Below are 41401 nucleotides of genomic sequence, written 5' to 3' on the forward strand. Positions count from 1 at the left end.
TGAGTTACACCGCCCCAGCGTCGCGCCACCACAGCCACCCTGACATCGTCGACACGCCCATCTCACGCGCCACCCGAATAAGCGGCGCCCCCTGACACACACAGTCGAACAACGCCCGCCGTGTCAATCGCGGATGCAGATAACCACTCGACACGACAACCTCCACGATCAACGGACGTTGTCTTGACCGTATGAACCCACCCTCAAAATCTCGCGGTGAACTCACGTTCGGCGAACGGAAACAGCCCCCGCGAACGGGAACAGCCCGCGACCGAACTCAGCCCCGCAAACGGGATCAGCCCCGAACCGGCGCACTAGGCGTGAACACCACCGGCATCGACTCGAGGCCGCTGACGAAGTTCGCCGGCCGCAGCGGCAACGCATCTGAAGACGCCAGCCGCAAGTCGGGCAGGCGCCGCAGCACGCGCTCCGTCATCAACGACAACTCCAACCGCGCCAGCTGATTGCCCATGCAGAAATGCGTGCCAAAACCGAATGCCAAGTGGCTGTTCGGGTTTCGTTGTATATCGAATCGCTCCGGCTCGGCGAACACCGCTTCGTCGAAATTCGCCGACTCGAACAGCAGCATCATCTTCTCGCCGGCCCGCAACGTCGTACCATGAAAGTCCGTGTCAGCAGTCAACATTCGGCACATGTTCTTCACCGGCGAGGTCCAGCGCAGCATTTCTTCCACCGCCGAAGGCAGCAACGACGGGTCGGCCACTAGCAGCTCCCATTGGTCCCGATTGCCCAGCAGCTGCTCGGTTCCACCGCTCAACGTGTGCCGCGTGGTCTCGTCGCCGCCGATCAGAATCAGCAGCGTCTCCATGACGAGCTCGTCGTCGCTGAGCCGCTCCCCGTCGACTTCGGAACGCACCAGCACCCCGACCAGATCCTCCGTCGGCTCCGCACGCCGCGCTGCAATGGTCTCGCGGGTGAAATCGTTGTAGGCCGCGAAGGCATCCATGCTGACCTGGAAATCCTCTTGCGACACATGCGAACTCAGAAACGTCACCAGGTCGTCGGACCACTGCAGGAACATGTCGCGCTGCTCCGGGCGAACCCCGAGCATGTCGCCGATCACCGCCATCGGCAACGGCGCGGCAAGGTCCCGCACAAAGTCGCATTCACCGCGTTCGCACACCGCGTCGATCAGCGTGTCGCACAGCGCCGCAATCGATTCCTCGCGGTCGCGCACCCGCTTGCGGGTAAAGCCGGCGTTAACCAGCTTGCGCCGCAACAGATGTGCGGGATCGTCCATGTCGATCATCATCGGCATGGCCGGCTGGTCGGGACGGATACCGCCGGCGTTGGAGAACAGCTCGGGCTGACGTTCGGCGTCGATCACCGCCTGATACGTCGACGCCGCAGCCAGCCCGTTGCGGTCGCGAAACACCGGCTGATGCGCCCGCATCCACTGGTACGCGGCGCGTGCTTCACGGCCGGCGTAGAAGGTGCCGTCGGTCAAATCGACGTCTGGTCTCATGAAATCTCCCGAGCATCGCCGAACGACATCTTCAAGTTCACCGCCGAAGATGACAGCGTCGCTCGCTTGGGCATACCAAGCGACGCAAGCTCTTCGGCATAGGGATGATCGCCGAGCCGCAGCCACACGCCGCCCGGCCGATAGCGCGAACCCACCGTAGACATCGTGAACTCCGTCTCGAACGTATGACCGTCGCGGTGAGCATACGAGCGCAATTCCCGCTTGCGCGAAGTCAACGCCGAGGGAACCGGCAGGCCGCGGCGGAATTCTAGGTCGACCACGCGCTGACCAGCGGCGCTGACCTCGAAGCCGAAGCGGCCTCCTTCTCGAATCCGGAAGTCAGCCATGACTTTCGGAAATCCCCAAATCGTTCGTCCCGCTTCAAGAGTGAAGGCTTGATCGACCAGCATGTGATGAATGAAGCCCGACTGCAGCGCGCGGAGACCCGATACCTTTGACCCAGGCTGATTGACCACCACAGTGGTACTGAATTCGTGGTAGCTGCCGAGGTCGCCGTCGATGAAGTGGGCGAGTGTCAGGGCCACGGCGGCACGGCCAGGCAGAACGTGGGCCGCCTGGAGACCGCTGTAGCCGATCAGTCGTTGGGCGGCGTTGGCGTCGACCAAGAACATGGCCATCTGCTGGGTCGCCTTGCGGACCTGCACCGGCATCGTGAGTACCGTGCCGGCGATGGTGTGCTGGGAGGCTGCCATCCGGTCAATCTAGAACGTGTTCTAATCGCCCCGCAAGGACCGCCGTCAAACCAGCGCGGCAAGGTCACGGACCTGCTCAACACTGCGGGCGCTGACCACCATCATGGTCACCCCGGACGCCTCCCAGGCCACGATCTGCTTACGCACGTAGTCGAGGTCGCCGACGATCATCGCGTCGTCAACGAGCTCGTCGGGGATCACCGCGGCGGCCTGGTCCTTGCGCCCGGACCGGAACAGCTTGGTCACGTCGTCGACCACTTCCGCGTAACCCATCCGGCGGTAGACGTCGGCGTGGAAGTTGGTGTCCTCCGCGCCCATACCGCCCATGTACAGCGCCAGGAACGGCTTGATGCCGGTAAACGCCGCCGCCCGGTCCTCGGTGACCACTACCTGCGCCGTCGCGCAAATCTCGAAGTCCGCCCGGGAGCGACGAGCCCCCGGCCGGGCGAAACCCTCGTCGAGCCACTCGTTGTACATCGAAGCCACGCGCGGTGTGTAGAAGATCGGCAGCCAGCCGTCGCAGATCTCGGCGGCCAGCGCGACGTTCTTGGGTCCCTCGGCGCCCAGCATGATCGGCAGATCGGCGCGCAGCGGGTGGGTAATGGGCTTCAACGCCTTGCCCAGCCCGGTTGTGCCCGCGCCGGTCAGCGGCAGGGGATAGTGGGGGCCGTCGCTGGTCACCGGCTTCTCCCGAGCCCACACCTGGCGCACGATGTTGATGTATTCCCGGGTGCGCGCCAGCGGCTTGGGAAACCGCTGGCCGTACCAGCCCTCGACCACCTGCGGGCCGGACACGCCGAGCCCTAGGATGTGGCGCCCACCGGACAGATGGTCCAGCGTCAGAGCCGCCATCGCACACGCCGTCGGAGTGCGCGCGGAAAGCTGCACCACCGAGGTGCCCAGCCGCACCCGCCGCGTGGCCGAACCCCACCAGGCCAGCGGGGTGTAGGCGTCCGAGCCCCACGCCTCGGCGGTGAACACGGCGTCGAATCCGGCTTCCTCGGCGGCGGCGACGAGCTCGGCCGCGTTCTCCGGGGGCTGCGCACCCCAGTACCCCAGCTGCAAACCGAGCTTCATCACTGCCTCCTTGCTGTGTTCTTGCTCAGATTGTTAGAACCTGTTCTACTCGAAGGCGTGACAGCCAGCTCGAGCGGCCCGACCTTGATCGATCACCGTGAGCCGCCCCTTTCCGCGCCGTTGACATTGTCCTTCGACTACACCCGTTCGGTGGGTCCCACCCTCGGGAAGTTCTTCACTGCGCTGCGTGAGCGCCGCATTCTGGGCGTCCGCGGATCCGACGGCCGGGTACACGTGCCGCCCGCGGAATACGACCCGCTGACCTACGAACCGCTGACCGAGATGGTACCGGTTTCGGATGTCGGCACCGTCGCATCCTGGACCTGGCAGCCGGAGCCGTTGCAAGGCCAGCCACTGGACCGTCCGTTTGCCTGGGCGCTGATCAAACTCGACGGCGCCGACACGCTGCTGATGCACGCCGTAGATGCGGGCGAGCCGGACAAGGTCCGCACCGGCGCCCGGGTACACGTGCACTGGGCCGACGAGCCCCAGGGCGCCATTACCGATATCGCCTACTTCGCGCTGGGCGACGAACAAGAACCCGTTCCGGAAGCGACAGGCGACCAGGAGCCGGTGACCATGGTCATCACCCCGATCGAAATGACCATCCAGCACACCGCATCCCACGAGGAGAGCGCATACCTGCGGGCCATCGCGGAGGGCAAGCTCCTGGGCGCCCGCACCGGCGAAAAGGGAAAAGTCTATTTCCCGCCCCACGGGGCCGACCCGGCCACCGGCCAGCCGACCACCGAGTTCGTCGAGTTGACGGACAAGGGCACGGTGACGACGTTCGCGATCATCAACATCCCGTTCCAGGGTCAGCGCATCAAACCGCCCTACGTGGCAGCCTACGTGCTGCTCGACGGCGCCGACATCCCGTTCCTGCACTTGGTTGCCGACGTCGACGCGCACGAGGTGCGGATGGGGATGCGCGTGGAGGCGGTGTGGAAACCGCGTGAGCAGTGGGGTTTTGGCATCGACAACATCGAGTACTTTCGGCCGACGGGAGAACCCGACGCCGAGTACGACACCTACAAACACCACCTGTAAAGGGCCTAACTGCAGATGAGCGCTCGCCATGTCGCGGTGGTCGGCTTCGCCCACGCACCGCACGTCCGCCGCACCGACGGCACCACCAACGGCGTCGAGATGCTGATGCCGTGCTTCGCCCGGCTGTACGACGAACTGGGCATCACCAAGGCCGACATCGGCTTCTGGTGCTCCGGCTCGTCCGATTACCTTGCCGGACGCGCTTTTTCATTCATCTCGGCGATCGACTCGATCGGCGCCGTGCCGCCGATCAACGAATCGCACGTCGAGATGGATGCCGCGTGGGCGCTGTATGAGGCCTACATCAAAATTCTGACCGGCGAGGTGGACACCGCGCTGGTGTACGGCTTCGGCAAGTCCTCGGCCGGCACGCTGCGACGTGTGTTGTCGCGGCAGACCGACCCCTACACCGTCGCGCCGCTGTGGCCGGATTCGGTGTCGATGGCCGGATTGCAGGCCCGCCTCGGGCTGGATTCCGGCAAGTGGAGCGAATTGCAGATGGCGCGGGTGGCGTTCAACGCTTTCGCCAACGCGCGCCGGGTGGACTCCGTGGAGCCGCCGATCAGCATCGACGACTTGCTGGACCGGCCGTTTTTCGCCGACCCGCTGCGCCGCCACGACATTGCGCCGATCACCGACGGCGCCGCGGCGATCGTCCTGGCCGCCGATGACCGCGCCCGCGAGTTGCGCGAAAACCCGGCGTGGATAACAGGTATCGAACATCGCATTGAGTCGCCGTCGCTGGGTGTGCGCGACCTCACCGAATCGCCGTCGACCAGAGCCGCGGCCCGGGCGGCCACCAAGGGTCACACCCGCAATATCGACGTGGCCGAGATCTGCGCGCCGTTCACCCATCAGCAGCTGATCCTCGGCGACGCCATCAACTTGCCGGGGGCGACGAAGATCAATCCCTCCGGCGGTGCGCTGGCCGCCAACCCCATGTTCGTCGCCGGTCTGGAACGGATCGGCTTTGCCGCCCAACACATCTGGGACGGCTCGGCCCAGCGAGTGCTGGCGCATGCCACCAGTGGGCCTGCGCTGCAACAGAACCTGGTCGCCGTGATGGAAGGGAACAACTGATGGCCGGAGCAGGAGCACACCTGGCCGCGGTACTGGGCACCGGTCAGACCAAATACGTCGCCAAGCGCCACGACGTCTCGATGAACGGCATGGTTCGCGAGGCCATCGACCGAGCCCTCGAGGATTCCGGTTCCACCTTCGACGACATCGACGCCGTCGTGGTGGGCAAGGCGCCCGACTTCTTCGAAGGCGTCATGATGCCGGAACTGTTCATGGCCGACGCCATGGGCGCCACCGGCAAGCCGCTGATCCGGGTGCACACCGCGGGTTCGGTCGGTGGTTCCACGGGGGTGGTGGCGGCCAGCCTCGTGCAGTCCGGTAAGTACCGCCGGGTGCTGGCCATGGCTTGGGAAAAGCAATCGGAGTCCAATGCCATGTGGGCACTGTCGATTCCGATTCCGTTTATCAAGCCGGTGGGTGCCGGGGCGGGCGGCTACTTCGCGCCACACGTGCGGGCCTACATCCGTCGCTCCGGAGCCCCGACGCACATCGGCGCCATGGTGGCGGTCAAGGACCGGCTTAACGGCAGCCGTAATCCGTTGGCACACTTGCAGCAGCCCGATATCACGCTCGAGAAGGTGATGGAGTCACCGATGCTGTGGGACCCCATCCGCTACGACGAGACCTGCCCCTCCTCCGACGGGGCCTGCGCCGTGGTGATCGGCAACGAGGAGATCGCCGACGCAAAGGTGGCGCAGGACCAGCCGGTGGCGTGGATCCACGCCACCGCACTGCGCACCGAACCGCTGGCGTACTCCGGTCGCGACCAGGTGAGCCCGCAGGCCGGGCGGGACGCCGCCGCCGCGTTATGGAAGGCGGCGGGCATCACCAACCCGATCGACGAAATCGATGCCGCCGAAATCTATGTGCCGTTCTCCTGGTTCGAGCCGATGTGGTTGGAAAACCTGGGGTTCGTCGCCGAGGGCGAGGGCTGGAAACTCACCGAAGCCGGGGAAACCGCTATCGGCGGACGGCTGCCGGTCAACCCCTCCGGCGGTGTGCTGTGCTCGAACCCGATTGGCGCTTCCGGTCTGATCCGCTTCGCCGAGGCCGCCATCCAGGTGATGGGCAAGGGCGGCGACCACCAGGTGCCGAATGCGCGAAAGGCTTTCGGTCACGCCTACGGCGGTGGCTCGCAGTATTACTCGATGTGGGTCGTCGGTTCTGAGAAGCCGGTCACGTCATGACTCGGATGAAGTACACCTGCAGCATCGCGATGGGGCCGATCGACCAGCTGATCGGCATCGCCAAGACCGCCGAGGAAGTCGGGTTCGACTCGATCGCCCTACCGGATTCGCTTTTCCACATGGAGAAAGCGGCCGCCGATTACCCCTATACCCCGGACGGGTCGCGGATGTGGGACGAGAACACTCCGTGGGTCGACCCGTTGGTGGCTGCCGCGGCGATGGGCGCGGTCACCTCGACGCTGCGGTTCTACACCCACGTATTAAAGCTCGGCTCCCGCCAGCCGCTACTGCTGGCCCGCCAGGTGGGTTCGGTGGCCAACGTGACCAACAACCGCTTCGGTTTTGGCGTCGGAATCGGCTGGGCGCCCGAGGAATTCGAATGGTGCGGGGTGCCGTATAAGCGCCGCGGCGCGCGCGTCGACGAGATGATCGAAGTGATCAAGCTGGTGCTCGGCGGCGGCATGGTCGAATTCCACGGCGAATTCTTCGATTTCGATCGCCTGCAGATGAGCCCGACCCCCAGCCAACCGGTGCCGTTCTACGTCGGCGGGCACACCGACGTGGCACTCAAACGGGCCGCCCGCGTCGGTGACGGCTGGTCCACCGCGATGATGACCGGCGCGCAACTGGCCGAAACCATCGGCCGGCTCACAGCACTGCGCACCGAATACGGCCGGGCCGAGCAGCCGTTCGAGATTCAGGCGGTCTGTATCGACAAGTTCGGGGTCGACGGTCATCGCGAGCTTGCCGGGATGGGCGTCACCGACAATATCGTCATGCCGTGGGTTTTCGACGGCCTGGGCTTCGACGCGCCGCTCGACAAAAAGCAGGACTCGATGAAGCGCTTCGCGGACACCTATATCCACTCCGGCTGGCAGGACACATGACCCAGACGCATCCCGCGCACGAGGCCGGCCGGCGATCCCGCGAGGCGGTAATGGCCAAGGACAAGCAGGCCTGGCTGGCGGTCTTCGCCGACGACGCCGTCGTCGAAGACCCCATCGGGCCATCGGCTTTCGATCCCGAAGGCAAGGGTCACCGCGGCCGCGACGCGATATCGACGTTCTGGGACAAGGTGATCGCGCCCACCACCAGCATCGAGTTCTTCTTTCGCGACACCTTTCAGTGCGGCGACGAGGAAGCCAACGTCGGCCACATCCTGACCACCATGGGCGGCTACCAGATCACCACCGAAGGGGTGTTCACCTACAAGGCCAATGCCGCAGGCCAGCTGGTGGCCCTGCGGGCGTACTGGGAAATGGAGCGCGCCGCCGCAACGGCCAAAAAAGCCTAGGTCAAGCGCCGCCGTCACGCCTACACTCTCAGGCGTGCCTACTGAACTGCGTTACGAGCGCTGGTTTCTCCCCTTCTCGGTGCCGCTCGGCTGCGGTCCGAAGCACAGCGAGGTGCGTGTCCAAGACGGCGCCCTGCGGGTCAAATTCGGCTGGGGATTCAACGCCGAGATCCCGCTGGCGTCCATCACAGACGCCAAGCCCAACCACGACCGGGTGTACTCCTGGGGTGCGCACGGATTCCGGGGCCGCTGGCTGGTCAACGGATCTTCCCAAGGGATCGTCGAGTTGACCGTCGACCCGCCCGCGCGGGCGAAGGTCATGGGCGTACCCGTCACGCTGAAGACGTTGTATGTCAGCGTGACCGACCCCGATGCTTTGATCGCGGAAGTCACCGGCAAGTCCTGACGAAAGCCCTTGCTACGGTGAGCCGTTGGTGCCGGACGAGCCGTTGACGCCGCCGAGTCCGGCGATGCCGCCGAGGCCGCCCTGGCCACCCTTGCCGCTGACGAGCACGTCGCCGCCGTCGCCACCATCCCCGGCCCGGGAGGCCGTGGTGGCGGTGGTCGTGTAGATGTGCGAGATGCCGCCACTGCCGCCAGTACCGCCGGTACCGGTGTTGACCTGCCCGCCGGCGCCGCCAATGCTGCCCTGGGCGGTTCCGATAACGCTGCCGTCGCCGTACGCGGTAGCGCCGCTACCGCCGCGTCCGCCGATGCCGCTGGCCACCTGCCCGCCGGTGCCACCATGGCCGCCGTTGGCCGTTCCGTCGACGGGTTTCGCCGGTGCCGCCGGAGCCGCCCTGACTGCCGAAGATGCCGGCGGTTGTTTGCCCACCGGCGCCGCCGTCGCCTCCGGTGGCTGTTCCCTTCGCGGAGTACGCGTAGCCGCCACCGCCGCCCGAATTGCCGCTACCCGACGAGGAGCCACCGTCGCCACCGTCACCGCCGGTGCTCGTTGTCGATCCGGAACCGAACGCCTGCGCGTTACCGCCGGCCCCGCCCTGGCCGCCGTTGCCCATACACAAGCCGCCGGCACCGCCGGCCCCACCGGAACCACCCATACCGCCGCCGCCCCTGGCACCGACCAGCCCGGCGGCACCGCCGGCTCCGCCAGCCTGCCCGGCTGCGCCGGACCCGCCGTTGCCCCACAAGATCCCGCCCGCACCACCAGCCTGCCCGGTACCCGGCGCGCCGTCGATGCCGTTGCCGATGAGCGGACGCCCCAGCAGCAGGTTGGTGTGCGCATTGATCACACCCAAGATGTCGTCCGCGAGCTTCTGCAGTGGCGAGGCATTCGCCGCCTCGGCCAGGGCATACGCTCCCCCGCCCCCCACAACGCCTGGACAAACTCGGCATGAAAGGCGGCCGCCCGGACGCTGAGCGCCTGATAGTCCTGCGCATGAGCGGAAAACAGCGCCGCAATGGCCGCCGGAACCTCATCACCGGCGGCGGCCAGCACCCCGGTGGTCTGCGCCGCAGCTGCTAGGTTGGCGGCGGTCAGTGGGGAACCGATGCCCGCCACATCCACCGCAACCGCCGCCACGGCGCCACGGCGCCACGGCGCCACGGCGCCTGGAATCGCCACTAAATGCGACATCATTACCTCACAAGGTGTTGCCCGAAATCATCAGTAGACGCACAGTTTATGCCCGTTCGACAAGGCGATTTTGCATTTCTGCGGACTTTTATCGCGTCTTTCAGTGCCTTTTTCCATCCGAAACGACACGATTGATCCAGCCGGCCGTGCTGGTCCCGCGATTATCCGGCTGACCAGCTCGAACATCAGAAACTGTTTCTCAGTCACATGATGTAATGACATTCAGGATACGAATTCGTACAGCTCAACTGGCGAATTATCGTGTTCCACTCTTTGCGCTGCCTTCGAGCCTGTCAACAATGACAACACCCGGGCGGCACCGCCGGCGCTCACGGCGCGTTTTGCGGCCGCAACAAGATAGCGGGGCGCCAAGCCGGTACTGTCCTGGTGTCGCGATCGAAATGCTGGTGAGGGAGCTGGCTGTGGGTGCAGGCGAATTCAGGCGTAACAGGCTATTGAACCAGCGCAGCCTGGCTATCGCGGGTGTCGCCGTGGTGCTCATCGCCATCCTCGCGGCTATTGGGCACCTGGGCTTCTTCCGTACTCCGTCCAACGGCGCCGCGCCCAATCAGGTGGGCCAGTCGACCGTTGCGCCCACGCCCCAACAGATTGTGCTGCCGTTCGAGGTAGGAGATCCCGACGGGGTCGCCGTGGACGGTAAGGGCGTTGTTTACGTCGCCGACTCGAGCAACAACCGGGTGCTGACGCTGCCGGCCGGTGCCGATAAGCAATCCGAGTTGCCGTTCACCGGCCTCAACCGCCCGGCCGGTTTGGCGCTGGACCTCGCTGGCGGCCTGTACCTCGTTGACGCATACAACAACCGGGTACTCAAGCTGCCGGCGGGCTCAGCCACGCCGGCTGAGTTGCCTTTCACCGGCCTGAGCTCGCCCCATGGCGTTGCAGTGGACCGCAACGGCAACGTGTACGTCGTCGACTCCGGCAACAACCGCGTATTGGAACTGCCGGCCGGCGCGAACAATCCCATCGAGCTGCCGTTCATCGGCCTTCGTCACCCGTTGGGCACGGCAGTGGACGACGCCGGCGAAGTTTATGTCGCCGACAGCGAAAACAACCGGGTGGCAAAGCTTGCCGCTGGTGGCGCCACCCCGGTCTACCTTTCGTTCACCGAGCTGAACTTTCCTCACGGTGTGGCGGTGGACCACAACGGCGGCGTCTACGTCACCGACTTGAACAACAACCGGGTGTTGAAGCTGGCGGCCGGCTCGAACACCCCGTCGACATTGCCCTTCACCGACCTCAACTTCCCGTACGGTGTGGCCGTCGACAATGCAGGCAACGTCTATGTGACCGATTTTCACAAGCGCGTGGTGAAACTGTCGGCAACCTAACGGGATTCGCCGCGATCTGGCCCGTGAAGCCCGCCGGAGCCACGCGGCACGCCGAGTGAGGCGTCGCGGACTTCACACACTCGGCGCCCGAGCTGGCTTCCACACTCAGATCGGCTCCAGCCCGGCCAGATGCCGCTGGGCCAGGTCCCGATAAGCCTGCGGGTTGAGGGTGACCCACATCTGGGCGCCGGTTCCCTCGATCGGTCCTTTCACCTTGGCCGGGGCGCCGGTCACCAGCATGCCGGCGGGAATCTGGGTGCCCGCCACCACCAGTGAGTGCGCCGCGATCAGGCACCGCGCGCCGATCACCGCGCCATCCAGCACCGTGGCGTGATTGGCAATTAATGCCTCTTGTCCCACGTGGACACCGTGGATGACGCACAGGTGCGCAATCGTGGCGCCGGGCCCGATATCGACGGGGATACCGGGCGGCGCATGCAGCACGGAGCCGTCCTGCACATTGGCGCCTTCGCGCACTACGACCGGCGCATAATCGCCGCGCAGCACGGCGTTGAACCAAACCGACGCTCCCGCTTCGACGGTCACGTCGCCGATCAGGGTGGCGGTGGGGGCCACGAAGGCGGTGGGATCGACCCGCGGAGAGCGTCCCTCGAATGAATACAGCGGCATCGTTTACGTATACCGCACCATGCATATGCCGTGGCCAGGCGCGCCGTCGTTGCACTCACCCGGCCTAAAACTGTAACGTGTTCTAGTTAGTGGCCAGGGATGCGGAGGTGACAGGGTGAGTACCGGCACAAGCAGCGTCGGCGTCCGGGAGATCGATGCCGGAACTTTGCCGACCAGGTACGCGCGGGGCTGGCATTGCCTCGGTGTCGCCAAGGACTTCATGGACGGCAAACCGCACGGGGTGGAAGCGTTCGGCACCAAGCTGGTGGTGTTCGCCGACTCGAACGGGGAGCTGAAGATCCTCGACAGCTACTGCCGCCACATGGGTGGCGACCTGTCCGAGGGCACCATCAAGGGCGACGAGATTGCCTGCCCGTTCCACGACTGGCGCTGGGGCGGCGACGGCCGCTGCAAGCTGGTGCCCTACGCCAAGCGGACCCCCAAGACCGCTCGCACCCGGTCCTGGGCCACCGACGTGCGCGGCGGCCTGCTCTTCGTCTGGCACGACCATGAAGGCAACCCGCCGGATCCCAAAGTGCGCATTCCCGACATTCCCGAGGCCGCCAGCGACGAATGGACGGACTGGCGGTGGAACCGCATCCTCATCGAAGGGTCCAACTGCCGCGACATCATCGACAACGTCACGGATATGGCGCACTTCTTCTACATCCATTTCGGGCTGCCGACTTACTTCAAGAACGTCTTCGAGGGCCACATTGCCTCGCAGTATCTGCATAACGTGGGCCGCCCGGATGTCGAAGGGCTGGGCACCGCCTACGGCGAAGCGCACCTGGATTCCGAGGCGTCCTATTTCGGGCCGTCGTTCATGATCAACTGGCTGCACAACAGCTACAGCGGCTACAAATCCGAGTCGATCCTGATCAACTGCCACTATCCGGTGACCCAGGATTCGTTCGTGTTGCAGTGGGGCGTCATCGTCGAAAAGCCCAAGGGCATGGACGAAAAGATGACCGACAAGCTGTCGCGGGTGTTCACCGAAGGCGTCAGCATGGGCTTTCTACAGGATGTCGAGATCTGGAAGCACAAGACCAGAATCGACAACCCGCTGCTGGTCGAGGAAGACGGCGCGGTGTATCAGATGCGGCGCTGGTATGAGCAGTTTTACGTAGATGCGGCCGATGTCACCCCTGAAATGGTGGAGCGCTTCGAGCTGGAGGTGGACACCACCCGCGCCAACGAGTTCTGGAACGCTGAGGTCCAAAAGAACTTGGCGGCAAGGAAACTCGCCGACGATGTGCACGCCGAGCAGCACTGACATGACCCCGTCCGACGACCAAGCGGTGCCTGATGTCGATCGGCTGGCCCGCTCTATGCTGCTGCTCTATCGCGACCAGCATGAGCACCACGGCGCATCCCACGAGCAGGCAGGGCGCCGATCCTGGTCCAAGGCAAGGGACTTCGCCAACGACCCGCAGCGCGCCGCGATGGTGCGCGAAGCCAGCCTGGCCGATCGCGAACGCTATCTGACCGCTGGCCTGCAGCCGGTGGATTGCCGCTTCTGCCACGTCACCGTGACGGTCAAGCGGCTGGGCCCGGGACATACAGCCGTGCAGTGGAATACCGAAGCTTCGCAGCGCTGCGCGCACTTTTGCGAAGTGCGCGCGTCTGGCGGCGACACGGCGCGCACCAAGACCTGCCCGAAAATGAGCGACAGCATCGACCACGCCGTCGCTGAAGGCTATCTGACACTGGAGCAGCAGGACTGAGCACGCACCGGTAAGGTCATCCAGGAATCTCATCCACCACGGCCGGACTCGGACGTCGCTGGCTTATGCCGGGATCACCGGCACCCGCAGCCTTGCCGGCCGTTGCGGTCCCCAGTACAAGGTGCACCGTGCGGACGGGCTCGACGCGTAACGGGCGGGGAAGGCGCCGAAGAGCGGATTGCGCGGGCCCAGTTGACGACCCGCGACCAACAGACGGATGCGGTCGCCGGCATGGAAGACGGTGGCCGACGGCCCCAATGCGACCTCGACCGGAACCACCTCACCGGGCGACAGGAGCTGGTGCCGTCGAAAGGTGTGCACCGGTTCGTACGTCGTGGACCGCTCGGTGTCGATCTCACGCAACGACGCGCGCTGCCAACCCGTAGTCACCCGATCCCGGCCGAATCCATACGAGCCTTCGAACGAAACCCACTTCCTGCCAACCCATTTCTCGACACCGACGAACAGTGCGACGTCGTCGGCGCCGTCGACTGAGACCCACAGCGCCAGACTCATCGGGCCGGTGAGTTCCAGATCGCTTTGCACCGGAAAGGTGAATGCCGCGGCGCGGCGACGAGTGTGGAAGGTGACCGATCCGTCGACCTTCGGCGCCGCGGTGTCCAGATACCCGTTGCCGGCGAGGTAGAGATCACCCCATTGGGTACGTAGCAGTGGCCATTCACGTTCGGTGCGGACCTGGGTGATGACCTCGCGCTGCTCGCGCACCTCAAGGCGGACCGGCGGCGGTTTGGGCACGTCGCGTTGCTTGAGGTAGTGATCAAAAAACGCCAGCTGAGCCCGTCGGGCCTCGTCGCTGTAGAACGTCGCCCATTTGCCACCGCGATGCGTATAGACGAATTTCTCTGTGGCGCTCACCTTTTCGAATGCCCGAAAGGATCCGCGGCTGTGCAGGTTATTGTCGGAGAAGCTCGCGCAGACGAGCATTGGCACGGTGATCCTGGCGAGGTCCGGGACCAGGGATTGCCACCACTGATCTCGCAGCGGGTGTGCCCTGCGCAGCTTGCCGACGTCTTCGGAAGTACGCATGACGCGTTTGACGATGGCGACCCAGATTCGGGAAAAGCCTTTCTCGGCAATCCCTCCCGGTGTGAACAAGTCGCAGTAGGCGTCGGTGAACCCCTCCCAGGGACAGATCGCCTTGAGACTCGGCGGGTGCAGCGCGGCCGCCTTGAACTGCGACAGGGCCAGGTAAGAGACCCCCAGCATGCCGACGTTGCCGGTTGACCACGACTGGACACCCGCCCACTCGATCAGGTCATAGACGTCGCGGCCCTCCTGATCGGAAAGCAACGCACCGACCCCGTCAGAGGTACCGGCCCCCCGCAGGTCGGCGTTGACGACGGCATATCCCTGCGCTACCCACCAGGCCGGATCTGGTGCTTCCCAACTGGTTTCGCTGGAGATTTCGATGGGCGCGGTCTGGCGCAGGGCGCGAAACTGTGGGTTTATGCTCCACCGGCCCCACTTGCGCTTGGGCAGCCGGTCCTTGCCGTAGGGATGCGCCGCCAGGATCACGGGGAACGGGCCCGGGCCGTGGGGGCGATAGACGTTGGCCCGCAACACAACATCGTCGCGCATACAGATGCCGACATTGCGGTTCACCATGAGGTCCGGCGGTGCTGCCGCGACATCCACCGGTGGCCAAAGGATCCCGTGCAGCCGGGCCGCGGCATACCGGGCGGCCCCGGGTCGTTTCCAGGGACGATCGTAGCTGGGGTATTCCGCTGACACCGCCGGCATATTGGGCTCCTGGATGTGCAGTCGGATCGATTGCGGCGAGGTCTGGCCGGTCATCAGGCGATCACCCGCTCGATGGTGTCATGGAGCGCTACGGCCGATCGCGCCGGGCAGGTGCTCACGGGATCGCCCGCCGACGCGTGCCCAACATGGATGGAGTCTTGCGGGTTTCCCGACCAGGATTTGAACGCATAAGCCGCGGATCGTCCTGGTGACCGAAATGTGTTGCGGCACAGTACGCGGCGCCGTCGCCGGCCGCGGGCGGGCGATCCGCGGCGGCCTTTAAGGGCAAGCATGGCCGGTCAACGAGAACCGAGCAGGTCCCCGGCCACGCACCCAGCCTCCGGATTGCGGCGGAGCGCACCGGGGCCCAGCCTTCGCGCTTTACACCTCTGTCGCCGGTACTGGCCAATGGAGCATCCGGCTTGGCAACGTGACGATGTGATCCTCGAGGCGCAACAGCAGACCTTCCCCGATGAGTGCCTCTGCCGCCTCCTGTTGAGCGGACCGGAGTTCGCTGAAGTGTCGTGGGGACAGGCACTCGGCGAATACCTGCGTCAGGACGGGCTGATCGAGGACAAAGCTGGCGGAGGCTTTGGGGTTGCGGATGTCTTTGACGTGGATGAAGTCCGGTCCGAGCCGGTAGTAGCACAAGCCGAACCGAAATCTCGATCGCCACATGTCCACTTGCTCGTTTAGACCCGCGGGCGGATATACCGGTGGCGGCAGATGCCACAACAATGGAGTGGGCAGTGCCGAGGTGACGTCGCCATGCCAGCGGGTTGTGGTGCCGTCGGTCAAATTGTCCCGGAGCCTGGCAATGAAGTGGACCGTCTCGACGGGCCGCGCGCCAAGCCGAATCGGACTAGGGGAAACATCCACGCCGCCCGGTTGCATTAGGCGATTGCCCCGACATGGTCGGGAGCCATGGTGGTGACCCGCTGCGTGGCAATGGCTGTGGCCAGAGCGACCCAGGCAGCGTCGTCGACGAAGACCAACCCGTCGCGTTGCGCGCTGCGCAGCCATGCCTCGATGGTCGCGTGGTCAAGCTCGTACCCGCTGTCGACAAGGTAGGAGCGCAGAGCCGTACTGCTGCGGCGACGGGCAAGTGCCCGGTAAGCCACGGCATGCCACCCGGAAAGCCGGTGCTGGGTGTTCGGCCATCCGCGGCGTTGATCGTCAATGAGGATTTCGGCGCCGTTGTCGGTGGCGATGAGAAACGAATACGGATAGTCACGTTTCCAGCGGTCTATCGCCTCCTCGAGGCTGCACGCCACGTCGCCAACGATGCCCGCGGGCTCGCTGTCAAAGAAATACGCCAGGTCGGCCAGCTCGGTGTCGGCAAGACTATACACATGCCCGTAGAAAGCGGCCGGCCGGCGGTGACCGAAGCCAAGTTCGGGCTGGTTGAAGTACGGGGAAAATCTCTCCAAGACAATCCGAGTGGCGCCTCCCGGTGGTTGCAGGTGAACCAGGGCCGGCAATTGTGCGATGACGCTCCAGTAGTCCTCGTCGTGTTCGCCGGGAAAACCGTAGAGGTAGCTCCATGACGCGGTGATGTGGTTGTTTTCGCAGTCGCGTAGCAGGCCGACGTTGGTTGCACCATCCACACCCTTATCCATGAGTTTGAGCACCCGACCGCTGAGGCTTTCGATGCCGGGCTGGATCATCGCGACTTTCGCCGCGGCGAGTGCCTCGACCTGGGAGGTCCGTAGGTTGGATTTGACCTCGTAGTGGATGCGAAGATCCCAGTCGACCTCCGCGATCTTTGGCAACAAGCTGTGAAAAAAGCTCATGTCGATGATGTTGTCGACGGTGAAGACGTCGAGGATCTGGTGGCGCCGCACCAGCGTGGACAATTCGTCCCAGAAGCGATCCGCCGACTTAGCACGAAATGTCATGAGCGAACCGTTGAGACCACAGAAGGTACATTGGTGCTTCTCACCCCACCAGCAGCCTCGCGAACTTTCGATGATGAGTTGCGGTGAGACATACTCGCGGACCGGCGAACGCTCCAAAGCATCGCGCCAATCGTCGAAATTCGGGCACGGGATCATTCCGGGCGGCACCGTACGTGATGGCTGGGGGTTGGCCACCGAGCGGTCATCGTTCCACCAGCAGACCCCCGGGATCTCGTGCGGATCAGTGCCGGCGCGTATTGCTTCGATCAACGCGGGAAACACCAGCTCACCCTCGCCTCGCACGACGAAGTCGACGAAGGGATGGTTGCGGTGCAGGGCATGCCCCATAGCACCGTCGCAGTTCGCACCGCCGAAGACGATCCGCAACTCGGGCGCGAGCTGTTTGAGCCGCCGGGCCGCCGCAAGACTCGGCATATTCTGCATAAAGGTCGAAGTGAAACCGACGACGTCTGGATGGCCTGAGAGGATTTCGGTAACCGCGGCCTCGATGAAATCCGGTGCCAACTTCCGCATTCGCAAGACAACTTCGACGAGCGAGTCGTCAAGATTGTGGATTTCGGCAAACGCCCGCATTTCTGCGACGCGCCAGCCCGGATCCCCATACAGGCAACCGGCGAATACCCAATCACCCAGCCCTTGCAAAACAGAATTACCGATCTCGGTATAGCTTTGCACCGGAGTCGGTTCGCGGCTGTCGAACATGCGTTCCACCCATTGGATGGCGCCGTGGTATTCGACCACGTCGACGTCGCTGCACTCCCTGCGCACCAGGCTGTGTAGCAGGCCGACAGCAAGTGACGGGCGCTCCACCGACTGCCACGGCATCGCCGCGAGAGCAAGACGCACTCGCATCTCCTTAACGAAAGTGAGGTTGCCGCCCGGCTGGCGGCAACCTCACTTTGTCAAACCTCTGAAGCGCTTGAGAGCCGGACCTTATCGCCGGCCACCCGTTCACGTCCACCGCCGGTTGAATGCTTAAAGTAGCCCCACTTGAAACTTCCGGGTGCAGAAGCCTCGTTCTCACGAATAACGGTCTTCTTGATCATTCACGCTCTCTCAAAATCGTGGCCTTGGCGCTGTTTTATGGACACTGAGCTAACGCCTTGCCGTCGTTGGCCGGCCCCCTCGGTAGGGTGTCCACTGGTCAGGGCCAGAGTGTCCAATCTTCAGACTCAATTGAATGTGATATTCACCGTGCTGGGTTTATTGTAGCCGCCGCTCCATCGAATCGCGACAAAAAGCCTGGTCAGGCGGGTAGGTAGCCTAGCACGCGGCCATAGTGAGCACAACCTTCCGTCGAACCAGCGGTTTTGGAATCCGGGTTGCGGCTCCGTCGACGAGTACCCGCACCGCGATCTGCAGATCTGGAAACAGCCTGACGCAACAGATTGTTCCCAACCGGTGAGGCGAAAAGACGGCCCGAAGGCCGGCGCAAAGCAACCAAGCAGCGGCCAGTTGCCACCCGCCCGAATCACAGCTCCGCGAACCGCTCCTTGACCGCTTCAACCGTCAGCCCGTAGTCCGCCAGCGAGTAACTGTGCTTGGGCGCTCGCTCGCCCGTCTGGCTCTCGGCGTGGACCTTCGCCATGGCTTGCTGGGCCTCGGCGGTCAGCATCAAGCCGAAATGCTGATACACCGCCGCCACCGTGCCCAGCGGGTCGGCAATCAAATCGCGGTACTCGACGTCGTAGAACTGGGCCGGGTCATACTGCGCCCTCGCGGTGTTGAACCGCTCCAGACCGCGCGACCAGGTGTCCACCGCGTCAGCGCCGATCTGCGCGCCGACGAAAACCGTCGACCACCCCTCCGAGGTGTGCTGCGCGAGCGAGCACATTGACGCCATGATCGTCTCCACCGGGCGGTGGGTCTGGATCACCAACGCGTCGGGGTAGGTGGCCATCAATGCATCCAGCGCGAACAAATGGCTGGGATTCTTGAGCACCCAACGCTTTCCGGCGTCGTTGAGCCCGATCAACTGCAAATTCTTTCGGTGCCGCCGATAGGCCGGCGTCCAGTCCTGCTGCGATAGCCACCCCGCATAGCCGGGTAGATGCGCCAGCGTCTCGTAGGACACCGAATGCAGGGACTGCCGCAGCAACTGCCAGCATTCCTCCAGCTCGTAGGCAGCCATGAAATGCAGCCCCGTGTATCCGGGATTCTCGTCGTGGTGGCGGGTGAACTCGTCATCAAGCCTGCGATACAACGGATTTGACTCCCACGTGTCGCGGGGAGGGCGGGGCTGCGGGAACTCGGCCAGCCACATGTGCAGACCCTGGTGGGCCGGGTCGGCGCCCAGAAGCCGATGCAGTGCCGTAGTACCGGTGCGCACCAGACCGGTCACGAAGATCGGCCGCTCGATGGGGACGCCGGCATACTGCGGATACTGCTTCCACGCAGCTTCAGACAGCAGTCTGGCCACCAGCGCGCCCCGCAGGAAATGACGATTCATCTTGCTGCCCAACACCGTAAGCCCGGATTCGCGCCGGTAAGAGTCCAACAGCACGCCCAAAGCCTCGAGATAGTTGTCCTCGTCGGAACCGAAATCGTCCAGCCCGGTCAACTTGGTGGCCGACGCATGCAGTTCCGCCACGGAGCCGACATCGGTGCGATCAGCCATCAGCTGTGGTACTCCCCGCAGTTGACGTCCAAGGTCTGTCCGGTGATGCCGCTGGACAGGTCGCTGGCCAAGAACAGAATCGCCGACGCCACCTCGTCCTCGGTAGGCAGCCGCTTGAGGTCGGACTGCGCCGCGGTGGCCTGGTATATCTGGTCCACCGTGGTGCCGTACTTGCCGGCCTGATGCTCGAAATAGCCCTGCAGCGTGTCTCCCCAGATATAGCCCGGCGCAACAGAATTAACGCGAATACCGTTCGCACCGAGTTCGGTGGCCAGCGAGTGCGACATGGCCAGCAGCGCGGACTTGGCCATCTTGTAGGCGCCGTATTTGGGCTGGGAGTGGCGCAGCACCATGGAGTTGACGTTGACGATGCTGCCGTGAGTTTCGGCCAACGCCCTGGTGAAGCCCTGGATAAGCCGCAGCGCCCCGAGTGCGCTGAGCTCGATCGCTTCCCTGACGTGCTGAAACGTGGTCTCCGCCAGGGGCTTCATCGACGGCACCCGAAACGCGTTGTTCACCAGGACGTCGATCTTGCCGTACGCCTCCAATGTGGCGTCGACGAGGTTGTTGACCTGATCGTCGTCGGTGATGTCGGTGCGCACGGCGATGGCCTGGCGACCGCTGCCGATGACCTGCTTGGCGACGTCGTCGAGCCGCTCGGCACTGCGCGCCGCCAGTACCAGGTCGGCGCCCTCCCGGGCACACCGGTGCGCCAGCGTGGCCCCAAGCCCCGGCCCGACACCGCTGATGACGACGATTTTTCCGACCAGCATCCCTGTCATCGCTACCCCAGCATCCTGGCCGCAATCTGCTGCTGACGCAACGCAATTCGCGATCGCCAGTCGTCTTCGGAGATCTTGTTGCGCTCCAGATAGGGCAGCTTGGCCGGTATCGCGTCGAAGTTCACCAGTTCGAGCATCGGACCGTCGGCCTGGGTGAGCGGCCGCGACACCCGCTGCCAACGGAACTGCAGGAAGCCGCGGCGATGGCCCAGCGTCTCCACCCAGTTGGTGACACCGGGATTCTGGTCGGCGACCACGATACGGACCTTGCCGTCCGGATCCGCTTGAGCCTGAGTGTTGTTCAGCGAGGTCTGATGGTTGATGTAATCCAGTGAGATGTACCACATGCTGCCGAGCTGGAAACCCAGATACGGGGCATCGCTCACCGGCACGGTGATCACCAGAGCTTGGTCTGGCCGTAGTTCGAAGTGACCGGCCGACGAGTACTGAGTAGCCAGGCCACCCGGCGTCAGCCGAGGCGCCACCATGGTGTTGACCGGAATGTTGAGGTAAAACCATTGGGGGAACTGCAGCCAGGTCTTCACCCGGTTCACCAGCTGATTTGCCGCTGTGGCATAGCGTTTTTCGATTGCCTGGCGGCTCAGCGGCGGCGGCGCGGTGCCGGCCGTGTCCAACCGGGAGACGGCGAGCGTGCCGCGTTGCTGCGACCAGTCGCCGTACACCTCGCGGATCACCAGCTGGCCGGAAGTCGCCGGGCGCAGCTGCCACTGGAACGTGCCGTCCGGAGCGATGTCGAGTTCACGGTCGTCGAACGCGATCTGACTGGCCGGCACATTGTCGTCGGTGTACTCGCCGCCGAGCACCTGGAAGCTCAGGTCGGTGGTGGTTCCCCGCCGACCGGTGACAACGTAGTCACGGTCGGGCTGCACGCGGGTGCCGAAGTAGAGGGTGTCAGGGTTGTCCAACCCCATTTTGGTGAACGGTCCGGTGCCCGACTGCAGGAACGGATGGTCACGCTCGTAGTCGAAGGCCAGATGCAGGCACCCCGCGATGCAGCCGGCCAGGTACTGCAGCCCTTCCAGCAGGTCGGCTTCCGTCTCGATGTGCGGCGCCGCCGCCACCAGCTTCTCGGCTTCGGCGATCGCCTCGGTCAGCGGAGCGGAGAAGGGAGTTGCGGACACGACCTCGACGCTAGAACGTGTTCCTGTTTTGCGTCAATGGCGAACATTTGCGCGCGTCGAGCCTGGGCCTATAGCACGAAGCCCGCTCACGTTTACGAGGTGCACTGGTTGGCCAGCGTGATCAGCGCCTGCCGCACATCCGGGTGCCGGTTCAAGTACTCGATCAGCGAACCGTTGCCGCCTTCAGCCGCAGACTTGGCCTGAAGCTCGGCCTTCACGTCAGGATGGCGGTCCAAGTAGGACTGGACCGTCTGCGAGGCAGATTGGCCCACGGTGCCGTTGCACTGCTGGGGCGCCGCGTTGGCCGCCGGCAGCGTGATCAGCGCGGCGACTACCGCGCTGATCAGGCCACCGGCCAACAGGCCGGAGGTGCTCGACTTCACGATCATGCGACTACCCCCTACGGTGCGCTCGTCTTCTTCGAGATTACCCACGCAATCAGCCTGGTGCCCGAAGCGGCGACATTCCCTATGCACCCCTATCCACGGCGTTGCAGCCGCCCGACTCCACGCGCCCGAGTTGAGGAAACCGGTAATGAGTGGTCCCGGAATCCGAGCCCTCCCGTCGATTCCGACGTTATCGGCGATGCCGGCGGAACCCTGAGCAATCCCCGCATTGAAGAAGGCGTTGTTACGGCCCCACCACGGCCCTCCACGCCGCCGTATGCCGCCGTATGCCGCCGTATGCCGCCCTACGCCGCCCACGCCCACGTTGAACCCTGCACCCGATGCTGTGGCTGCCCGCGCGGCTTCCTTCACCCGCGCAGCTGCTGCCCGAGCGTTACCCCGAGCACCTGGGCGGTGCCGTTTCCGCGGCAAATTCGGATACCAGCCGCCGCGGATGCCGTTCTATCTGAAAATCTATCTAAAAACACTACCCATCGGAATTGTCGGAGTCGTCATCGAAAGTAGAAGAATCGTCGTAAGAAATGCTGTGATCGTCGCCGGAATCGGAGTTTTCGGTTTCGGAATTGGATGGGTCGTCATTGTAGCGGATTCCGTGGATTTCGGCATGCACGTTACCTTCGCCCGCTTGGTCCTTCACCACTTGCGCCGTCTCCCATAGCCGAATAACCGCCTGTCGGTACATGGGCGACATCTCCAAGAAGTCAGTTACGCGCGGGTAACTCGACAAAAAGCCAGGACGCAAGACATATTCGCCGTCATTCAGCACGATGTATTCGGTTAATCTTCTACCGTCTAGATCTTCCCCAGGGGACAGGTCCGAAAGAAACGGGTTGGGCAGTTCAGGATCACTGTCAGATACCCTGCCGAACGGATATCTCGGACGATTCATATCGTCGTTGAAATTGTTCGAATTGATCTCTATAATTGAGTAATTCTCAATAATGTTATCTAAATTGTCATACCTATCGATAACTGTGTTTTGATCGATACTGGTATTTGAATAATTGTCGATAGTTTGAGTAGAAGACACGTCATCGATCGCAATGTAGTCCAGGTTCGAATTCGGCTGCTCGTCAATGTTGGAAGTGACGGTCGAATTGCTGCCGGAGACAGTTGAATAATTATCGATATCCTGAACGCTGCTGTTAGCCGATGGACCGCTGTTCGAGTCGGTATTATCACTGTAATCGGAATTACCACTTGAACAGCTGTCGAGTTTGAATCCGTCATGAGCAGTCATTGCGATGGCGAGCCTGCCGACACTGACGTTGGTGGCGTTCTCCGTGGTGGCGTCGACGGCGACGGTAACACCACTTGTCAACGCCAAGGTCCCCAGCGCAACGACAGCACCACGTTTGCGGCGCCTTCCCTGGGCAACCCGCGCGATATTACCCGTGGCCACTCGGTTGTGCGGTACTCGAGGCATAACAGAACCCTTCTTTATCTCGGATACAATTCGCGCAGATATATGAACTAACTGAATGCTATGTCGTCTCAGCGGGCCCGAACCCCAATCAGAAACTCAGCGCACCCATCACTCCATAGAAATTCTCAAATGTGCCGTCGAACAGGAAGCCAACCAGTACCGTGCTGTAACTATCTACGAACTGCCGCTTCAAACTTTGCCATCTGACAATCAGAGTGACGCGCGTGGCGCGCAAAGCCAAATCGTGCAGCCAAGACATGTCCCTAACGGCTCGTTGCCAGCATAAAGCGATCCTCACGGGCTTCATACGTAACCTGGGCAACGCTAGAAAATATTTTCACCAACCGCTAATCATTACTTTTGATGGAACTATAAACATCGTTTATTAGCCGAAGTTCCGGCCACCCGATCGGGGATATGGGGCGTGCCAGGCGGCCCGGAGGAGAAAGGCGCGGGTTGGGGTAAGGACTCTGCTCTCAGACACGGACCGGAACTAGAGCCGGACAAGCAAGGTTGACTAGCCCGCTATACCGGTGCCGATGTTTGCGTAATCTCACGCTGCGGCCGCTCACCTCGCCGCTCGGTGAGTCACCGAAGGGTGTTGTGGCTGCCTGAGAACAATTCTCTTCCGCAGTAGCCGATTATTCGGATCGTGACGCCGACCAGGAAGCCGTCAATGCGAGACGACCTCGCCACTTTCCTGTTCGCGTTTGATTTCCAACGCGATGTCGATCAGCTGGTCTTCCTGGCCTCCGATCAGCTTGCGCTGACCAGCCCGGTACAGCAGCACCGACGCCGGCACGCCGTAGCGCTCCGACTGGCGAACGGCGTGCTTGAGGAAGCTGGAGTAAACCCCTGAGTACCCCATGATCAGCGCATTGCGGTCCAGCAGGCATTCGGCGGGCATGGCCGGGCGCACCACGTCCTCGGCGGCGTCGGCGATGTCGAAGAAGTCGATGCCGGTCTTGACGCCGATCTTGTCGAACACCCCGATCAACGCCTCGACCGGAGCGTTGCCGGCCCCGGCACCGAAGCGCCGCACGCTGCCGTCGATCTGCTTGGCGCCGGCACGCACGGCCTCCACCGAGTTGGCAACGCCCAGGCCGAGGTTCTCGTGTCCATGAAAACCGACTTGGGCATCCTCTCCGAGTTCGGCGACCAGCGCCGACACCCGGTCGGCCACCCCGTCGAGCACCAGGGCGCCGGCGGAGTCGACGACGTAGACGCACTGGCAACCGGCGTCGGCCATGACGCGGGCCTGCGCGGCCAGTTTCTCCGGCGGAATGGTATGGGCCATCATCAAAAAGCCGACGGTCTCCAGACCTAATTCACGAGCCAGCCCGAAATGCTGGATGGAGACATCGGCTTCGGTGCAGTGGGTGGCGATCCGGCAGATCGACCCGCCATTGTCCTGGGCCTCTTTGATGTCGTCTTTGGTGCCCACACCGGGCAACATCAAGAAGGCGATCCTGGCCTCTTTGGCCGTCTCCGCGGCCAGCTTGATCAGTTCCTGCTCGGGGGTCTTGGAAAAGCCGTAGTTGAACGAGGATCCACCCAACCCGTCACCGTGGGTCACCTCGATCACCGGCACGCCCGCCGCATCAAGGGCCGCCACGATGGCGCCGACCTCTTCTTTGGTGAATTGGTGGCGCTTGTGGTGCGACCCGTCGCGCAACGACGTATCCGTGATGCGGACGTCCCAGATGCTGGTCATCGCGTGCCTCCCGTTGCCGACACCGTCACATCTTTGCTTTTGCGAGCGATCTCCTCGCCCACCTTGGTAGCCGCTGCCGTCATGATGTCGAGATTGCCCGCATACGGCGGCAGATAGTCCCCGGCGCCCTCCACCTCAACGAACGTGGTGACCACGGCCTGGCCGCCCGAGTTGATCGACGGCTCATCGAACTGCGGCTCGTTGAGCAACCGGTAGCCCGGCACATACGTCTGCACCTCAGCCACCACGTCGCGGATGGACTTCGCGATCGCGTCGCGGTCGGCGTCTTCGGGGATCGCGCAGAAGATGGTGTCGCGCATGATCATGGGCGGATCGGCCGGGTTCAGGATGATGATCGCCTTGCCGCGCGCGGCCCCGCCAATCGTCTGCACACCCCGCGACGTGGTCTTGGTGAACTCGTCGATGTTGGCCCGGGTGCCCGGTCCGGCCGACACCGAAGCCACCGACGCCACAATTTCGGCATACGGCACCCCTCCTTTTTCAACCAACGCACGGCTCACGGCGTACACGATCGGAATGGTCGCCTGCCCCCCGCAGGTGATCATGTTGACGTTCGGGGCGTCCAGGTGTGCGCGCAGGTTGGCCGGTGGGATCACCGCTGGGCCCACCGCTGCCGGCGTCAGGTCGATGGCACGGATTCCGGCCTCGGCGTACTTCGGTGCGGCGGCCTTGTGCACGTAGGCGCTGGTGGCCTCGAACACCAGGTCCGGCTTCTCGGACTGCGACAGCAGCCAGTCGACGCCCTCGTGGGTGGTCTCCAGCCCTAGCTTGCGGGCGCGGGCCAGGCCCTCGCTCTCCGGGTCGATGCCCACCATCCAGCGCGGTTCCAGCCATTCCGACCGCAGTAGTTTGTAGAGCAAGTCGGTGCTGATGTTTCCCGACCCGACGATCGCGACACTTGCTTTGGACGGCATGCTGCTCCTCATCCTATGTTCGCGACCCGCTGCGCCCGGCCCTGCCGCGCTTGCGATCGCTCCTAACCCTTTGTTCGCGACCCGCTGCGCCCGGCCCTGCCGCGCTTGCGATCGCTCCTAACCCTTTGTTCGCGACCCGCTGCGCCCGGCCCTGCCGCGCTTGCGATCGCTCCTAACTATTCGAACGTCAATCGCACCGATCCCAGGCCGGCGAAGTCAGCGACGAACTCGTCGCCGGCGCGCGCGTCCACCGCGAACGTGCACGATCCCGGCAACACGATGTCACCTTTGCGCAGCCGCACCCCAAAGCTGTCCACCTTGCGGGCCAACCAGGCCACCGCGGTCACCGGGTTGCCCAGCACAGCGTCGCTGCGGCCTTCGGCGGCCACCTCACCGTTGCGCGTCAACACCGCATCGATCGCCTTGACGTCGATATCGGCCGGCGACACCCGCGCCGCGCCCAGCACAAACCCCGCCGCCGAAGCGTTGTCGGCAATGGTGTCGCAAATCTTGATCTGCCAATCTTTGATCCTGGTGTCGATCAGCTCGATGGATGGGACCAGTGCCCCGGTCGCCGCCAGCACGTCATCCTCGGTGCAGCCCGCGCCGGGCAGATCACCGGCCAGGATAAAGCCGACCTCGACCTCCACCCGCGGGTACAGATAGTTCGCCGCCTTGACCCGGGTGTCTTCGAACACCTGCATGTCGTCGAGCAGATGCCCGTAGTCCGGCTCGTTGACGCCCATCATCTGCTGCATGACCGGTGACGACAAGCCGACCTTGTGGCCCACCACCCGGGCGCCCTCGGCAACCCGCTGCCGGATGTTGACCAGCTGGATCTCGTAGGCGTCGACGACGTCGATCTCCGGGTGGGAGGTGGTCAGCGGAGCGATCGGCTCACGGCTGCGCTCGGCTTGCGCCAAGTCGGCGGCCAGCTCGTCGCGGGTCGCAACAGTGAGCATTACCGAAGTCCCCTCGTCTCGCCGACCTCCTGGTGACCGGGCCAGTAGCGCCCGACCCGGGCAATTCTATAACGTGTTCTACATGACAGCACAGGACTACGACGTCGTCGTGGTCGGGAGCGGTGGCGCCGGCATGGTGGCAGCGCTGACCGCCGCGCACCGTGGCCTCTCGACAGTAGTCATCGAGAAGGCTGCGCACTACGGCGGGTCGACAGCGCGTTCGGGTGGGGGCGTCTGGATTCCCAACAATGAGGTGCTCAGGCGCGCCGGCGTTCGCGATACTCCCGACGCGGCCCGCACCTACCTGCACGGCATCATCGGCGATATCGTCGGGCCGGAGCGCATCGACGCCTACCTCGAGCACGGGCCCCAGATGCTGTCGTTCGTGCTGAAGCACACGCCATTGAAAATGTGCTGGGTGCCAGGCTATTCCGATTACTACCCCGAGGCACCCGGCGGCCTCCGAAGCGGCCGTTCGATCGAGCCGAAGCCGTTCAATGCCCGCAAGCTAGGTCCCGACGAAGCCACGTTGGAGCCTGCCTACGGCAAGGTGCCGCTGAATGTGGTTGTCATGCAACAGGATTACGTACGCCTGAACCAGCTCAAGCGCCATCCCCGGGGTGTGCTGCGAAGCATACGGGTCGGCGCGCGTACCACCTGGGCCAAGGCCACCGGCAAAAATCTCGTCGGCATGGGCCGCGCCCTGATCGGACCGCTGCGGATCGGTCTGCAGCGGTCCGGCGTTTCGGTAATGCTCAACACCGCGCTCACCGACCTGTACGTCGAGGACGGTACGGTGCGCGGAGTTTATGTGCGCGACAGCGGCGCATCCGAATCCGCGGAGCCACGGTTGATCCGGGCTCGCCGCGGAGTGATTCTGGCCTGCGGCGGCTTCGAGCACAACGAGCAGATGCGGGTGAAGTACCAGCGCGCGCCCATCACCACGGAGTGGACGGTGGGCGCCAAGGCCAACACCGGTGACGGTATCGTTGCTGGCGAAAAGCTCGGTGCCGCACTGGATCTGATGGACGACGCGTGGTGGGGCCCGACGGTGCCGCTGGTGGGTAAGCCATGGTTCGCGTTATCAGAGCGCAACTCGCCGGGTTCCATCATCGTCAACATGTCCGGCAACCGGTTCATGAACGAATCAATGCCCTATGTCGAGGCCTGCCACCACATGTACGGCGGCGAGTACGGCCAGGGCCCCGGCCCGGGCGAGAATATTCCCGCCTGGCTGGTGTTCGACCAGCAATACCGGGACCGTTATATTTTCGCCGGATTACAACCGGGCCAACGCATTCCGCGCAGGTGGTTGGATTCGGGCGTGATCATCCAGGCCGACACGCTCGAGGAGCTCGCCACCAAGACCGGTCTGCCCGTTGACCAATTCATCGCTACGGTACAGCGTTTCAACGGATTTGCCCGGTCGGGTGTCGATAAGGACTACCACCGCGGCGAAAGCGCTTACGACCGCTACTACGGCGACCCGACCAACAAGCCCAATCCGAACCTAGGCGAGATCCGGCACGCGCCCTACTACGCCGCGAAGTTGGTTCCCGGCGACCTGGGGACCAAGGGCGGCATCCGCACCGACGTCCACGGCCGCGCGCTGCGCGACGACGGCAGCACTATCGAAGGTCTTTATGCCGCAGGCAATGTCAGCGCGCCGGTGATGGGGCATACCTACCCGGGTCCGGGCGGCACTATCGGGCCGGCGATGACGTTCGGCTATTTGGCCGCCCTGCATCTCGCGGGAGCGCGCTAGCATGCCGATCGACGTCGAAACCGCGCTGAACGCCGAATTGAAGCCGGTCGAGTTTTCTTGGGCCAGTAGCGATATCCAGCTTTACCAATTGGCGCTCGGAGCCGGATCGGATCCGCTGGATCCACGGGAGCTGCGCTACCTGATCGACGACACACCGCAGGTGCTGCCGACTTTCGCCACCGTGGCCGCCACCTTCCACGCCACCAAACCGCCAACCGTCCGGTTCCCCGGCATCGACGTCGAATTGAGCAAGGTGCTGCATGCCAGCGAGCGGGTGGAAGTGCCTGCGCCGCTGCCACCGTCGGGCTCGGCACGAGCGGTCACCCGCTTCACTGATATCTGGGACAAGGGCAAGGCCGCGGTGATCTGGAGCGAGACCAGGGTGACCACGCCCGACGGCGAATTGCTCTGGACGCAGAAACGTTCTATCTACGCACGCGGCGAAGGCGGATTCGGCGGTGAGCGGGGGCCGTCGACGTCGGACGCCCCGCCGGACCGACCTCCCGATACCGTGGTAGCAATGCCGGTGCTGCCGCAGCAGGCGCTGCTCTACCGGCTCTGCGGTGATCGCAATCCGCTGCACTCCGACCCCGAATTCGCTTCTGCCGCGGGATTTCCTGCGCCGATCCTGCATGGGCTGTGCACCTACGGTATGACCTGCAAGGCCATCACCGACGCGCTGCTCGATGCGGACGCCGGGGCGGTAGCCGCCTATGGTGCCCGCTTCGCGGGTGTGGCGTTTCCCGGCGAGACGCTGCAGGTCAACATGTGGCAGGACCAGGGGCGCATCGTGGCCGCCGTTGTCGCGCCGTCGCGCGACAACGCTATTGTGCTCAGCGGCGTCGAGCTGGTCTCCGCCTAGCTTCGCACGCCGGCCCGCTGCGTGACTGCAACGTCACGTTCGACCCCGCGGGTGACTGCAGCGTCACACTCGACGCGCGCGGGCGCTACGAACGCGCCGAAGAATATCGGCGGGCCGATCACCCGCGACCACCCTGACCAAGATCCAGCCGCGCCGCTCGACCAACTCCAATCTGCGAACATCCCAGGTGTACTGCCTGCGGTCATTGCGATGTTGCTCGCCGTCGTATTCGACCGCGACTTTGATGTCCTCCCAACCCATATCGAGGTACGCAATGGCATCGTCAAACGCATCGAGCACCGGAATTTGCGTTTGCGGCCGCGGTAAACCCCCCTGCACCAACACCAATCGCAGCCACGTTTCCTTAGGCGATTGCGCGCCCGCATCGAGGAGGTCGAGCGCGACACGAGCACGCTCCAGCCCACGACGCCCGCGATATCGAGCCGCGAGCAACTCGACGTCGGCCAGCTTGAACTCAGTCGCACGGGCAAGGGAATCGAGGGCCGCCACCGCAGTCGTCATCGGGTGCCAGCACGCAAGGTCAAGGGCTGTGCGAGCAGGCGTGGTGACGGGGACGCCATCGATCAGTTCGATCTCGTCCGCTTCTAGCCGGTCGCCCCAGATCTGCAGGCCCCGCAGCGGGTGCCGGTTGTCATGAATGATGTCGACGGGCCGGTCCTCGTCCACCCATCTACTGCCATGCAACGCTGCGGCGGCGAAACCAGCGACGACCCCACGGCGTCTAGACCAAAGCCACGCCGCGCGGGCTCGAAGCGCATGCGTTAATTCGGTACCTTCACTGACGTAGACATCGCGAAACACCCGCGTATAGCGACGCCGCAACTCGCTATGCGATGCGATGCCGGCGGCCACTGCCTCACTGCCAATAAAGGGTTCCCCCATGGGCGTGGAGTTTGCCAGCGGCCACCGACACCGCCGCCCAGCACCACCCACACCACCGCCAGCGTCACGCTGTACGCGCCGGCTAGCGCCACCCACACCACCGCCAGCGTGACGCTGCAGTCGCATTCGGCCTCAGGCGTGACTGCAGCGTCACGCTCGGCGCTACGGCAGGGGCATCAAACTGGCCATCGACGCGAGAGAACCTCGATACCATTTCCTAGCTGTCCTGACGTTGTCGGGCCACCGGGGATTGGAGCGGCCGATGTCGTCGTATGTGATCGCAGCACCCGAGATTGTTGCCGTAGCGTCAGGAGACTTGGCCGGGATCGGCGAGGCGATCAAGGGGGCCGCCGCGGCGGCCGCACCCTCGACGACGGGAATTGTCGCGGCGGCCGGCGATGAGGTGTCCACGGCTATCGCGGGCCTTTTCGGCGGCTACGCCCAAGAGTTTCAGCAGCTGACCGTCCAAACGTCGCGGTTCCACGCCGAGTTCGTGCGTGCATTGGCTGCGGCCGGGGCCGCCTACGCGGCCGCCGAGGCCGCGAACATCTCGCCGCTGCGGGCGCTGTTGCAAACCGCCGAGCGCCTGGGGATTTTCGCACCCGTTGAGCGGCTGATCGGACGTCCGCTGTTCGGTAACAGCCTCGGGGCCAGCAGCACCAGCGGGGCCGTCGGCGCAATGCAGCCCAGCACGTTGCTCAGCACGGGCACCAACGAGGCGGGCCTGTCCGGCGCGGTGAACTTCGCCGCCACCCAAGCCCTCGCCGGCTCGGCCACGAACGGGGTGACCGGGGTCAAGTCGGGGTTCTCCTTCCTGCAGATTCCGATCGGCCCGTCCTCCTTCCTGGGCATTACGATTCCTCAGTTCAACTACCCCGCCCCGGCACACTGGTACTTCCCCACCCAGGCCGACGGTTCGGTGAACGCCACCGGCACCATCTATCTGCAGCACGGCTTCGGGGCAATAGGCTGGTTCTACGAACCGCTGGCCGTCCAGTTGGCACAGCAGACCAACAGCGTTGTGGTGGTGCCCACCGTGCCGTCAATTCCGTTGCCATTCGGCCTGTGGATAGGCAGCCCGCAGATGCAGCAAGGTGTGGCCTCGTTGTTCCTCGGCAGCCAGACGGCGCTGAACATCAGTGCGAACCAGGCCGGTTACCTGGGCACGCTGCCGCAGGATTTCATCCTGTCTGGGCACTCCGCCGGCGGCGGGCTCGCCACGATCGCCGGCGGCGATTACCTCGCCAACCTCGGGACGGCCACCAACGACCTCAAGGGCGTGGTGATGTTCGACGGGGTCGCCAACAATGCCGCAGCTTTTGGGGCCGCGGTAGCCAACCTGCAGTCGGCCAGCGTCCCCGTCTATGTGGTGGCCGCGCCGCCCCAACCGTGGAACGCCTTCGGTGGCACCACCAATCAGCTGGTCAGTCTGTATCCGGGGCAGTTCGTCGGGGTCGAGCTGGTCAACGGCTCGCATGTCGACTCGATGCTAGGCCGAAACCCCATCACCGACTTCATCCTGCAAGTAGTGACCGGGTTCTCCCCGCCCGGAAACACCGCGGCCGTGTACACCCTGACCTCGGGCTGGATCAATGACATCTGGACGGGGGCAACCCCGACCAGCCCGGTGTACGGGATTTACGGACCCACCGGCGGCTACGTGGCTCCCGGGGGCCAGGCGATCATCATGGGCCAAGCCGCCGGCATTGTTCTGCCGGCCTAATCGACTGCGGCGCAAGCCGTTTTAGGCGCTTAGCCGAGAATCAGACCGGACGTCGGCACACCCGTCCCCGCGGTAACCAGGACGTGCTCGACGTCGGCCACCGGGTTCACCGACGTGCCGCGCAGTTGGCGCACTCCCTCGGCGATGCCGTTCATTCCGTGGATGTAGGCTTCGCCGAGCTGGCCGCCGTGGGTGTTGATCGGCAGCCGTCCCCCTACCTCGATGGCGCCGTCGGCGATGAAGTCTTTGGCTTCGCCGCGGCCGCAGAATCCCAACTCCTCCAACTGAATCAGGGTGAACGGGGTGAAATGGTCGTACAGCACAGCGGTCTGGATGTCGGCAGGCTTCAAGCCGGATTGCGTCCAAAGCTGCCGGCCCACCAAGCCCATCTCCGGCAGGCCGTCGAGTTCGGGCCGGTAGTAGCTGACCATGGTGTACTGGTCTGGGCTGGAGCCCTGTGCGGCCGCCTCGATGACCGCGGGGCGCTGCTTGAGGTCCCGGGCCCGCTCAGCCGACGTCACCACGATCGCTACCGCACCGTCGGTCTCCTGGCAGCAGTCCAGCAGCCGCAACGGCTCGGCGATCCACCGCGAATTCTGGTGGTCCTCAATGGTTATCGGCTTCTTGTAGAAGTAAGCTTTCGGATTGTTGGCCGCATGCTTGCGGTCGGCCACCGACACCGCGCCGAAGTCCCGGCTGGTCGCACCGGACAGGTGCATGTAGCGCCTGGCGATCATGGCGACCTGGGCCGCCGGCGTCGAAAGCCCGTGCGGATACGAGAATGAATTGTCCACGCCGGTCGAGTCGGCGTTGGCCGTGAGCCGGGTCTGCACCTGGCCGAACCGCATGCCGGACCGCTCGTTGAATGCCCGGTACGCCACCACCACGTCGGCCACCCCGGTTGCGACGGCCATGGCCGCGTGCTGGATGGTCGCGCACGCGGCCCCGCCGCCGTAGTGGATCTTGGAAAAGAACTTCAGCTCACCGATGCCCACCGCGCGTGCCACCGCGATCTCGGTGTTGGTGTCCATCGTGAACGTGGTCAGCCCGTCGACGTCCGCCGGAGTCAGACCGGCGTCGTCCAGCGCATCCAGCACCGCCTCGGCCGCTAGCCGCAGTTCGCTTCGGCCGGAGTCCTTCGAGAAGTCGGTGGCGCCGATGCCGACGATGGCGGCCTTACCGGACAACACTAGGCATCCCCCATCGTCAGCTTTACCTTAGCGATCACATGGTCACCAAGGCTGTTGCGGCCCAACACTTTTACCGTGATCACGCCGTCGTCGACAGCGGTCACCTCACCGGCGAACGTCACCGTGTCGTAGGCGTACCACGGCACCCCGAGCCGCAACCCGATCGACTTGATCAGCGCCGACGGTCCCGCCCAGTCGGTGACGTAACGCTGCACCAGCCCGGTATCGGTAAGGATATTGACGAAGATGTCCTTCGAACCTTTGGCCTGTGCTTTGTCCCGGTCATGGTGGACGTCCTGAAAGTCCCTGGTGGCCAACGCTGTCGAGATGATAAACGTGGGGTCGCCATACAGTTTTAGCTCGGGCAGTTGCGTACCCACAGCCACAACCGGGGCGCTCATGCGTCCGCCTCCCAGGCGTAAAGGGTCCACTCCGGGCCGGAGTCACCAGCTGGGAAATCGATATACGTTGCGCGAACCGGCATTCCGACCTTCACTCGTGACGGGTCGACGTTGCGCAGCTCCCCCAGCATACGCACGCCTTCCTCCAGCTCTACCAGCGCAATCACGAAAGGCACTGTGCGGCCTGGCACCTTGGGCGCGTGGTGCACCACGAAGCTGAACACGGTGCCGCGACCGTTGGACACTGAGTAGTCGATCGGCGCGGACGGCTCCTGCCACACCGCCGGGACGGGTGGATGCTGCAGCGTGCCGTCGGGCCGTCGTTGGATGCGCAACTCATGAGCCGCAACACCTTCCCAAAAGAACGCGGTGTCGCGCGACAACGACGGCCGCATCATCGCATCGGGATCCAGATCATCAGGGACTGCGACGCCAGGCGTCGTAACGGGCCTGAACTTCAAAATGCGCCAATCCATCTCAGCGACATCCTCGTCGCCAACGCGCCACACGGTGCGCTGGTTGACGAACCAGCCTTCCCCGAGCGCGGTCTGCTTAGGCCCGACAACATCGCCAAGCTCAGCGGTGATCGTGACTTGCTCGCCCGGCCGTAAATACCGGTGATAGATCTGCTCACAGTTGGTAGCCACCACGCCGATATAGCCGGCGTCGTCGAACAGCTTCATGACCGGACCCAGCGGGTCGTCCTTGGGTCGCTGCCCGCCAAGCCCGTACATCGTCCAGACCTGGATCATCGCCGGTGGCGCGACAATCCCCGGATGGCCGACGGCCCGAGCGGCGTCGTCATCGACGTAGATGGGGTTGCGGTCGCCGATAGCCTCCACCCAGTTGTTGATCATCGGCTGGTTCACCGGGTCTCGGGCGGCGCGCGGCTTACTGCTGCCGGCCGCTTTGATCTGTGTGATGGCTTTCCGGATATCGGTCATCGAGGCACCCTTGGCACTTTGAGGCCCGAGGCCGCGATCATCTCACGCATGACTTCGTTGACGCCACCACCGAAAGTGATCACCAGATTGCGCTTGGTCTGGGAATCCAGCCACTCGAGCAGCTCGGCCGTGTCCGGGTCCGCCGGGTTCCCGTATTTGCCGACGATCTCTTCGGCCAGCCGACCGATACGCTGAACACGTTCGGTGCCAAAGACTTTCGTAGCCGCGGCATCGGCCACGTTGATGTCCTCACCGGCGGCAGCGACCTGCCAATTGAGTAACTCGTTGATCCGCCAAGTCGCGTGGATCTCGCCGAGTGCCCGCTTGACATCGTCGTGGTCGATGGTCGCGACACCGTCGGCGCCCGGCTTGCACGCCCAGGCACGCACCCGGTCGTAGATGCTGGCGAAGCGGCCGGCCGGGCCCAGCATCACTCTCTCGTTGTTGAGCTGGGTGGTGATCAGCCGCCAGCCGCCGTTCTCCGCACCGACGAGCATGTCGACGGGCACCCGGACGTCGTTGTAGTAGGTGGCGTTGGTGTGGTGGGCTCCATCGGACAAGATGATCGGCGTCCACGAGTAACCGGGGTCGTTAGTGTCGACGATGAGAATCGAAATGCCTTTGTGTTTAACGGCTTCGGGGTCGGTCCGACATGCCAGCCAGATGTAGTCGGCGTCATGGGCTCCGGTGGTGAAGATCTTCTGGCCGTTGACGATGTACTCGTCGCCCTGACGCACGGCCGTTGTCCGCAACGACGCCAGGTCGGTGCCGGCTTCGGGTTCGGTGTAGCCGATGGCGAAGTGCACCTCACCCGCCAGGATCGACGGCAGGAACTTCTGCTTCTGCATCTCGCTGCCGTACACCTGCAGGGTGGGCCCGACGGTCTGCAACGTCACGGCGGGCAGTGGCACGTCGGCCCGATGCGCCTCGTTGACGAAGATCTGCTGCTCGATCGGGCCAAAACCGCGGCCGCCGAACTCCTTTGGCCACCCGACGCCGAGCATGCCGTCGCGGCCCATCCGTCGGATCACAGCACGATACGCGGCGCCGTGCCGGTCCTTCTCCATCTCCTTGGCCTCGTCGGCCGAGATCAAATTCGAGAAGTATTGCCGTATCTCGGTTTGCAGCTCCCGCTGCTCCGGGGTCAGGTCAATGAACATTGCGCTCCGGGATTGTCTGCGTGGCGACCCGCCGCGCCCGGCTGCGCCGCGCTTGCGATCCCCACGGGGTCATCTGCGTGGCGACCCGCCGCGCCCGGCTGCGCCGCGCTTGCGATCCCCACGGGGTCATCTGCGTGGCGACCCGCCGCGCCCGGCTGCGCCGCGCTTGCGATCCCCACGGGGTCATCTGCGTGGCGACCCGCCGCGCCCGGCTGCGCCGCGCTTGCGATCCCCACGAGTTCGAGACGATGCGACGGCCCGCCCAGTAATCGCGTCAGGTCTTTGATCGTCGAGTAATACCGGTGCATCGGATAGGTGATGTCCATTCCCATCCCCCCGTGCAGGTGGTGACAGATCTGCATCACCGGCGGCGCCTGAGACGTCAACCAATATCCCAACACGTCAAGGTCGTCATCGGCATTACGACCTTCGGCGAGCCGCCAAATCACCGACTTCGCCGCCAGATCGATAGTGCGTGAAGCGATGTAGACCTCGGCGAGCTGAGCTGCCACGGTCTGGAACGTGGACAGCGGCTTGCCGAACTGCTTGCGGCTGGCCACATAGTCAGCGGTAAGCCGCAACGCTCCAGACACCAGCCCATCGGCGTAAGCACCCAGCATCGCCAACGCCAACTGGTTGACCCGCTGCGGCGAAGCGCCCACTAGCACATCGGAATCGGCAACAGCCACATCACGCAACGTCACGGTGTACTCATCCGAGCCGTTCGACGTCGGCGTGCGGGCCAATTGCACACCCTCGGCTTTCGGCGACACCACCACGACGGCACTGTCGGCGGTGACGATCATCCATTCCGCATGCTCGGCATATCCGACACCGATCTTGGTGCCCGACAGCCGGCCACCGGCAAAACTGGTGGACGGCATATCGGGCAGTGGGGCGCCCGGCTCATTGAGCGCCGCGGTCAACACCGCGCCCTTGGCCACACCGGCCACGTACCGGCCCTGCTGCTCATCGGAGGCCAGATCAAGCAGCGCCACCACGCCCAGACCCAGCGTTGCCAGCGCCGGTGTCACAGCACCGTGGCGGCCGACTTCGGTCAGGATGGTCCCCACTTCGAGCAGCCCTACCCCGTCGCCGCCGAGCCGTTCCGGCACCGGCAACGCCGCCAGACCACCGTCGACCAGCGCACTCCAGGAGCCATCCCGCTGCAGCACCGACGTGGCCACGTCGGCCACTGCCTGCTGTTCCGCGGTGAGATCGAAGTCCATCACCGCGCCACGGAGCTCGAGACGCCGCCCGCCACCGCGCCGTCGGCCACCGGGCACTTGCCGGCGTAGTCGACCTGCCAGTGCTTGATGCCGTTGAGCCAGCCCGACCGCAGCCGCTGCGGCGCCGAGATGGGCCTCAGGTCCGGGATGTGGTCGGCGATGGCATTGAACATCAGGTTGATGGTCAGCCGAGCCAAGTTGGCTCCAATGCAGTAGTGCGCACCGGTACCGCCAAAGCCCACGTGCGGGTTGGGGTTTCGCAAGATGTTGAACGTGTGGGGGTCTTCGAAGACCTCTTCGTCGAAGTTGGCGGAGCGGTAGAACATCACCACCCGCTGGCCCTGCTTGATCTGCACTCCGGACAACTCGTAGTCCTGCAATGCGGTCCGCTGGAAACAGGTGACCGGAGTGGCCCAGCGGACGATCTCGTCCGCCGCGGTCTCCGGGCGTTCGTTTTTGTACAGCTCCCACTGGTCGGGGTGGTCCGCGAACGCCATCATGCCCTGGGTGATGGAGTTACGGCTGGTTTCATTGCCGGCGACGGCGAGCATCACCACGAAGAAGCCGAACTCGTCGTCGGAGAGCTTTTCACCGTCGATGTCGGCCTGAATCAGCTGCGTCACAATGTCGTCGCCCGGGTTCTTGGCCTTGTCGTCGGCCATCTTCATGGCGTAGCTGATCAGCTCGACGGAGGATGCCTTCGGGTCGACATGGGCGAATTCCGGGTCTTCGGTGCCGGTCATCTCGTTCGACCAGTGGAATAGCTTCCCGCGATCCTCCTGCGGCACACCCAGCAAACCCGCGATCGCCTGCAGCGGCAGCTCACAGGACACCTGCTCGACGAAGTCACCGGAACCCTCGGCTGCTGCCGCTTCGGCGATCTTGTGCGCCCGCTCGCTGAGCTCGGCTTCCAAGCGTCCGACGGCCCGCGGTGTGAATCCGCGTGAGATGATCTTGCGCAACCGAGTGTGGTGGGGTGCGTCCTGATTGAGCATGACGAACCGCTGCACCTCAATGTCCTCACGGGCGATGTCGTTATGGAACCGCGGGATCACGGTGTTCTCGTAGCTGGAGAACACGTCGCTGCGCCGCGACACCTCCTTGACGTCCTTGAGCTTGGTGATGGCCCAGAAGCCGCCATCGTGGTAGCCGCCGCCGTGGCCGGGTGCCTGCTCGTTCCACCAAATCGGAGCAGACGCCCGCAGTTCGGCGAATTCAGCGACCGGCAGCCGCTCGGCGTAGATGTCGGGGTCGGTGAAATCGAACCCAGGTGGAACATTGGGGCAAGACACGGTAGTTCTCCTAACTGCAGTCTTCATTGACCAACTTGCAGACCAACTTGCAGACCAACTTGTAGACCAACTTGCAGACCAACTCGCGCTAGCTTGCGCTAGGTGATCCGTAGAAACAACTAGTTGTCACTAGTTGTCCTAGTGATGCTCTACTGCCAGTAAAACATGCCTTCACCTAAGACAAAAGGAACCGACGCATCCTCGCTTGTCATAGTAATGAAACGTGTTCTAGCCTGGCTCCATGGGTAACCCGGTAATCGTTGAGGCCACGCGCAGTCCGATCGGCAAGCGAAATGGGTGGCTATCAGGTCTGCACGCCACCGAGTTGCTGGGAGCGGTGCAGAAAGCGCTGGTGCACAAGGCTGGGATCGATGCGGGAGACGTCGAACAGGTCATCGGCGGCTGCGTGACCCAATTCGCGGAGCAGTCCAACAACATCAGTCGCACCGCCTGGTTGACCGTGGGGTTGCCCGACCACGTCGGCGCCACCACCGTCGACTGCCAGTGCGGCAGCGGGCAGCAGGCCAATCACCTGATCGCCGGGCTGATTGCGGCCGGCGCGATCGACGTCGGCATCGCCTGCGGAATCGAGGCGATGAGCCGGGTCGGCCTGGGTGCCAACGCGGGGCCCGACCGCAATTGGCGGGCGGCGTCGTGGGACATCGACATGCCCAACCAGTTCGAGGCCGCCGAGCGAATCGCCAAGCGCCGCGGCATCACTCGCGAGGATATCGACGCCCTCGGATTCCAGTCACAACTGCGCGCCCAGCGAGCCTGGGACGAGAACCGTTTCGACCGGGAGATCTCGCCGATCGAGGCGCCAGTGCTCGACGAGCAGAAACAACCCACCAACGAGCGCCACCTGGTCGGCCGTGACCAAGGTCTGCGGGAGACCACCATGGAAGGTCTGAGCCAGCTCAAACCCGTCCTGGAAGGCGGTATTCACACCGCCGGCACGTCATCGCAGATCTCCGACGGCGCGGCCGCAGTGTTGTGGATGGACGAAGACAAAGCCAAGGCGCTCGGCTTGAAGCCGCGCGCCCGGATCGTCAGCCAGGCACTCGTCGGCGCCGAGCCCTACTATCACCTGGACGGTCCGGTGCAGTCGACGGCAAAGGTGCTCGAGAAGGCCGGCATGAAGATGGGTGACATCGACATCACCGAGATCAATGAGGCGTTCGCCTCCGTGGTGCTGTCGTGGGCGCGGGTCCACGAGCCCGACATGGACCGGGTCAACGTCAACGGCGGCGCGATCGCGCTGGGCCATCCGGTGGGGTGCACCGGCAGCCGGTTGATCACCACTGCGCTGCACGAACTCGAACGCACCGGCCAGGGCACGGCGCTGATCACCATGTGCGCGGGCGGCGCCCTGTCCACCGGCACCATCATCGAACGGATCTGATGACGGTCTCCGACGAAGACCGCATTGCCGCGGCGCAAGCCTACATCGACGCGCTGGTCAGCCATGATGCCGACCAGGTGCCATTCGCGCCCGGCTGCACCCGCGTCGAGCAAGGCATCAAGAACGGATTTTCCGGCGCTCACCTGCGACGCAGCCTCAACCGCGGACTTCAGTACCGGGTGATTGCCGACGCGACACCACCGGACTATCGCATCGTCGGCGACGAGGTGCACGCGACATACGACGTGCTGACCAAGGCCGCGTTCGCCGGCCGGCGGATCGCCTCACGGGTCAACGAGACCTTCGTGATTCCCGCCGACAGCCCCACCGGGAAGGCCGCGATTGCGCACATCGTCGTGCGCTTTCGCCCATTCATTCAGCGGTAGCGCGCCCGTAGGATGTCGTCATGCCGAAGTCGCCGCCGAAGTATCTAAATTCGCCGTTCACCGACTTTCTGATCAAGTGGATGTCGCGCCTCAATACCTGGATGTACCGGCGCAACGGCGGCGAGGGTCTTGGAGGCACCTTCCAGAAGATCCCGGTTGCACTGCTGACCACCACCGGCCGCAAGACCGGCCAGCCACGGGTCAGTCCGTTGTACTTCCTGCGCGACGGCGACCGGGTGATTGTCGCCGCCTCCAAGGGCGGCGCCGACAAGAACCCGATGTGGTATTTGAACCTCAAGGCCAACCCTAAGGTGCAGGTGCAGATCAAAAAGGAAGTGCTCGATCTCGCCGCGCGCGACGCCACCGACGAGGAACGGGCCAAGTACTGGCGGCAATTGGTGCACATGTACCCGACCTACGAGGACTACCAGTCCTGGACCGACCGCACCATCCCGATCGTGGTCTGCGAGCCCTAGCGACCGGGCGCTGCGAGCCGCATCGGCCGCACGCCGTAGCCACTACAGGTCTCTCTGGCCAGGACACGGGTCGGCCGCTCGTTGCGCCCACCTAAGCGCGACTACCGCAGTGGCGGGTGGACCGAGAAACCCTGACAAAGGCCCTCGCGCCGGCAACCTGCCAGCTACACCAGGCCGTCAAACCCGTTGACGCCCAACAGAGTTCCCCCGGTGCCGCCGGTCCCGGCGGCACCCGTGGTCGGGCCCGTGCCGGCGTTGCCGCCGTTGCCGCCGTTTCCTATCTGCACTGCATTGCCGCCGTCCCCGCCGTCACCAGCGGCCGTTTCGCCTTCGCCGCCGGCGCCACCGGCACCACCGACGCCCAACAGCCGCCCGCCGGTCCCGCCGGTACCACCGGTCCCGCCAGTGATGTTGCCGAACCCGCCGGCCCCGCCGATACCGCCGCAGCCGAGCTGGCCGGCGTCACCGCCGCCGCCCCCAGCTCCGCCAGTTGAGCCGCCGAAGCCGCCCGTCCCGCCGGGCCCGGCGCTGGAGAACAGCAGCCCCGCATCGCCGCCCTGACCTGCGTCCCCGCCTTTGCCACCCACGCCGACTCCGCCGGTCCCGCCAAGCCCGCCGCTGCCGAATAGGAGGCCGGCGTTGCCGGCGTCCCCGCCGTGACCGCCGTTGACGGCGCCAACCCCGCCGGTTCCACCGGCCCCGCCGGGCCCGGCGAGCATGCCGGGGTTGCCGCCGGCTCCACCGGCACCCCCGGTGGCGTGGCCGAACGCGCCGCCCCCGCCATGACCACCGCCGGCGCCGACAAAGCCGGCA

General features: G+C 64.4%; 38 protein-coding genes and 5 pseudogenes. 15 read left to right on the forward strand and 28 right to left on the reverse strand.

The genetic code is table 11. The features are described 5' to 3' along the window. Positions 1-7 precede the first annotated feature (7 nt). From EET13_RS32975 to EET13_RS25545, 4 genes and pseudogenes are all read right to left on the reverse strand, one after another. A pseudogene (locus EET13_RS32975) lies at positions 8-154 on the reverse strand (IS30 family transposase); the annotation flags it as partial. Positions 155-295: 141 nt separating this feature from the next. Next, a complete protein-coding gene (locus EET13_RS25535) occupies positions 296-1486 on the reverse strand; it encodes a cytochrome P450 (RefSeq protein WP_122444871.1) in 1191 nt (396 codons plus the stop codon). Then, the gene (locus tag EET13_RS25540; RefSeq protein WP_122444872.1) at positions 1483-2199 is read right to left on the reverse strand and encodes an acetoacetate decarboxylase family protein; all 717 of its coding nucleotides are present in this window, start codon (positions 2197-2199) and stop codon (positions 1483-1485) included. Before EET13_RS25540 ends, EET13_RS25535 begins: the two co-directional genes overlap by 4 nt. Before the next feature lie 45 nt (positions 2200-2244). Continuing rightward, positions 2245-3276 carry an LLM class F420-dependent oxidoreductase gene (locus EET13_RS25545; protein ID WP_122444873.1) on the reverse strand — a complete coding sequence of 344 codons (1032 nt, stop codon included), beginning with the start codon at positions 3274-3276 and terminating at the stop codon, positions 2245-2247. A gap of 57 nt (positions 3277-3333) precedes the next feature. Between EET13_RS25545 and EET13_RS25550 the strand changes: the two genes are divergently transcribed. The 6 genes from EET13_RS25550 to EET13_RS25575 are packed head-to-tail and all read left to right on the forward strand — an operon-like array spanning position 3334 to position 8293. After that, positions 3334-4326 (forward strand): Zn-ribbon domain-containing OB-fold protein, encoded by a 993-nt coding sequence (locus tag EET13_RS25550; protein WP_122444874.1) that lies wholly within the window; start codon positions 3334-3336, stop codon positions 4324-4326. A 15-nt stretch (positions 4327-4341) separates the two neighbouring features. Continuing rightward, positions 4342-5406, forward strand: coding sequence for a thiolase domain-containing protein (locus tag EET13_RS25555; protein WP_122444875.1), 1065 nt, complete (start codon positions 4342-4344; stop codon positions 5404-5406). Next, positions 5406-6593, forward strand: coding sequence for a thiolase domain-containing protein (locus EET13_RS25560; RefSeq protein WP_122444876.1), 1188 nt, complete (start codon positions 5406-5408; stop codon positions 6591-6593). Before EET13_RS25555 ends, EET13_RS25560 begins: the two co-directional genes overlap by 1 nt. A gap of 5 nt (positions 6594-6598) precedes the next feature. Then, positions 6599-7480, forward strand: coding sequence for a TIGR03619 family F420-dependent LLM class oxidoreductase (locus EET13_RS25565; RefSeq protein ID WP_122444877.1), 882 nt, complete (start codon positions 6599-6601; stop codon positions 7478-7480). Continuing rightward, entirely contained in the window at positions 7477-7887 is a 411-nt protein-coding gene (locus tag EET13_RS25570) for a nuclear transport factor 2 family protein (RefSeq protein WP_103850423.1), read from the forward strand. Before EET13_RS25565 ends, EET13_RS25570 begins: the two co-directional genes overlap by 4 nt. A gap of 34 nt (positions 7888-7921) precedes the next feature. Then, complete coding sequence (locus EET13_RS25575; RefSeq protein ID WP_122444878.1) at positions 7922-8293, forward strand: hypothetical protein; 372 nt, start codon at positions 7922-7924, stop codon at positions 8291-8293. Between the two features lie 12 nt (positions 8294-8305). Here EET13_RS25575 and EET13_RS25580 read toward each other — a convergent pair whose 3' ends face one another. Together EET13_RS25580 and EET13_RS32980 are read right to left on the reverse strand one after the other, a co-directional pair. Further along, positions 8306-8614: a hypothetical protein gene (locus tag EET13_RS25580; RefSeq protein WP_122444879.1), complete on the reverse strand. Its 309-nt coding sequence runs from the start codon at positions 8612-8614 to the stop codon at positions 8306-8308. A 160-nt stretch (positions 8615-8774) separates the two neighbouring features. Then, positions 8775-9484, reverse strand: a pseudogene (locus EET13_RS32980) (PE family protein); the annotation flags it as partial. Between the two features lie 422 nt (positions 9485-9906). Here EET13_RS32980 and EET13_RS25590 point away from each other — a divergent pair. Next, positions 9907-10833 carry an NHL repeat-containing protein gene (locus tag EET13_RS25590; protein WP_244604121.1) on the forward strand — a complete coding sequence of 309 codons (927 nt, stop codon included), beginning with the start codon at positions 9907-9909 and terminating at the stop codon, positions 10831-10833. A gap of 105 nt (positions 10834-10938) precedes the next feature. Here EET13_RS25590 and EET13_RS25595 read toward each other — a convergent pair whose 3' ends face one another. Further along, positions 10939-11463, reverse strand: coding sequence for a gamma carbonic anhydrase family protein (locus tag EET13_RS25595; protein WP_122444881.1), 525 nt, complete (start codon positions 11461-11463; stop codon positions 10939-10941). Between the two features lie 115 nt (positions 11464-11578). Here EET13_RS25595 and EET13_RS25600 point away from each other — a divergent pair, with 115 nt between their 5' ends. Further along, entirely contained in the window at positions 11579-12739 is a 1161-nt protein-coding gene (locus EET13_RS25600) for a 3-ketosteroid-9-alpha-monooxygenase, oxygenase component (protein WP_122444882.1), read from the forward strand. A gap of 1 nt (position 12740) precedes the next feature. Beyond that, on the forward strand, positions 12741-13190 hold the full coding sequence (locus EET13_RS25605) for a hypothetical protein (protein ID WP_122444883.1): 450 nt from the start codon (positions 12741-12743) through the stop codon (positions 13188-13190). A 63-nt stretch (positions 13191-13253) separates the two neighbouring features. Here EET13_RS25605 and EET13_RS25610 read toward each other — a convergent pair whose 3' ends face one another. The 12 genes from EET13_RS25610 to EET13_RS25660 all read right to left on the reverse strand — a co-directional run bounded on the left by EET13_RS25610 (position 13254) and on the right by EET13_RS25660 (position 26855). Beyond that, positions 13254-14951 (reverse strand): CocE/NonD family hydrolase, encoded by a 1698-nt coding sequence (locus EET13_RS25610; RefSeq protein WP_122444905.1) that lies wholly within the window; start codon positions 14949-14951, stop codon positions 13254-13256. A gap of 381 nt (positions 14952-15332) precedes the next feature. Beyond that, the gene (locus EET13_RS25615; RefSeq protein ID WP_136623253.1) at positions 15333-15830 is read right to left on the reverse strand and encodes a DUF5825 family protein; all 498 of its coding nucleotides are present in this window, start codon (positions 15828-15830) and stop codon (positions 15333-15335) included. A 14-nt stretch (positions 15831-15844) separates the two neighbouring features. Next, on the reverse strand, positions 15845-17716 hold the full coding sequence (locus EET13_RS25620; protein WP_122444906.1) for a RiPP maturation radical SAM C-methyltransferase: 1872 nt from the start codon (positions 17714-17716) through the stop codon (positions 15845-15847). Between the two features lie 625 nt (positions 17717-18341). Continuing rightward, positions 18342-19487: a sulfotransferase family protein gene (locus EET13_RS25625; RefSeq protein ID WP_122444885.1), complete on the reverse strand. Its 1146-nt coding sequence runs from the start codon at positions 19485-19487 to the stop codon at positions 18342-18344. Beyond that, on the reverse strand, positions 19487-20269 hold the full coding sequence (locus EET13_RS25630; RefSeq protein ID WP_122444886.1) for an SDR family oxidoreductase: 783 nt from the start codon (positions 20267-20269) through the stop codon (positions 19487-19489). The genes EET13_RS25625 and EET13_RS25630 overlap by 1 nt, the downstream gene beginning before the upstream one ends. A 2-nt stretch (positions 20270-20271) precedes the next feature. Further along, entirely contained in the window at positions 20272-21411 is a 1140-nt protein-coding gene (locus EET13_RS25635; protein WP_122444887.1) for a hypothetical protein, read from the reverse strand. Between the two features lie 92 nt (positions 21412-21503). Continuing rightward, entirely contained in the window at positions 21504-21800 is a 297-nt protein-coding gene (locus EET13_RS25640; RefSeq protein WP_122444888.1) for a hypothetical protein, read from the reverse strand. 484 nt (positions 21801-22284) lie between these two features. Next, positions 22285-23220, reverse strand: coding sequence for a hypothetical protein (locus EET13_RS25645; protein ID WP_136623254.1), 936 nt, complete (start codon positions 23218-23220; stop codon positions 22285-22287). Between the two features lie 112 nt (positions 23221-23332). Next, complete coding sequence (locus EET13_RS30620) at positions 23333-23503, reverse strand: hypothetical protein (protein ID WP_168990887.1); 171 nt, start codon at positions 23501-23503, stop codon at positions 23333-23335. 414 nt (positions 23504-23917) lie between these two features. After that, positions 23918-24958, reverse strand: a complete 1041-nt coding sequence (gene dmpG, locus EET13_RS25650) for a 4-hydroxy-2-oxovalerate aldolase (protein WP_122444890.1) — start codon at positions 24956-24958, stop codon at positions 23918-23920. Continuing rightward, positions 24955-25893: an acetaldehyde dehydrogenase (acetylating) gene (locus EET13_RS25655; protein ID WP_122444891.1), complete on the reverse strand. Its 939-nt coding sequence runs from the start codon at positions 25891-25893 to the stop codon at positions 24955-24957. The genes dmpG and EET13_RS25655 overlap by 4 nt, the downstream gene beginning before the upstream one ends. 176 nt (positions 25894-26069) lie before the next feature. Continuing rightward, positions 26070-26855, reverse strand: a complete 786-nt coding sequence (locus tag EET13_RS25660) for a 2-keto-4-pentenoate hydratase (protein ID WP_122444892.1) — start codon at positions 26853-26855, stop codon at positions 26070-26072. 82 nt (positions 26856-26937) lie between these two features. Between EET13_RS25660 and kstD the strand changes: the two genes are divergently transcribed. Together kstD and EET13_RS25670 are read left to right on the forward strand one after the other, a co-directional pair. Beyond that, positions 26938-28620 carry a 3-oxosteroid 1-dehydrogenase gene (gene kstD, locus EET13_RS25665; RefSeq protein WP_122444907.1) on the forward strand — a complete coding sequence of 561 codons (1683 nt, stop codon included), beginning with the start codon at positions 26938-26940 and terminating at the stop codon, positions 28618-28620. A 1-nt stretch (position 28621) separates the two neighbouring features. Continuing rightward, positions 28622-29482: a MaoC family dehydratase gene (locus EET13_RS25670; RefSeq protein WP_122444893.1), complete on the forward strand. Its 861-nt coding sequence runs from the start codon at positions 28622-28624 to the stop codon at positions 29480-29482. Between the two features lie 63 nt (positions 29483-29545). Here EET13_RS25670 and EET13_RS25675 read toward each other — a convergent pair whose 3' ends face one another. Continuing rightward, the gene (locus EET13_RS25675) at positions 29546-30385 is read right to left on the reverse strand and encodes a hypothetical protein (RefSeq protein WP_122444894.1); all 840 of its coding nucleotides are present in this window, start codon (positions 30383-30385) and stop codon (positions 29546-29548) included. A 262-nt stretch (positions 30386-30647) separates the two neighbouring features. Here EET13_RS25675 and EET13_RS25680 point away from each other — a divergent pair, with 262 nt between their 5' ends. Then, positions 30648-32108 (forward strand): PE family protein, encoded by a 1461-nt coding sequence (locus EET13_RS25680; protein WP_122444895.1) that lies wholly within the window; start codon positions 30648-30650, stop codon positions 32106-32108. Between the two features lie 29 nt (positions 32109-32137). Here EET13_RS25680 and EET13_RS25685 read toward each other — a convergent pair whose 3' ends face one another. The 7 genes and pseudogenes from EET13_RS25685 to EET13_RS25710 form a co-directional block, all read right to left on the reverse strand. Then, the gene (locus tag EET13_RS25685; RefSeq protein ID WP_122444896.1) at positions 32138-33298 is read right to left on the reverse strand and encodes a lipid-transfer protein; all 1161 of its coding nucleotides are present in this window, start codon (positions 33296-33298) and stop codon (positions 32138-32140) included. Beyond that, complete coding sequence (locus tag EET13_RS25690; RefSeq protein ID WP_122444897.1) at positions 33298-33699, reverse strand: MaoC family dehydratase; 402 nt, start codon at positions 33697-33699, stop codon at positions 33298-33300. The genes EET13_RS25685 and EET13_RS25690 overlap by 1 nt, the downstream gene beginning before the upstream one ends. Next, on the reverse strand, positions 33696-34643 hold the full coding sequence (locus EET13_RS25695; RefSeq protein WP_122444898.1) for a bifunctional MaoC family dehydratase N-terminal/OB-fold nucleic acid binding domain-containing protein: 948 nt from the start codon (positions 34641-34643) through the stop codon (positions 33696-33698). The genes EET13_RS25690 and EET13_RS25695 overlap by 4 nt, the downstream gene beginning before the upstream one ends. Continuing rightward, entirely contained in the window at positions 34640-35803 is a 1164-nt protein-coding gene (gene fadE29, locus EET13_RS25700) for an acyl-CoA dehydrogenase FadE29 (protein ID WP_122444899.1), read from the reverse strand. The genes EET13_RS25695 and fadE29 overlap by 4 nt, the downstream gene beginning before the upstream one ends. Before the next feature lie 119 nt (positions 35804-35922). Beyond that, positions 35923-36039, reverse strand: a pseudogene (locus EET13_RS32985) (hypothetical protein); the annotation flags it as partial. Further along, a pseudogene (locus tag EET13_RS25705) lies at positions 36034-37032 on the reverse strand (acyl-CoA dehydrogenase family protein); the annotation flags it as partial. The pseudogenes EET13_RS32985 and EET13_RS25705, both read right to left, overlap by 6 nt. Next, the gene (locus EET13_RS25710; RefSeq protein ID WP_211186530.1) at positions 37032-38324 is read right to left on the reverse strand and encodes a cytochrome P450; all 1293 of its coding nucleotides are present in this window, start codon (positions 38322-38324) and stop codon (positions 37032-37034) included. The gene EET13_RS25710 and the pseudogene EET13_RS25705, both read right to left, overlap by 1 nt. A 241-nt stretch (positions 38325-38565) precedes the next feature. On the opposite strand from EET13_RS25710, the gene EET13_RS25715 reads away from it, so the two are divergent. The 3 genes from EET13_RS25715 to EET13_RS25725 are packed head-to-tail and all read left to right on the forward strand — an operon-like array spanning position 38566 to position 40588. Further along, complete coding sequence (locus EET13_RS25715; protein WP_122444901.1) at positions 38566-39726, forward strand: steroid 3-ketoacyl-CoA thiolase; 1161 nt, start codon at positions 38566-38568, stop codon at positions 39724-39726. Further along, positions 39726-40112 (forward strand): DUF8021 domain-containing protein, encoded by a 387-nt coding sequence (locus EET13_RS25720; RefSeq protein WP_122444902.1) that lies wholly within the window; start codon positions 39726-39728, stop codon positions 40110-40112. The genes EET13_RS25715 and EET13_RS25720 overlap by 1 nt, the downstream gene beginning before the upstream one ends. Before the next feature lie 20 nt (positions 40113-40132). After that, complete coding sequence (locus tag EET13_RS25725) at positions 40133-40588, forward strand: nitroreductase family deazaflavin-dependent oxidoreductase (RefSeq protein WP_122444903.1); 456 nt, start codon at positions 40133-40135, stop codon at positions 40586-40588. A 176-nt stretch (positions 40589-40764) separates the two neighbouring features. Here EET13_RS25725 and EET13_RS32015 read toward each other — a convergent pair. Then, a pseudogene (locus tag EET13_RS32015) lies at positions 40765-41401 on the reverse strand (PE family protein); the annotation flags it as partial.

This window comes from Mycobacterium attenuatum (assembly GCF_900566085.1).
Classification (GTDB): Bacteria; Actinomycetota; Actinomycetes; order Mycobacteriales; family Mycobacteriaceae; genus Mycobacterium; species Mycobacterium attenuatum.

Coding starts and splice junctions, on each gene's coding strand:
- EET13_RS25560 (WP_122444876.1), top strand. CDS start 5,406: ATGGCCGGAGCAGGAGCACACCTGGCCGCGGTACTGGGCACCGGTCAG.
- EET13_RS25675 (WP_122444894.1), bottom strand. CDS start 30,385: ATGGGGGAACCCTTTATTGGCAGTGAGGCAGTGGCCGCCGGCATCGCA.
- dmpG (WP_122444890.1), bottom strand. CDS start 24,958: ATGACCAGCATCTGGGACGTCCGCATCACGGATACGTCGTTGCGCGAC.
- EET13_RS30620 (WP_168990887.1), bottom strand. CDS start 23,503: ATGTCTTGGCTGCACGATTTGGCTTTGCGCGCCACGCGCGTCACTCTG.
- EET13_RS25545 (WP_122444873.1), bottom strand. CDS start 3,276: ATGAAGCTCGGTTTGCAGCTGGGGTACTGGGGTGCGCAGCCCCCGGAG.
- EET13_RS25535 (WP_122444871.1), bottom strand. CDS start 1,486: ATGAGACCAGACGTCGATTTGACCGACGGCACCTTCTACGCCGGCCGT.
- EET13_RS25605 (WP_122444883.1), top strand. CDS start 12,741: ATGACCCCGTCCGACGACCAAGCGGTGCCTGATGTCGATCGGCTGGCC.
- EET13_RS25680 (WP_122444895.1), top strand. CDS start 30,648: ATGTCGTCGTATGTGATCGCAGCACCCGAGATTGTTGCCGTAGCGTCA.
- EET13_RS25720 (WP_122444902.1), top strand. CDS start 39,726: ATGACGGTCTCCGACGAAGACCGCATTGCCGCGGCGCAAGCCTACATC.
- EET13_RS25670 (WP_122444893.1), top strand. CDS start 28,622: ATGCCGATCGACGTCGAAACCGCGCTGAACGCCGAATTGAAGCCGGTC.
- EET13_RS25715 (WP_122444901.1), top strand. CDS start 38,566: ATGGGTAACCCGGTAATCGTTGAGGCCACGCGCAGTCCGATCGGCAAG.
- EET13_RS25565 (WP_122444877.1), top strand. CDS start 6,599: ATGAAGTACACCTGCAGCATCGCGATGGGGCCGATCGACCAGCTGATC.
- EET13_RS25595 (WP_122444881.1), bottom strand. CDS start 11,463: ATGCCGCTGTATTCATTCGAGGGACGCTCTCCGCGGGTCGATCCCACC.
- kstD (WP_122444907.1), top strand. CDS start 26,938: ATGACAGCACAGGACTACGACGTCGTCGTGGTCGGGAGCGGTGGCGCC.
- EET13_RS25625 (WP_122444885.1), bottom strand. CDS start 19,487: ATGGCTGATCGCACCGATGTCGGCTCCGTGGCGGAACTGCATGCGTCG.
- EET13_RS25540 (WP_122444872.1), bottom strand. CDS start 2,199: ATGGCAGCCTCCCAGCACACCATCGCCGGCACGGTACTCACGATGCCG.
- EET13_RS25610 (WP_122444905.1), bottom strand. CDS start 14,951: ATGCCGGCGGTGTCAGCGGAATACCCCAGCTACGATCGTCCCTGGAAA.
- EET13_RS25630 (WP_122444886.1), bottom strand. CDS start 20,269: ATGACAGGGATGCTGGTCGGAAAAATCGTCGTCATCAGCGGTGTCGGG.
- EET13_RS25570 (WP_103850423.1), top strand. CDS start 7,477: ATGACCCAGACGCATCCCGCGCACGAGGCCGGCCGGCGATCCCGCGAG.
- EET13_RS25725 (WP_122444903.1), top strand. CDS start 40,133: ATGCCGAAGTCGCCGCCGAAGTATCTAAATTCGCCGTTCACCGACTTT.
- EET13_RS25695 (WP_122444898.1), bottom strand. CDS start 34,643: ATGACCGATATCCGGAAAGCCATCACACAGATCAAAGCGGCCGGCAGC.
- EET13_RS25640 (WP_122444888.1), bottom strand. CDS start 21,800: ATGATCGTGAAGTCGAGCACCTCCGGCCTGTTGGCCGGTGGCCTGATC.
- EET13_RS25555 (WP_122444875.1), top strand. CDS start 4,342: ATGAGCGCTCGCCATGTCGCGGTGGTCGGCTTCGCCCACGCACCGCAC.
- EET13_RS25660 (WP_122444892.1), bottom strand. CDS start 26,855: ATGCTCACTGTTGCGACCCGCGACGAGCTGGCCGCCGACTTGGCGCAA.
- EET13_RS25690 (WP_122444897.1), bottom strand. CDS start 33,699: ATGAGCGCCCCGGTTGTGGCTGTGGGTACGCAACTGCCCGAGCTAAAA.
- fadE29 (WP_122444899.1), bottom strand. CDS start 35,803: ATGTTCATTGACCTGACCCCGGAGCAGCGGGAGCTGCAAACCGAGATA.
- EET13_RS25655 (WP_122444891.1), bottom strand. CDS start 25,893: ATGCCGTCCAAAGCAAGTGTCGCGATCGTCGGGTCGGGAAACATCAGC.